Source organism: Georgenia sp. Z2081, from assembly GCF_055326445.1.
In genome coordinates, this window is the sequence record NZ_JBUZNK010000004.1 from 223,989 (window position 1) to 268,488 (window position 44,500).

A 44,500-nucleotide genomic window follows, 5' to 3' on the forward strand; every position below is an offset into this window, starting at 1 on the left:
GTCGAACGGGTCGATGAGGCCGGCGCCGTGCCGCTCGCGCGAGTGGTCGAGGATGACCTGCTGGTAGAGCTGTTCCATCGCGGTCGCCATGTCAGCCTCCCAGTCCGAAGAACGGTCGAACGCCGGCGAGCGCGTCCGCGAACGCGGCCACGTCGTCGGCGCTGGTGTACGGGCCGGCCGACGCGCGCGTGGACGCGTGGACACCGAGGCGCCGGTGGAGCGGCTGCGCGCAGTGGTGGCCCACCCGCACGGCCACGCCGGCGGCGTCGAGCACCTGCCCGACGTCGTGGGGGTGCACCCCGTCGACGTCGAACGCCACGGTCGCGAGCCGGTCGACCTGCTCGTCGGGGCCGAGCAGGCGCACCCCGTCGACGCCGCGGACGGCGTCGAGCAGGAGGGCGGCCATCTCGGCCTCGTGGGCGGCGACCGCGTCCATGCCCAGGTCACCCAGGTACTGGGCGGCCGCGGCCATCCCGACGGCCTGGGCGATCATCTGGGAGCCGGCCTCGAAGCGGGCCGGTGGCGGCATGAAGGTCGTCGACTCCATCTGCACGACCTCGACCATGGACCCGCCCGTGAGGAACGGCGGCATGGCCTCGAGCACCTCGCGACGGCCGTAGAGGGCCCCCACGCCGGTCGGCCCGAGCATCTTGTGGCTCGAGAAGGCGGCGACGTCGACGCCCAGCGCGGCGAGGTCGACGGGCAGGTGCGGGACGGACTGGCAGGCGTCGAGCACCGTGAGGGCGCCGACCTCCTGGGCCCGGGCGATGATCGGCGCGACCGGATTGATCGCACCGGTGACGTTCTGCGCGTGCGCGAGGGCGACGACCTTCGTGCGGTCGGTGATGACGTCGAGGGTCGACAGGTCGATGCGACCGTCGTCGGTCAGGCCGAGCCAGCGCAGGGTGGCGCCCGTGTGGGCGGCGACCTCCTGCCACGGCACGAGGTTCGCGTGGTGCTCGGCCTCGGTGACGACGATCTCGTCGCCCTCGGACAGGACGAACCGGCTCGACGCCGTCCCGCCGCGGCCGGCGGTCGCGTTGATGAAGGCGTACGCGACGAGGTTGAGGCCCTCGGTGGCGTTCTTCGTCCACACGATCTCTTCCGTGCGGACGCCGACGAACCGAGCCACGGTGGCGCGGGCGTCCTCGTAGAGCTGCGTCGCCTCGTCGGCGAGCTGGTGCGCACCGCGGTGCACGGCCGCGTTCGACCGCTCGTAGAACAGCTCCTCGGCCGCGAGGACGACGCTCGGCTTCTGCGAGGTCGCGCCCGAGTCGAGGTAGACCAGCGGGCGGTCGTCCGCGAGCGTGCGGGCGAGGATCGGGAAGTCGGCGCGGACGGCGGCCAGGTCGTAGCCGTGGCCGACGCCGCGCGCACCCGCCCCGGCAGCGGTGCTGCCGGTGGCGGGTGCGGCGGTGGTGGAGCTCATCGTGGTCGTCAGGCCCCCACCGGGCTGAAGCGGTCGTAGCCCTCGGACTCGAGACGCTCGGCGAGCTCGGGGCCACCCTCCTCGGCGACGCGGCCGTCGACGAAGACGTGGACGAAGTCCGGGGTCACGTACTTGAGGATCCGCGTGTAGTGCGTGATGAGCAGGATCCCGGCGCCGATGTCGGCGTGCACGTCGTTGATGCCCTCGGACACCACGCGCAGCGCGTCGACGTCAAGACCGGAGTCCGTCTCGTCCAGGACGGCGAAGCGCGGCCGCAGCAGACCCATCTGGAGGATCTCGTGGCGCTTCTTCTCGCCGCCCGAGAAGCCGGTGTTGACGTCGCGCTGGGCGAAGGCGGGGTCCATGCGCAGGTTCTGCATGGCGCCGCTGACGTCCTTGACCCAGGTGCGCAGCGCGGGGGCCTCGCCGTCGATCGCGGTCTTCGCGGTGCGCAGGAAGTTCGACACCGTGACGCCCGGGACCTCGACCGGGTACTGCATGGCGAGGAACATACCGGCGCGGGCGCGCTCGTCGACGCTCATCTCGAGGATGTTCTCGCCGTCCAGGAGGACCTCGCCCTCGGTGACCGTGTACTTCGGGTGACCGGCGATGGAGTACGCGAGCGTCGACTTGCCGGAGCCGTTCGGGCCCATGACGGCGTGGATCTCGCCGGAGTTGATGGTGAGGTCGACGCCGCGCAGGATCGGCTTCGGGCCGTCCGCGGTCTCGACGGACACGTGGAGGTTCTTGATCTCCAGGGTGGACATGTGGTGCTCCTTGACGTTTCTGGGCGGCCGCTCAGGCGGCGTTGACGTGGGTGTCGGGGTCGATCAGCACGTCGTCACCCTCGATGGCGAGGGCGTAGACGGTGACCGGCACCGTGGCGGGCAGGGAGGTGGGACGGCCGGTGCGCAGGTCGAACGCGGACCCGTGCTTCCAGCACTCGAGCGCCCCGTCGAACACCTCGCCGTCGGACAGCGAGATCCGCTCGTGGCTGCAGGTGTCGTCCAGCGCGTGGAGACTGCCGTCCTCGTCGCGCGCGAGCGCGATGCGTCGCTCGCGGCCGTCCTCGCCCGACGCCGTCACGAGCGTGACGTCGCCGGGTTCGAGGTCGGCCGCGGAGGCGACACGGGTCATGCTCACGCGCTGCTCGCCATCGTGAGGTCCAGCTCGGCCTCGATGGCCTTCGTCAGTCCCTCCTCGACCTCGGGCACGCCGATCTGCTTGATGAGCTCGGCGAAGAAGCCGTGGACGACGAGCCGGCGGGCCTCCTCCTCGGGGATGCCGCGGGCCCGCAGGTAGAACAGCTGCTCGTCGTCGAAGCGTCCGGTCGCCGAGGCGTGGCCGGCCCCCTCGATCTCACCGGTCTCGATCTCGAGGTTCGGCACCGAGTCGGCGCGCGCCCCCTCGGTGAGGACGAGGTTGCGGTTGAGCTCGTAGGTGTCGGTGCCCTCGGCCTCCTTGCGGATGAGGACGTCCCCCACCCACACCGAGTGCGCGCTCTCGCCCTGCAGGGCGCCCTTGTACGTCGCGTTCGACTTGCACGACGGCACCGCGTGGTCGACGAACAGGCGGTGCTCCTGGTGCTGGCCGGAGTCCGTGAAGTACAGGCCGAGCAGCTCGAGGTCGCCGCCGGTGCCCTCGAAGCGGGCGTTCGTCGAGACGCGCACCACCTCGCCGCCGAGCGTGACGACGACGTGCTTGACCGTGGCGTCCTTCGCGATCTGGATCGCGTTCTCCGACAGGTGGATCGCGTCGTCGTCCCACTCCTGGAGCGTGACCAGGGTGACGTGCGAACCCTCGGCGGCGTCGAGCGTGAGCCGCTCGCCGTACGTGGCAGAGCCGGTGTGGCGCACGACGACGATCGCGCGGGAGTTCGCCCCCACCTCGACGACGACGTTGCCCCACACGAGGTCCGAGACCGAGGAGCCGGACAGGCCGAGCATGACCGGGCGGTCCAGCTCGGTGTCCGCCGGCACGCTGACGAGCACCGTCTTCCCGCCGTGCTCCGCGGCCGCCGCAGCGGGCCGGTCGCCGGGCAGGATGCGGGTGCGTCCGCGGGCGTCCTCGGCCGAGATCTCGGTGAGGGTGACGCCGTCGGGCAGCTCGGTGTCCCAGGCCAGCCGTGCGGAGCTCGGCTCCGCGGCGAGGATCTCCTGGAGGGAGTCGACGGGGGTGAACCGCCACTCCTCCTCCCTGCCGGTGGGCACGGGCAGGTCGGCAAGGTCGAACGACGCGGCGCGGGCGGCCCGCGAGGCCTCGGGGACGACCCCGTGGCTGTGCGCGTCGTCGGCGCGCGCCTGGGAGTGATCGACGATCGGGGTGGCGGTCATCAGCCGACGCTTCCTTCCATCTGCAGCTCGATGAGGCGGTTGAGCTCCAGGGCGTACTCCATGGGCAGCTCACGGGCGATGGGCTCGACGAAGCCGCGGACGATCATCGCCATGGCCTCCGTCTCCTCCATGCCTCGGGACATGAGGTAGAACAGCTGCTCCTCGCTGACCTTGGAGACGGTGGCCTCGTGGCCCATCTCCACGTCGTCGACGCGGACGTCGACGTACGGGTAGGTGTCGGAGCGCGAGACGGTGTCGACGAGCAGCGCGTCGCACAGCACGTTGGACTTGCTGTGCGCGGCACCCTCGAGCACCTGGACGAGCCCCCGGTAGGAGGCGCGACCGCCGCCGCGGGCCACGGACTTCGAGACGATCGAGCTCGAGGTGTGCGGCGCGAGGTGCACCATCTTCGAGCCGGTGTCCTGGTGCTGGTCGGCGCCGGCGAAGGCGATCGAGAGGGTCTCGCCCCGGGCGTGCTCGCCCATGAGGTAGACCGCCGGGTACTTCATCGTCACCTTGGAGCCGATGTTGCCGTCGATCCACTCCATGACGCCGCCCTGCTCGACCGTGGCGCGCTTGGTGACGAGGTTGTACACGTTGTTCGACCAGTTCTGGATCGTCGTGTAGCGGACGCGGGCGTCCTTCTTGACGATGATCTCGACGACCGCGGAGTGCAGCGAGTCCGACTTGTAGATCGGCGCGGTGCAGCCCTCGACGTAGTGCACGTAGGAGCCCTCGTCCGCGATGATCAGCGTCCGCTCGAACTGCCCCATGTTCTCCGTGTTGATGCGGAAGTAGGCCTGCAGCGGGATCTCGACATGGACGCCCTTGGGGACGTACACGAACGAGCCGCCCGACCACACGGCGGTGTTGAGCGAGGCGAACTTGTTGTCCCCCGGGGGGATCACGGTGCCGAAGTACTCCTCGAAGATCTCCGGGTGCTCCTTGAGCGCCGTGTCAGTGTCGAGGAAGAGGACGCCCTGCTGCTCCAGGTCCTCACGGATCTGGTGGTAGACGACCTCGGACTCGTACTGGGCGGCGACACCCGCGACGAGCCGCTGCTTCTCGGCCTCCGGGATGCCCAGCCGGTCGTACGTGTTCTTGATGTCCTCCGGGAGGTCCTCCCAGCTCGTCGCCTGCTTCTCCGTGGACCGCACGAAGTACTTGATCAGGTCGAAGTCGATGCCGGACAGGTCCGCGCCCCACTCGGGCATGGGCTTGCGGTCGAACAGGCGCAGCGCCTTGAGTCGGAGTTTGCGCATCCACTCGGACTCGTCCTTCTTGTCCGAGATGTCGCGCACGACGTCCTCGGACAGGCCGCGGCGCGCCGCCTGTCCGGCGTCGTCCGAGTCGCGCCAGCCGTAGCCGTACTGACCGATGGACGCGATCGTCTCTTCCTGGGTCAGCTGCTCCCGGGCGGGAGGTGTTGTGGTGGTCATCGAGGTCCTTCCGTGCCGACCGGTGTCGGGTGGGGGTTCTGACGTGTGGGAAGTGCCAGTGGCACGTGGGTGGTGCACATGTAGCCGCCGCTCGCGAGGGTCGCGAGCCGCTGCACGTGGACACCGAGGAGGCGGGAGAACGCACGCGTCTCCGCCTCGCAGAGCTGGGGGAACGCCTCGGCCACGTCCTGCACCGGGCAGTGCCCCTGGCAGAGCTGGACGGCGATCTCGTTGTCGCCGACCTTGCGCACGGTGGCGGCGTAGCCGTCGGCGGTCAGCGCCTCCGCGAGGGCCTGCACGCGCTCCGCGCCCGGGCTGGTGCCCTCGAGCTGGTCGGCGTAGCGGCGCTCGAGGTCGCCGACGCGCCGGTCGGCGAACTCGTCGGCCGCCTCGGCGCCGGCCTTCTCCACGAGGAAGTCGAGGACCTGCCCGGCGAGGTCGGAGTAGGCGTCGGTGAACTCGGCGCGGCCGGCGTCGGTCGCGACATAGTGCCGGGCGGGACGGCCGCGGCGCGGGGTCGTCGTCCCGGGGTTGCGCTGCACGGTGATGAGGCCCTGGGCCTCCAGTGCGCCGATGTGGCGGCGCACGGCGGCCGAGGTGAGCTCGAGCTCGTCGGCCACGTCCGCGGCGCAGACCGGGCCGTGCTCGAGCACGAGCCCGAGCACGCGGTCGCGCGTGGAGGTGTCCTCGCCCCCGGTGGTCGGGTGCAGCGGTGGGCTCGCCTGCGTCATGCGTGCCTCCCTCTGTCGATGTCACCGACGAGGGGCCCTGACGGGCTCGTCCTGGAGCGGCGGGCTGCCGCCCGAGGTCGCCGATGAATTACACACAGTATGCGTTGCCTAAAGGGGGTCGTCCAGCAAGGTTCGCCTAACCTGGCGGAGCGTTCGCGGGCGGCTCAATGGGCCTGTGACCAGGCACACCGCGCTGGTAGGCGGGGTCCGGGAGGGTGTCGTCGAGGAGTCTGTGACGTGGGTCGCGGGGGCCTGTGGGCGGGTGTGGGGACGGTCGTGGCGGCTGGTGTGGGGGCTGTAGTGGCGACTGGTGTGGGGGCTGGTGTGGGGGCGGAAGTGGCGGCGGGTGCGGCGGCTGGTGTGGGGGCGGTAGTGGCGGCTGGTGTGGGCACGTCGATCAGCCGGTGATCGGCGAGGCCGGTCCGGTTCGCCGACGTCCTCGACTCGCGCCGATCCCGCCGAGGCAATCAGGTAACCGTCGAGACAGGGCCCCGCGGGGGTTGACTCGGCACCTACCTCACTGACTCGGCGCACGGCAGGCCAGGGCAGCGGCCGGTGCAGGTAGGCGCGATCCGCCCGGTGGGGTGGCGGCGTGGCCTCCGCACCGAGGACGCGGTCGAGGTGCCGAGGACGCGGTGTCCCCGCCGAGGACGCGGTCGAGGTGCCGAGAGCACCGACGGCGGCCCTCCACTCGACACCCAGCTCGTCATCTCGGCGACACACCGCACCCTCGACGCCGGTGCAGGCTCGATCAGCCCGGAACCGGACAGCCAGCCGTTGCAGGCTCGCTCAGCCCGGAACCGGACAGCCAGCCGGGGCGCCGTCGCCGTGCGGCCGAGCTCCTCGCCGTCGACGGGCGACCGAGGTCCCCGCCGTCGACGACAGGCCGAGGTCCCCGCCGTCGACGGCAGGCCGAGGTCTCCGACGACGACGAACGACCCACGCCCGCGCACCTCTCTCTCTCCCCCCCCGGCCCTCGCCGATCCCTCCTCCCGGCACTCAGGCGTACCCGAGTGCGTGCTTCGCGGCCGCGTGCTGCTCCGCAACGACGGGTGTGAGCTCGGTCCGTCCGAGGCTCGTCCGGTCCGTCGCCCATCTCGGGAAGGAGCCCGTGAGGGTGGCCGCGGCCTGCGCGGCAGCGCCGAGGGCGACGTACTCACCGGGTGAGGGGACGTCGACGGGCACGTCGACCAGCTGCGGGAGGATCGCACGCACGGCCCGGTTGTCGGCCGCCCCTCCGATGAGCAGGAGCCGGTGGACGGGCACGCCGAGGCGGGCGAGGGCCTCGAGCATGACGACCTGGCTGGCGAGCATGCCCTCGAACGTGGCGCGGGCGAGGTTGGCCGGCGTGAGGTTCTCCAGCGTGAGGCCGTGCAGCGAGCCGCGGGCTCCCGGGAGGTTGGGGGTCCGCTCCCCCGTGAAGTACGGCAGGAGCGCGAGTCCGTCCGCGCCCGGGGCGGCCTCCAGCGCGAGGTCGGCCAGCGCGGCGTGGTCCAGTCCGAGGAGCCGCCCCACGACGTCGAGGTCCCGCGCCGCGTTGAGCGTGGCCGCGAGCGGGAGGTGGTCGCCGGTGCAGTCGGCGAAGCTCGCGTGCACCCGCTGCTCGTCCTGCACCGGGCGGTCGGTCCGGGCGTAGACGGTGCCCGAGGTCCCCAGGGACATGACGGCGTCCCCGACCTCGAGCTGCAGCGCGAGTGCCGCGGCGGCGTTGTCCCCCGCGCCCACCCCGATCGGCAGTCCCGCAGGGATGCCCGGGAGGCCCTCCGCGGTGGTGCCCGCGGAGTCGGTGGGGCCGAGCACGCGGGGCAGGACCGCGCGCCTGCCCAGGGCGAGCTCGAACAGGTCCAGGTCGTAGTCCTCGGTGGTGCCGGACCAGTAGCCGGTGCCGCTGGCGTCGGAGCGGTCCGTCGTCAGCTCCTGCAGGTCTGGGTCGTCCGGGCCGAACCCGCGCAGACGCCACGTGAGGTGGTCGTGCGGCAGGGCGACCGCGGCGGTGCGCGCGGCGTTGTCCGGCTCGTCGTCCCGCAGCCAGCGCACCTTCGTCACCGTGTACGAGGGCAGGAGCGCGAGCCCGGTGCGCCGGACCCACTCCTCCGGCGGGAGGTCCTCGTGCAGGGAGTCCACGGCGGTGTGGGAGCGGGTGTCGTTCCACAGCAGGGCGTCGCGAACCACCTCGCCGCGCTCGTCGAGGCAGACCATGCCGTGCTGCTGGGCGCCGACCGAGATCGCGGCGACGTCGTCCAGACCGCCGGCATCCTCGACCGCCGCCAGGAGGGCGTCCCACCAGGCGTTCGGATCGACGGCGGTGCCGTCCGGGTGCGGGGCCCGCCCCTCGCGCACGACCTCACCGGTGTCCGCATCGACGACGAGGACCTTGCAGCTCTGGGTCGAGGAGTCGACCCCCGCGACGAGCGTCATGGCACACCTTCCTCAGGGATCATGCTGGCCCGACCATGGTGGCACCGGGCAGGCCGCCGCGCAGCGGGCGGTCGGCGCAGCCCGGGCCGGCGGACGGGCACCAGGTACACCGGCACCCCGAACTACCCTGAGCCGGTGCCCGACTCCCCCGCCGCGCTCGAGGTGCGCGAGCTCCGCCGCGCGTACGGCGGCCGCCCCGCCGCCGACGGCATCGACCTGACGGCGGCCGCCGGTGAGGTCACGGCCCTGCTCGGCCCGAACGGGGCGGGCAAGACGACGACTGTGGAGTGCTGCGTCGGTCTGCGCCGACCGGACTCGGGGACGATCCGCGTGCTCGGGCTCGACCGGTCCGACCCGGCGTCGGCCGCGCCCCTGCGCGAGTCCGTCGGCGTCATGCTCCAGGACGGCGGCCTGCCGATGGCGCCGCGCGCCGGCGACGTCCTCACCCACGTCTCCCGGATGTACGACCGTCCCCTCGACCCGGGTGAGCTGCTCGAACGCCTCGACCTCACCTCGTCCGCCCGCACGCCCGTGCGGCGCCTGTCCGGCGGTCAGCGCCAGCGGCTCGCGCTCGCGTGCGCCGTCGTCGGCCGGCCCCGGCTCGTGTTCCTCGACGAGCCCAGCGCCGGCCTCGACCCCCGCTCGCGCCGGGAGACGTGGGCCCTTGTGCGCGAGCTGCGCTCCGACGGCGTGGCGATCGTGCTCACCACCCACCTCATGGACGACGCCGAGGAGCTCGCCGACCAGGTGGTCGTCGTCGACGCCGGGACCGTCGTGGCGACCGGGGCCCCTGGTGAGCTCGCCGGGCACTCGCTCGTCGACGCGTTCGCACCCGCCGGGCGCGCGGGGGCGGACTGGGCCCGCGACCTCTCCGCCGCGCTCGCGGCCGCCGGCCGGACGGACCTCGCGGAGGCCACCGCGCCGGCCCGGGACGGCGCCGCCGCCCGCGTCCTGCTCGCGCCCGGGACGCACGGGCCCGACGCCCACGACGTCGCCGCGGTCTCCGCCGCCGCAGAGACGGCCGCCGCCGAGGTGACCGGGAACGCCGCCGCAGAGACGGCCACCGCCGAGGTGACGAGGGCGGGCGGTCCGACCGGGGCGGGCGACGCCGCCGCAGAGACGGCCGCCTCGGCCGAGCCGGTCGAGACAGCCACCGCCCGCGCGGGCGTCGAGATCGTCGCGGGCCGGCGCACGCTGGAGGACGCGTTCCTCGCGCTCACCGGTCGCTCCCTCTCCCCCTCCCCCGACCCGGAACTGGACGACGGCGCCTCGTCGCGCCGTCGCCGGAGGTCCCGGTGAGCCCCGCGGTGCGCCGGGCCCTCGCGCAGGCCCGGTTCGACACGGTCGGCACGCTGCGCAACGGGGAGCAGCTGCTGCTCACCCTGCTCATGCCGATCGGCGCGCTCGTCGCGCTCGTGATGACCGACGTCGTGGCGCTCCCGGTCTCCGGCTCCGGCCAGGAGCACGGCGCGGCCCTAGGTTCGGCCCTTGCCCTCGCGATCAGCGCCGCCGGCCTGCCCTCGGTGGCGATCGCGCTCGCCTTCGACCGTCGGTGGGGCGTGCTGCGGCAGCTCGCCACGACCCCTCTCGGGCCCCGCGGCCTGCTCGCCGGGCGTGCGGGTGCGGTGCTCGCGCTCGTCGTGGTCCAGGTGGTGCTGCTGACGGCCACCGCGCTCGTCGTCGGGTGGCGCCCCGACCTCGGGAGCTGGTCGGTGGCCGTGCCCGTCGCCCTGCTCACGGTGCTCCTGGGCACGGCGGCGTTCACCGCGTTCGGCGTGATCGTCGGCGGCACGCTGCGGGCCGAGGCCGTGCTCGCGATCGCCAACACCCTGTGGGTGCTGCTCGCTGCCGGTGGCGGGGTCCTCGCCCCGACGTCGACCTACCCTGCCTGGTGGGGCGCGATCGTCTCGTTCACCCCGTCCGGCGCGCTCGGCGAGGCGCTGCGCTCGCTCGCGACACCGGGCGCTCCGGACTGGCTGTCGGTCGCGGTCCTCGCGGCGTGGGCCGTGGTCCTGCCCGTGGTTGCGGCGCGCGTGGTCCGCTGGGAGGAGTAGTCCCCGCGTCGGACGGCGCTCAGGCCGGGCTCAGCCGGTCGGTGGGCAGCGCGAGCTCGACGGTCCGGGTGAGGTCGAGAGCCTTCGCCACGTGCGCGGTCATGTCCTCCATCGCACGGGCGACGACGACCACGTCGCGCCGCAGCTCGACGACCCGGACGGCCACACGCTCGCCGTCGACGTCGAGCAGCCAGTCCTCGGCGAGCCAGGACAGCCCGGCCTCCTCCAGGACGGCCTCGGCCTCGTCGAGGTCCATGGCGTCCCCCCGCCGGCGGTGGAACCGGTCGAACGGTACGAACTGCCCGTCGTCGGTCATGCCGATGTATCCGACGTGCTCGCCGTCGGCGCCGCGGACGTGGTCGAACACCGTCAGGTCGGACATGCCGGCTCCGCCGGTCGCGTACTGGCTCACCGGCCCGACGCTAGCGACGTCACGCCGACGAGCAAGGTTTTTCGCCTGCGACCGGACGTAGTCTGGAGCGGTGAGCGCAGCACCCCCCACGGATCCCGTCCCCACCAGGCGTCTCGGCGGTGGCGGCCCGGTCCGACCCGGGCGCCGCGACCTCGTCTCCCCGCTGACCTGGTGGGTCGCGGTGGCCAACCTCGTGTGCCAGATCGGGATCATCGTCACCGGCGGTCTCGTCAGGGTCACGGGCTCCGGCCTCGGCTGCTCGACCTGGCCGATGTGCGAGCCGGGCGAGTTCACCCCCGTGTTCCACGAGGAGACGAGCTACCACGCGTTCATCGAGTTCGGGAACCGCACGCTCACCGGGGTGCTCGGCATCGTCGCGCTCGCGCTGGTGATCCTCGTGTGGCGGACCGAGCCGACGAGGAGCCGCCCGCGCCGCCTGCACGCGCTCGCGCTCGTGCCGCTGATCGGCGTCGCGCTCCAGGCCGTCATCGGCGGGATCACCGTGCTGCTCGACCTCCACCCCGCCGTCGTGGGCCTGCACATGTACGTCTCGCTCGGCCTCGTGGCGTTCTCGACCTACCTGCTCGTGCGGCTGGCCTCCCCGGACACCGAGCCGCGGCGCCTCCTCGATCCGCGTACCCGCGTGCTGCTCAAGGTGCTCGTCGCGCTCGCCGCCGTCATGACGGTCCTCGGCACCGTGGTCACCGGGGCCGGCCCGCACTCGGGCGACGACACCCACCCCTACCGCTGGGCGCTGGACCCGCTGGCCATCACCCGCGTGCACGCCTGGGCGGTGTACGCGTTCACGGCCCTCCTCGTCGTGGTCACGTTCCTCATCGCCCGACGACGACGCGCGGAGCCGGCCCTCGGGCGGGCCGTCACGGCGGCCTGGACGCTCGTGGCCCTGACCGTGGCCGGCGCGGTCACCGGCATCGTCCAGCACGCGACCGGCCTGCCGGGCGCCCTCGTCATCCTCCACATGCTCATCGCCGCGTTCGTCGTCGGTGCCACGACGTGGCTGTGGGCGTCGACCGTCGACCGTCCTGCTGCCGATGTACCCGTTGCAGCGCGAGCCGGCTCGTCGGGCTGAGCCGGGCCGCAGTCACCACGGCGGGGAGTCCGCCCCCGGGTCGCCGTCGGTGGCCCCCGCCGACGCCCGATAACCTTCCCAGCATGACGATCGAGCACGAGGCGTTCCGCGGCGCCGACGGCAGCGCGGGCGTGCTCCTGCGAGCCGACTCAGCCAGCGGCACCCGATTCCTCACCTGCTTCGTCGAGCCCGGCGACGCGCTGTACCGCGTCGCCATCCGGGTCGTCCACCCGGGCAGGCCGAGCGAGTGGACGTCGCTGGAGATGGCCGACCACGTCGGCGGCACGATCGCCACGCTCGGCGCGCGCGAGGTCGCTCCCGGCTCGATCCCCAGCTACGCCGACATCCTCGTGGTCGAGGAACTCGTGGCCTCCGGCGAGGACACCGTGCGGTGGGACCGGCTCGACGAGTCCACGCTGGGCACCGTGCCCGCCGCCGTCGAGCGGGGCCCGGAGGCCGAGGTCGACGACCTGGACGGCACACCGATCACGGCGACCCCCTACGCGCTCTCCATCGACGGGCAGCCGACGTACACGTTCTGGGTCGCGGACGGCCGGGTCGTCGTCTCCGACTGGTCCGGGGCGATGAGCTACCGGGTCGCCGACCTCGAGGCGGCGCTCGTCGGCTCGAGCAAGGACGTCGCCACGCACGCCGAGGCGTGGGTCCGGGGGCCGGGCAGCCGCTGAGGGATCGCGGGCCGGGGCGTCGACCCACGACCCGTGGGTGCCGACTCAGTACCCGCGGATGGTGGCCGGCGCCCCGACCGGCATGTCCCAGGCCGAGGCGAGCAGGGCCGGCAGCCGCGTGGGCAGGTCCCGCGGGCTGAACAGCGTGCCGCGACCCGAGGCCTCGGTCATCTCCCGCGGCGTCCACCAGCGGATCGCGGCGGTGCTCCCGGGCCAGGTGCCCGGGACGCCGTCGAAGGACGCCGAGCCGTCGCGAGGCGGCACACCGTCGCTCGCCGGGACGCCGTCGCTCGCCGCGGCGCCGTTGCTCGTCGCGGCGCCGTCGTCGACGAGGGCCGTCCCACCCGCGGGTGCGGGCTCGAAGTGCGGGACGCGCACGAGGTAGACCTCGTCGACGATCTCGCCCGCGCCGTGCGGGCCCGCGCCGGTGGCGGGCACGTGCTGGACCCACGCGAGGTCGCGCAGCGCGCCGTCGGCGAGGAGCAGACCGGTCGCGGCGTGCAGGGCGCGCCGGAGCACGGGCTCGGGCGCCTCGCCGAGGCCGGCGGGACCGCCGGGACCGGCCCAGACGGTTCCCGCGGAGCCCTCGTGCGCCACGAGGAGGACCCGGCCGGCGCCGTCGACCAGCAGCGCGCGGCACGACCGTTCGAAGGAGAGCTCGGCGTGCATCCGTCGATCATCACCGACGACGCCCTCCTCGCGCATCCCCCTCGAGGAGGTTCTCGTCATGCGTGATCCCTCACGCCCCATCGGGCGGTTCTCGGCCGGAGCTGGGCCGGACCCGGAACCGGGTGCTCGGCCGGGCGCGGAGCCGGGGCCGCGGGTGAACGACAGGCGTCCCGACGGTGGATGAAAGGCGTCTCATCGGGTCATCACCGGTGTCACAACTGCGTCGGGTGAACTACTTCGTACGCCGTCGCCCGACCGGGCAGCTCGCTACGTGACGAGCAGGGCGCAAGAAGGGGGTCCACCGTGCGCACCATGACGAGGCGCCGTACGCGCCGGGCCGAGGGCGTCTCCGCGCGCACCACGGCGGTCCGGCCCGACGAGTCCCCCGCCGGCGCCGTGCCGGGCGACGTGCCCTGCCCGGCCGGACGGCCCACCGACGAGCGGGTGCCGGCGTCGCCGTCCGACGTCGAACCCGCCGGTCGGCTGCGCGTCGCGCTCTACTCCCACGACGCGCTCGGTCTGGGGCACGTCCGCCGCAACCTGGCCATCGCCCGGGCGCTCGGCACGCTGGACCCCGCGCCCGACATCCTCCTGCTGACCGGGGCCCCGGAGGCGGTCACCGCCGACCGCCCCGCCCACTGCGACCTCGTCTCCCTGCCCGCGCTGAGCAAGGACGCCACGGGCGTCTACTCCGCCCGACACCTGTCCGTGGACCAGACGCACATACGGCACATGCGGCGCAGCATCCTCGCCGCGGCGCTGGACTCCTTCCGCCCCGACGTCCTCGTGGTGGACAAGCACCCGCGCGGGTTCCTCGGCGAGCTCGAGCCGGCGCTCGACCTGCTGCGTGCCGCCGGTACACGCATCGTCCTCGGGCTGCGGGACATCCTCGACGACGCCGCCACCGCGCGCCGCGAGTGGCGTGCCGACCGGTCGGACCGGGCGCTGCGGCAGTGGTACGACCAGGTGTGGGTCTACGGCGACCGCGCCGTGCACGACCTCGCCGCCGAGCTCTCGCTGCCCGCCGCCCGCACCGTGCACACCGGCTACCTCGCGGCCGGCCGCTGCCGCGTCGAGCAGGTCACCGAGGTGGAGACCCCCTACGTCCTGGCCACCGTGGGCGGGGGCGCCGACGGCGCCCACCTCGCCGAGACCTTCGTGCGCTCCACGATGCCGGCCGGGCACCACGGTGTCCTCGTCACCGGTCCGCAGATGCCCACGGACGACGTCCACCGCATCGTCGACCTCGCGGGCACCCGGTCCGACCTCACCGTCCGCACCTATGTCGAGGACGCCGAGGCGCTGCTGGCAGGTGCGTCCGCCGTCGTCTCGATGGGCGGGTACAACACGGTGTGCGAGGCGCTGGCGCTCGACCGGCGACTCCTCGTCGTCCCCCGGGTGCGCCCCCGCCGCGAGCAGCTCGTGCGTGCGGAGCTCCTCGCCGCGACGGGCCGCCTGGACCACCTCCACCCCGACGAGCTCACACCCGGTGCACTGTCGTCCTGGCTCGCCGGTGCGATCGACGCGCCTGCCGCCCCGGGCCCGGGCCCGTCGTCGCCCTCCGCCGCACCGGGAACCGGCACGGCGTGGCCCGTGGGGCGTCGCCGTCCGGACGGGGAGACGCACCGCTCGCCCGTCGACCTCGACGGGCTCGGCCGCCTGCCCCAGCTGCTCACCGCCCTCGCCCCCACCAGGGAGAACCACCATGTCGCGTGAACGCATCGGCTACGTCCTCAAGATGTACCCCAGGTTCTCCGAGACGTTCATCGTCTCCGAGATCCTCGGCCGCGAGGCCCGCGGCGCGGACATCGAGGTGCTCTCGCTCCGCCCGCCGGTGGACCCGCGCTTCCACAGCGCGCTCGCCGAGGTGCGGGCACCGGTCACCTACGTGCCGAGGGTGCGCAGGGCGGAGGACCTGTGGCAGACGCTGCGGGACGCCGCACCCGAGCTGCCCCGCCTGGCCGCCACGCTGCCCGAGCTGCTCGCCGCGGGCGCCGACGACGCCGCGCAGGCCGTCGAGGTCGCGCTCCTGGCCCGGCGCCGCGGCCTGACCCACCTGCACGCGCACTTCGCCTCGCTCGCCACCACCGTGGCGCGGCTGGCCTCGCTGCTCAGCGGCATCCCCTACTCGTTCACCGCCCACGCCAAGGACATCTTCCACTCCTCGGTCGACCCCGCCGACCTGGCCGCCAAGATCGCCGGCGCCCACCACGTGGTGACGATCAGCGACTTCAACGACCGGCACCTGCGCCGCGTCTTCCCCGAGGCGGTCGCCGCCACCCGGCTCCACCGCATCTACAACGGGCTGCACCTGGACGACTTCCCGTTCACCGCGCCGACCCCGGACCGTGGGACGGACGACGACGCGCCCGTGGTGGCCGTCGGTCGCCTCGTCGAGAAGAAGGGCTTCTCCGTGCTCGTCGACGCGATCGCCCACCTGCGCGACTCCGGGCGTCCGACCCGCTGCCGGATCGTCGGCGGCGGCGAGCTCGAGGGCGCCCTGCGCGCCCGGGTCGCGGCCCTCGGGCTGGCGGACCTGGTCCAGATCACCGGTCCGATGCCGCAGCACGAGGTGCGCGGCGAGGTCGCCGCGGCCGGGGTCTTCGCGGCGCCGTGCGTCGTGGGCTCCGACGGCAACGCCGACGGCCTGCCGACGGTGCTGCTCGAGGCCATGGCGCTGGGCACCCCGTGCGTGTCGACCGACGTCACCGGGATCACGGAGGCCGTGCGGCACGAGGTCACGGGCCTGCAGGTGCCCCAGCACGACCCGGTCGCGCTCGCCGCGGCGATCGAGCGGCTCCTCGACGACGACGCCCTGCGCACCCGCCTCGCGCGCGCCGCCCGGGACCTCGTCGAGGACCAGTTCGACACCCGGCACCAGGTCGCCGCCCTCGAGGACGCCGCGCTCGAGGACGCCGCACGCCCCACCTCCGAGGCGGCGAGCGCCGAGCGAGCCGTCGGTCGCCCCGTGGAGGTGGTCCGATGAGGATCGCCTACGTCTGCGCCGACCCCGGGATCCCGGTCTTCGGCACCAAGGGCGCCTCGGTCCACGTCCAGGAGGTCCTCGGCGTGCTGCTGGCGTCCGGTCACGACGTCGACCTGTTCTGCCGCCGCACCGGCGGCTCGCCCTGGCCCGCCGCGGAGGCGGCCCGCGCCCGGGGACGCCTGACGGTCCACGAGCTCGGCCGCATCAGCGGCGCCGACGTCGCCGACCGCGAGGCCCGCGCCATCGCCGCCGACGCCGGGATGCGGGACGCCGTCGAGGCCGCCGGCCCGTTCGACGCCGTCTACGAGCGCTACTCCCTGTGGTCCGCCGCGGGCACCGGGTACGCCCGCGCCCACGGGATCCCTGCGGTGCTCGAGGTCAACGCCCCCCTGCCCGAGGAGCAGGCGCGGCACCGCGGGCTCGTGCGCGCGGACATCGCCCAGGACGTGATCCGCCGGGCCGCGACCGACGCGAGCGCCGTCGTCTGCGTCTCGGAGCCGGTGGCCGAGTGGGTGCGCGCACAGCTCCCGGCCGACCGCACGTCGCACGTGGTGGTCGAGCCCAACGGCGTCGACGTCGACCGCATCCGCCCGCGCCCCGAGGCGGACGAGGACGGACGACCGTTCACGGTCGGGTTCGTCGGCACGCTCAAGCCGTGGCACGGCACCGAGACCCTGCTCGAGGCGCACGCGCTCCTGCGGCGCTCCGTGGTCGACGCGCGGCTGCTGCTCGTGGGCGACGGCCCGCAGGCCGGCCCGCTGCGCGCGCAGGCCGAGTCGCTCGGGATCGGGGACGCCGTCGAGATGACCGGGGCCGTGGCGCCCGTGGACATCCCAGCCCAGCTGCACCGCATGGACGTCGCCACCGCCCCCTACCCGCACGCCGGCGAGGGGTACTTCTCGCCGCTCAAGGTCTACGAGTACATGGCGGCCGGCCTGCCGGTGGTCGCCTCCGAGGTCGGCCAGCTGCCCGCGGTGGTCACGCACGCGCGCACCGGGTTCCTCGTGCCGGGCTCCGACCCGGTGGTGCTCGCCGGGATGCTGCACGTGCTGGCCGACGACCCCTGGCTGCGCCGCCGGACCGGCGCCGCCGCGCGCGAGCACGTGGCCTCCGCCCACACCTGGGGCCACGTCGTCGAGCGCTCGCTGGCCGCCGCCGGCCTCGACCTGGTGGCGCCGCCCGCGAGCTCCGCGACCGTCGCCACCCCGAGCTCCACGCCGGTCGCCGCCCCGGTCGGCGCGGCGCGAGGAGTGATCTGATGGCCTCCCGCGCGCCCGCGTCCGAGCTGCGCTCGGTCGTGCCCTCGCTCAAGCACATCTTCACCTTCCTGCGGCCGCACCTGCGGCCCCACCGCGGGATCGTCGTCGGCGGATTCGTCGCGCTCTTCGCGGAGGTCGCGTTCCGGCTGCTGCAGCCCTGGCCGCTGAAGTTCGTCATCGACGGCGTCATCGCCCCCGGTGCCGCCGAGGACCCCGGCCTGTTTCGCCTGCTGATCATGTGCGCGATCGCCGTCGTCGCCATCGCCGCGCTGCGCGCGCTGACCGCCTACCTGACGACCGTGCTCTTCGCGCTCGCGGGCACCCGCGCGATGACCTCGGTGCGCGCCAAGGTCTACGCGCACGTCCTGCGGCTCTCGCTGCGCTTCCACTCCTCCACCCGAGGCGGTGACCTCATCACCCGGCTGATCGCCGACGTCGGGAGGCTGCGGGACGTCGCGATCACCGCCGCCATGCCGCTGCTCGGCAACGTCGTCACCCTCGTGGCGATGCTCGTGGTGATGTTCCTCCTGGACTGGGTCCTCGCGTTCGTCGTCCTGGCGACCCTGCCACTGTTCGCCCTGTCCAGCTCGCGCTCCACCCGCAGGATCACCTCCGCCTCGCGCGTCCAGCGCCGCCGCGAGGGCGAGCTCGCCGGCGCGGCGGGCGAGTCGTTCGGCGCGATCAAGGTGGTCCAGGCCTACTCGCTGGCCGAGCGGCTCGAGTCCTCGTTCGCGGCGTCGAACAACCAGGAGCTCAAGGAGGGCGTGAAGGCCACCCGGCTCTCGGCCGGGCTCGAGCGCACCACGGACGTGCTGGTGGGCGTCGCCACGGGCGTCGTCATGCTGGTCGGCGGCTGGTCGGTGGTGCGGGGCTCGCTCTCCCCGGGCGAGCTGGTCGTGTTCCTCCAGTACCTCAAGACCGCGTTCCGGCCGATGCGTGACCTGGCCAAGTACACGGGGCGCATCGCCAAGGCCGCCGCCTCCGGCGAGCGGATCCTCGACCTCATGGACACGGAGCAGGAGGTCGCCGACCAGCACGGCGCCTACACGATCCGTCGGCTCGCGGGCGAGATCCGGTTCGAGGACGTCACCGCGTCCTACACCGGGTCGGACACGGCCCTCGACGGCGTCTCGCTGCGCATCCGCCCCGGTGCGAAGGTCGCGCTCGTCGGGCACTCCGGGTCGGGCAAGTCCACGATGGCCGGTCTGCTGCTCCGGCTGCAGGACCCGGTGGCCGGCGCGGTCAAGCTCGACGGTCACGACCTGCGCGACGTCACCGTGGAGTCCCTCCGCGCGCACGTGGCGATCGTCCTGCAGGAGTCGGTGCTGTTCCACGGCACCATCGGCGAGAACATCGAGATGGGCCGCGCAGGAGCCGGCCCCGAGGAGATCGAACGGGTCGCGCGAGCCGCGAACGCCCACGACTTCATCACGGCACTGCCGGACGGCTACGACACGATCGTCGGCGAGCGCGGCGACACGCTCTCGGGCGGCCAGCGCCAGCGCATCGCGATCGCGCGGGCGATGCTGCGCGACGCGCCGGTGATCATCCTCGACGAGGCGACCACCGGGCTGGACCCGAAGAACTCCGCGCAGGTCCTGGAGGCGATCGACCGCCTGGCCGAGGGCCGCACCACGGTGGTCATCACGCACGAGCTGGGCGCCGCCCTCGACTGCGACGAGGTGGTGGTGCTCGAGCGCGGCCGCATCGTCGAGCAGGGGGCGCCCCGAGACCTGCTCGACGACGCCGGCTCCCGGCTCGCCCAGCTGGACCCGGCCCCGGAGGAGGACCCTGCGCCGGAGGAGGACCCTGCGCCGGAGGCGGACCAGGCCCCCGAGGAGCGCCCGGCACCGGACGTAGACCCTGCACCGGACACGTACCCCGACCGCCGGCCGGGTGCGACGACCGGGAGACGTCCAGCCGGTGGGTCGGCCCGAGACCACCGCCCGGCCCTGGACCACCGCCCGGTCCGCGCACTCGTCCCGGACCACGACAGGAAGGAGCGTCATGGCCGTCGTCGCACCGGTTGACGCGCGGCTCGTGGCCGCGGACCCCGCGGTTCCCGGGCTCGCCGAGGTCCTCTGCCCCCTCGAGCTGGCGCGCAGCCTCGGCTGGGCCGTCGCCGACGCCCAGATCCGCTACGTGCGCTACAAGCCGGGCACGTCCATGGTCGCCGGGCTCAGGATGCGGGACCTCGAGGGCGGAACCTTCCTCGCGCAGGCCCTCGCCGTCACCGAGGAGGCCGCCCCCAAGCTCGACAAGATCGCCCGGGAGGGCGAGAACGACGACGTGGGGCGTGGCTCCGCCGTCGACGTGCGGCGCGGGGTCGCCGTGGCCGACGCGACGGCCGACCGTCATCTGCCGGGGATCCGGAACCTGGTCCGTGACGCGGAGCGGCTCGATCCGCTCGTGTACAAGCCCGGCCGGCGCTGGGTCGCCCGCCTCGACGGCCCCGCAGGGGTGCCGCAGCTGGCCAAGGTCCACCGTCCGACCGACCTGCCGGCGGTGCTGGCCGGCTACTCGGCCCTGGCCGGGCTGCCGGTGCCCGTGGTGGACCGGGTCGACCGACGCGCCGGGACGGTGGTCAACGACTGGGTGCCGGGCGTCGCGCTGGACACGGTGACGGGGCCGAGCGTGGACGGGCTGTGGGCGCTGGCGGGCGCCGCGCTCGCCGAGATCCATCGGCAGCCCGCGATCGACGGGCTGACGACCGGTGACCACGTCCTCGAGCTCGAGGATGCCGTGCACGGCGTGCTGGCGGTGCTGCCCGGCGTGGCCCCCACCGCGCGAGCGGTCGCCGAGCGGCTCCGCGCGGCGCTCGGCGACGCGCAGCCCCGGGTGGTCCACGGCGACTTCTCCGCCGATCAGGTGATCGTCCGCGGCGGACCGGATGGAGCGGCCCCCGACGACGACGCCCCCGGCCGCGCCGTCGCCGATACCGGCACCGAGGCCGCGGTGAGCGTCCTCGACCTCGATCGCGTCCGGCTGGACGACCCCATGAGCGACCTCGGCTCCTGGTACGGCGCGCACGTGGCTGCCGCGGGCTCGGGCGCCCCGGACCCCGAGGAGCTGCTCGCACCGCTGCTGGCCGGGTACACCGGTGCCGGCGGGCTGCTCGACGCCCGGTTGCTGCGGCTGCACTGCGCGGCGGGGGTGCTCCGGCGGGCGGCCGAGCCCTTCCGGCGCCACACGCCCGACTGGCCCGACGCCGTCGCCGCCCTGGTCGGGTCGGCCCGCGAGCTGGCGGCCCCGTGACCGGGGGCCTGCGGCCGGCGCGGCTGTTCGTGGGCGCCTCGGCCACGGGACCTGGCCCGGCGCCCGTCCCGGAGCCGGCGCGAGCGCGCCGCGCCGCCCGCCGGAGTGCCGCCCCCCGTCCGCCGAAGAGCCTCGTCGCCGACGGCCGGCGCTACGACGTCGTGCGGGCCTGGCCGCGCGGACGTAATCACGCGCTCCTGGAGCTCACCTCCGGCGGCGCCACCGTCGCCGGTCAGTGGTTCGCCGACGGCGACGCCCTGGCCGAGGCTGCACGCGGGGCCCCCGCGCCCGCGTCCGTCGTGGGCGACGTCCTCCTGCAGCCCGCAGGGGCCGACGCGCGGCTCCGTGCGCTGCCCGGCGTCCTCGCCGAGGCTGGCGCGCTGCTCGTGGCCCACCGGCCGGGACGCCGCGCCGTCGTGGCCCTTCCCGGCCCGGGAGCGGCCCCGCGGGCGTTCGCGAAGGTGGTACGTCCGAGCCGGTCGCACGACCTGGCGGGCCGCGGCCGGCTCGTCGCCGAGCTGATCGACGGCGTGACGGTGCCGCGGCTGCTCGAGGGCTCGGACCTCGAGGCGGGCGTGCTGCTGTGGAGCGTGGTGCCCGGCCGTACCCTGCACGACCTCGGCGCCGACGGGGACTGGACGCCGAGCCGGGCCCACCACGCCTGGCGCGCGGCGGGTGCCGCGGTGACGCGACTGCACGACGCGCCCCAGGACCGGGTCGCCGCACGGCACGGGGCCGAGGACGAGCTCTCCGCGATCGCGCACTGGCTCGACCCGGCGGTCGCCCACGGGCTCCTCGACCCCGAGCTCGTCGCGCGGGCAGGCGACCGCGTGACGGCCGCACTCCTGGCCGACCGCGGCGGAGACGACCTCGGTGTGCTGCACCGCGACCTGCACGACAAGCAGCTGCTGCTCGCGGACCCGGTCGAAGCCGGGGACGCGGGTGCCGGCGAGGGCGCCGACGACGGGGCCGGTGAGGGCGCCGACGGCGGTGTCGTAGGCGCGGATGCCGACGGCGATGCCGGCGGCGGCGGCGTAGGCGCGTATGCCGTCGACGGGGCCGCCATCGCAGGTGCCGGCCCGGTGGGGATGATCGACGTCGACACCCTCGCCGTCGGCGAGCGAGCGCTCGACATCGCCAACGCGGTCGTCCACCTCGAGCTGCGCCAGGCGCAGGGGCTGCTCAGACCGGACCTGGCCCACGCCGCCCGCGCGGGACTCCTGGCGGGCGCGGCCCCGACGGACACGGAGCGGGTCGCCGACTATGCCGACGCCACGCGCCTGCGACTGGCCGGCGTCTACGCGTACCGACCCCGGTGGCGCGCGGTCGCCACGGACCTCCTGCGCCGCGTCGCCCAACCGACCCCCTGAGTCATCGAGCGTGCGGTTCTCGCCCCTCGAGCGTGCGGTTGTTGCCCCTCGAGCGTGCGGCCGAACGTCATCGAATGGGCGGCCCCGACCCGACCATTCATCGAAAACACGGGGAACTCATCGAGGACACGAGGAACGCGTCGAGAGTACGGCCGCCGGAGGTCCACTCGGCACGTACCCCGCGCCCTCGACGGTAAACCGAGTCCTCGACGAGAGACCGTGACCTCGACGGTGCCTCAGGGGTCACCCACCACGCGTGTCGTCGACGAGAGACCGTGAACCCGGCGAGAGAGCGTGTCCTCGACGAGTCAGGCGGCGGCGTGAGCCAGGAGGTGCTCGGACACGACGTCGGCCGCCCCTATGACACCTCGGAACCCGGGGAAACCGTTGACGTCGACGACGACCGGTCCCGCAGGCGTGCCGATCAGGTCCACACCGAGCAGATGGGCGCCGAGCGCGTCGCGCACGCGTCCGGCCATGTCCACCAGCTCGTCGTCTGGTTGGAACGGCGTGCCGGCCGGCGTGTGCTCCCGCTCGAGCGTCGACGGCTTGAGCAGGCCCCGCACCGAGCCGCCGGCCAGGTACAGCTTGCGGTCGGTGCCGTCGGAGGCCAGACGGGACTCCACCAGGTAGGGCCCCGGGAACGGCGCGTCGCCCGGCAGCGTGCGGTCGGTGCCGGCCAGCACCTGCGCCCCACGTCCCGGCCCGGCGAAGGACTTGGCGACCACGTGCTCCTTCTCCGCGACCGCGAGCACGCCGGCCCACCGCTCGACGGTGGACGACGGCGGCTGCGGGATCCCGGCGCGCTCGAGAACGCCTCGCCAGGCGCGGCGGTCGCGCAGCAGCCGGTCGGCCGGCCACGGGTTGCACAGGGCGACGCCGCGGTCGTGGGCCTCCTGGAGCAGCGGGGCCACCGAGCTGTGCAGGCCGCGATGGACCACGATCGTCTGGTCGGTGAGGTCGTCGATCTCGACCGTCTCCTCGTGGGGCAGCCGGACGGTCACGGTGCATCGCCGCGACGCCAGGTGGGCGACGACCTCGTCCAGGAGGGTGCCGGACCGGGGCGGCTTGCCCAGGAGCAGTGTGACGGAGGGGGACATACCTCATCGTCCCAGGGCGGCCGTACCCGGGAGCGTGGTTGACGCCCCCGATCGCGCGGCCCGGCCCGACGGCGCTGCGCCCGGACGGTCAGTCGGCCGGGCGGTGCTCCGGCGGGAGGCCGGTGAGTGCGCCGTCGACGGAGCCGTCGGTGGACCGGTAGCGACGCAGCGACCACGGGGCGTCGGCCGGGCGCAGGCCCGCCCACCCGCGCGACCGGGAGACCTCGGCGGCCAGCAGCCCCGCCGTCGTGGCTCCGTTGTGGATCCTGCCGTCGAGGACGGCCTCGACGGCGTCGGCCAGCGGCACCCACCGGGCGACCATCTCCGACTCCTCGTCCTCGCGGACGTGCCGCTCGGCGTCGGGGACCTCACTGAGGTCGCGGGCGAGCAGGACACGCACGCACTCGTTCGTGGCGCCCGGCGAGAGCAGGACGTCGGCGAGGACGTGCCAGGTGCCTGCGCGCAGGTCGGCCTCCTCGGCGAGCTCGCGGCGGGCGGCCTCGACCGGGTCCTCGCCGGGCACGTCGAGCAGGCCGGCCGGGATCTCGTGCAGGCGTGCCCGCGACGCGTGCCGGTACTGGGTCACCAGGAGGACCTCGGGCTCGCCGCTTCCCGCGTCGCCGCCACCCGAGTCGCCGCTACCCGAGTCGCCGCTACCTGCGTCGACACCGCCCGCATCGGTAGCCGCGCCGTCGCCACGGAGCGCGACGATCGCGACGGCCCCCGGGTGGACGAGGTACTCGCGCCGCACGGTGGGCCCGCCGGCGCTCAGCTCGACGGTGTCGCCCACGATGTCGAAGATGCGGCCCTCGAGCAGGCGGTCGGCCCGGACCACGCGCCGGTGGTCCTCGGCGTCGGCGAACGTCCCGGCGCCGGGCACCTCCTCGGCGCCGTCGACCGACAGATCCGCGCTCACTCGTCCTCGCAGGGCACGTCGCCGGAGATCAGGTCGGCGCCGGCCGACAGATCCGCGCTCACTCGTCCTCGGCCCCGTCGTCGCCGACCTCGAGGAGCCGGGTGGCGCGCTGCCGCTCGACGGCCGCACCGATGAGCCCGGCGAACAGCGGGTGGGCCCGCGTCGGCCGCGACTTGAACTCCGGGTGCGCCTGGGTGGCCACGTAGTAGGGGTGCTGCTCGCGGTCGAGCTCGACGAACTCCACCAGGTTCCCCTCGGGCAGCGTCCCGGTCACCCGCAGGCCGACGCCCTCGAGACGCTCGCGGTAGGCGTTGTTGACCTCGTAGCGGTGCCGGTGCCGCTCGGAGACCTCGACCTCGCCGTACGTCTCGGCGACCACGGAGCCCGGCGTGAGTGCCGCCCGGTAGGAGCCCAGGCGCATCGTTCCGCCCATGTCCCCCTCGGCGCCCTCGACGAACCGCACCTGCTCGTCCATCGTCGCGATGACGGGCTCGTCGGTGCCCGGGTGGAACTCCGTCGAGCTGGCGCCCTCGAGCCCGAGCAGCGACCGGGCCGCCTCGATGACCATGCACTGCAGGCCGAGACAGATGCCGAGCGTGGGCACCTGGTTCTCGCGCGCCCAGGTCAGCGCACCGAGCTTGCCCTCGATCCCGCGCACGCCGAACCCGCCGGGCACGAGCACGGCGTCGACCCCGGACAGGGCCTCACGCGCGCCCTCGGGGGTGGCGCACCGGTCGGACTCGACCCACCGGATGTTCGCGTACGCGCGGTGCTCGAACGCGCCGGCGCGGATCGCCTCGGTGACGGACAGGTAGGCGTCGGGCAGGTCGATGTACTTGCCCACCAGGGCGACCTCGACGTCGTGCCGGGGGTGGTTGACCCGGTCGAGGAGCCGGTCCCACTCGGTCCAGTCGACGTCGCGGAAGAACAGACCGAGGCGACGCACCACGTAGGCGTCGAGCCCCTCGGAGTGCAGCACCCGGGGGATCTGGTAGATCGAGGGCGCGTCCGGGCACTCGACCACGGCCTCCCGCTCGACGTCGCACATCGAGGCGATCTTGTTCTTCACGCCCTCCGGCAGCACCCGGTCGGTGCGGCAGACGAGGGCGTCGGGCTGGATACCGATCGACCGCAGCTCGGCCACGGAGTGCTGCGTCGGTTTCGTCTTCAGCTCGCCGGAGGCCGCGATGTAGGGCACGAGCGAGACGTGCAGGAAGAACACGTGGTCGCGCCCGACGTCCTGGCGCACCTGCCGGGCGGCCTCGAGGAAGGGCTGGGACTCGATGTCGCCGACCGTGCCGCCGATCTCGGTGATGATGATGTCCGGAGGCCCATGGCCGTCAGCCGGCTCGGCCTGCGCGCGCATGCGCGCCTTGATCTCGTCGGTGATGTGCGGGATGACCTGCACGGTGTCCCCGAGGTACTCGCCGCGCCGCTCGCGGGCGATGACCTCGGAGTAGACCTGGCCTGTGGTGGCGTTGGCCCGACCGGACAGCTCGATGTCGAGGAACCGCTCGTAGTGGCCGATGTCGAGGTCGGTCTCGGTGCCGTCCTCGGTGACGAACACCTCGCCGTGCTGGAAGGGGTTCATCGTGCCCGGGTCCACGTTGATGTACGGGTCGAGCTTCTGCATCACGACCCGCAGGCCGCGCGAGCGCAGGAGCCTGCCGAGGGAGGAGGCCGTGAGGCCCTTGCCGAGAGAGGACACCACCCCGCCGGTCACGAAGATCTGCTTGGGGACCGAGGTGCCGGGCAGAGGCCGGTGCGAGGTGGGTGCCACGGGCTTCGACCCTAGCAGCGTGAGCCGGGTTCGTAGACGGACACGAGCTGGCGGTGAAGGTCACCCTCGTCCGGCAGCTCGGCCGAGCGCCGCCGCGCGCGGTCCCCCAGCCGGCCCGCGAGCTCCGTGTCGAGGAGGACCTGCACGACGGCGGCGCTCACCTCGGCCGCGTCGCGGCCGGTGAGCAGGGCGGCGTCCCCGACGACGAGGCCCGTCCCGCCGACCTCCGTCGCGACGACGGCCGCGCCGGCGTGCATCGCCTCGCCCAGCGAGATGGGCTGCCCCTCCCACACCGAGGTCGACACGACGACGTCGGCCGCCGCCAGGAGGTCCGGGACGTCCGCGCGGGGGCCGAGGACGCGCACGGGGGCGCCGGCGGCGGTCGCTGCGGCCGCCACCTCGGGGCCGAGCGGCCCGCCGCCGGCCACGCACCACACCGCGGCCGGAGCGCCGTCCGTCCGCGCGGGCAGGAGCTGTTCGGCGGCCGCGGCGGCGTCGACGAGGAGGTCGAGGCCCTTCTGCGGCGCGAGACGTGCCACGGACAGGACGAGTCTCTGACCGCCCAAGAGGCCGAGGTCGCGGCGCACCTCGGCCGCGGTGGCGCGGACGGCCCGCGGGGCGGGCGCGGGGATGACGGCGACCTCGACGTGACGCGCGCCCAGCCGGCGGGCCCGCTCGGCGAGGTCGGGGGCGACCGGCAGGACCACGTCGGCGCCGCGGGCGACCACGGCCTCCAGGGCCTGGGCGATCGCGCGGACCCTGGCGCTGCCCACGGCGAGGTTGTGCTCGGTGACCACGAGCCGTGGCCGGCGCGGCAGCGAGCGGACGGCGAGCGCGGCGGCGGCGCCGGCGCGCAGGCCGTGGGCGTGCACGACGTCGGCGCCGGCGGCGAGGTGGCGCAGGCGGCGCACGGTGGCGAGATCAGCGCCCGAGGGGCGGTCGCGCAGGTCGACGACGGCGGCGGGCACGGGGGCGCCGAGGACGACGTCGGCGACGACGCCCGCGGGCCCGGCCAGCCGGACGTCGTGGCCGTGGGAGCGCAGCACGTCGACGACCTGGCTCACGTGGCGGGCGACCCCGCCGGTGGTCGTGCCGGTCACCTGGAGGATCCTCATGACTCGTCCTTCCGATCGCTGTTCTCGGGGGCGGTCGGTCCGGTGCCCGCGCCGCGCCCGCGGCGGCGCAGCACGGCGAGCACCTGCCAGTCCCCCGCCGCCACCACGGCCACCCAGGCCAGGAGCGCCACGGCCCCGCCGGCCGCGAGCGCCAGGACCGCGCGCAGCGGGCCGTCGCCCGCGACGAGCTCGGTGACCCACCGGCCGGCGAGCCCGCCGATCACGGCACCGACCACCGCGGTCCCCGCCGTGCGCGCGAGGCCGGCGAGCGCGGCTCCGCCGAGTGCGCGCGCGAGGCACACGGCCGACAGCACGCCGGCGAGCGTCATCCCGACGCTCGAGGCGGCCGCGAGCAGACCGAGCAGGGTGCCGTGCCCGGCGCCCGCCGCGGCGATGCCCGCGACCACGGTGGCCGCGGCGGTGACGAGCCAGCCCACGAGTGCCGGGACGGTCGCCAGGCGCGCGCGGTGGACGGCGTACAAGGAGCGCTGGGCGTGCAGGAGCAGCGCGAAGCCGGGCAGGCCCAGGGCGAGGACGGTGAGCGTCGTCGTCATGCCCGGCATGTCGTGGCGGGCGGAGAAGATCGCGGTGACCGCGGGGGCGACGGCGACGAGGGCGGCGGCACCGAGCGCGCCGGCGGCGAGCACGGCGCGCGCCGAACGGGCCACCACGGGCGCGCTGTCGGCCACGGACCGCGAGGCCAGCTCGGCGACGCGGGGCGCCACGGCCGTGACGAGCGGGACGGCGAGCACGGCGTAGGGCAGCAGGTAGGCGGCCTGGGCGTACTGCCACACGTTGTAGGAGCCGGGCTGGGCCGCCGTGGCGCGCAGCACTGCGAGGACGGCGACCTGCTGAGCGAGCAGGGCGGCGAGGCCGGCGCCGGCCAGGGCGAGCGCGCGGCGACGCAGGTCGGCGCCGAGGTCGAGGGTGGGGCGCCAGCGCAGGCCCAGGCCGCGCAGGGCGAGCACCGGGGCCAGGCTCATCGCGAGCACGCCGGCGGTCGTGCCCCAGCCGAGGACGGCCACCATCGTGGGGGCGATCGTGGCGGGGTCGTCGGTCGCCGGGCCGCCGAACAGGCCGACGAGGCCGTAGGTGGCGATGACGACCAGGGAGGACAGCAGCGGGGCGAGCGCCGGCCAGGCGAACCGGTGGTGGGCCTGGGCGACGCCGGTGAGCACGGTGCCGATCCCGTACAGGGGGACCTGGACGGCGAAGATGCGCAGGAAGGTCGTCGTGAGGTCCAGGCTCGCCTCGGGCGCGTCGGAGCCGAGCAGGAGCCCGGCCAGCGGGCGGGCGAGGACGGCGACGAGCAGGCCGAGCGGGGCGAGGATCGCCACGGTCCAGGACAGCAGGGCCGACGCGCGCCGTCCGGTCTCGTCGCGCAGCCCCTGGGCCAGCGGCGCCGCGAGCAGCGGGACGACGAGGCCGACGAGCGCTCCGCCCGCGGCGATCTCGAACAGGACGTTGGGGATCGTGTTGGCCTTGGCGTAGGCGTCGGCGGTCGCCGAGCTGCCGAGGACCCAGGACTGGACGAGCCAGCGGGCGAACCCGGCGGCGCGCGAGGCGAGAGTGAGGACGGCGATGAGGCCGGCGGCGCCGAGCGCGCCGGCGAGGACGGGAGCGGGGCGCGCGCCCCGGTCGGTCTCGCGCTCGCGACCGCGCTCGGCCCCCGTGCCGGCCTCTCCCCCGGACGCGGGGCGCGCGCCCCGGTCGGCGGCCCGGGGCTCGTCGGCGGCCCGGGGCTCGTCGGCGGTGCCCACGGGTCAGGCCGCGCGGCCCGCGCGGTCGATCGCCCGCAGCACCGGGACGGAGTCGATGACGGACGTGAACGAGATCCGCTCGGAGGCCAGGGTGAGCGCGACGACGCCGCCGAGCGCCACCGTGCGCCGCACGGCCGAGCCGTCGGCGGCGAGGACCACGCCGACGAGGGCGCCGAGCGGGTTCGCCCCGGTGTCGCCGAGCATGTCGCGCGCGGCGAGGTCGGCGGGCAGCGCGGCACCGACGACGCCGAGCGAGCCGGCCGCGAGCGCCGCCCGTTGGTCCGGCCCGGCGAGCGCGGCGGGCGCGAGCGCGAGCCCGGCGACCTTGAGCGCGCGGCCGGGGCGCAGGTCGAAGAGGTTGGCGAGGTTCGCGCAGCCGGCGACCAGGGCGGCGTCGGCGAGCCTGCCGAGGACCGGCCGCGGCCCGGGCAGGAGCGCGGCGGCACCGGCGGCACCGGCGCCGACGACGGCGATCTTCACCGCCCCGGTGGTCACCTCGCCGCGGGCGAGCGCGCCCAGGTGGCCCTTGAGGCCCTTCGCGCGGCCCGTGGGGACGCCGGTGAGGTCCTCGCCGTGGTCGTCGAGCACGCCCGCGACGGTCGCGGCCCCGCCGGCCACCCCCGCGGCGAGCGCGACGCGCGGCCCGAGCGGGGTCGCGGCGGCCAGCAGCGGGCCGAGCGCGGTGGCGGCGGCGCCGACGGCCAGCCCGCCGAGCAGCGAGACGGGGTCGCCGGCGTGGTTGGTGCGCGTCCAGGCGCCGGGCCGACCGGGCGGGCGGCGGTCGAGCAGTCGGCGGGCGGCGACCGTCGCGCCGGCGCCCAGCGCGGCGGCGGTGGCACGGGCGAGCAGGCAGTTCACGGCGCGGGGTCCTCGTCGTCGCCGGTCGTACCGCCGCGCGCAGAGTCGCCACCGGTACCGGAACCGCCGGTGTCGCCGGAGCCGGTTCCGGCGTCGTCGGCCCCGGTGCCGCCGCCCGTCCCAGCCGTCGGCGACTCGCCCTGGGTGGGCGACTCGGGGTCCACGGCCGGCGGGGCGCCCTCGGCGCGCCGCTCGGCCGGCGTGGCCACGGCGGGCGGCAGGACGGCCTCCGCACCCTCGTCGAACCCGTAGTGCTCGACGATCCCGTCGAGCGTCGCGGCCACGGCCAGGGGCGTGACGACGGTGGCGGAGACCGAGCCGACGGAGTCGACGCTGGTGGCGGCCGGCGCCAGCGAGAGGTCGTCGCGCAGGACGCCGACGAGGTCACGGGTGGACTCCCCGGCGCCGACGAGGACGAACGGCGCCTCGTCGGCCATCGCCCCGAACGCCTGCAGGGCGGTGACGTGGGCGATCCGACGCTCGGCGGCCTCCGCCTCGACGTCGGGGGTGCCGTCCTCGTCGGAGTCCTCGTCCGGGTCCGTGTCGGGCTCGGGCTCCGGGCGGGCTCCGACGACGACGACGACGTCGGCCCGGCCCTCGGGGTCCGTCTGCAGCATGACGAGGTCCTCGCCGGCGCCGAGCAGCACGTCCAGGAGCTCCCCGTCGGCGGCGACGTCGTCGAGCGACTCGGTCTCGTCGTGGCCGATGGTCAGCGCGTCGGCGATCGTGGCGCCGAGGGTGGCGACGGGGTCGGCCTCCGGCTCGGCGTCGGGAGCCACGTCGTCGAGCAGGTCGATCCGCTCCTCGCCCATCGCCGGCGTCACCAGGGTCTCCGAGAGCACGCCCTCGACGACGATCTCGGCACCGGCATCGGCGAGCGAGTCCTGGACGGCGGTGAGGTCGTCGCCGTTGGTGCCGGGCATCGCGAGCAGGGCGACGCGTCCGCCGTCGAGCGTGCCGTCGACGAGGCGGGGGCCGCCCTCCTCGAGCAGGGCGTTGACGGAGTCGAGGTCGGCGCGGGTGTCGGTGAGCTCGGCGCGCATCTCCTCGCGGTCGGTGCGCAGGTCCTGGACCTGGCCGCGCAGCGTGTCGCCCAGGGCGCCGCCGAGCGGGCCCGCGCCGAGCAGGATGCCCACGGCCAGGGCCATGAACACCGCGATCAGCGAGACCACGTGGAACTTGAAGTCGATCATGCGTCTCCCCTGCTACCCGTCATGCTCACCCGGACCCGAACAGGGAGCGCACCCAGGCCACGACGTCCCCCCACCGCGTGGCGGCGAGCTCGAGGAAGGCCTGTCCCGCCGTCGTGGCGAGGACGGCGGCCGCCAGGGCGAGCAGGCCCGCGAGCACGAGGAGGACGAGGAGCCAGCCGGAGATGCGCGTCCGGTACAGCCGGGAGACGCCCTTGGCGTCGATGAGCTTGGAGCCCACCCGCAGGCGGGTGAGGAAGGTCGACGCCATGCCGGCGCGCCCCTTGTCGAGGAACTCGTTGAGCGTGTTGTGGGTGCCGACGGCGACGATGACGCTGGCGCCCTTCTCGTCGGCGAGCAGCATGGCCACGTCCTCCGACGTACCGGTGGCGGGCACGACGAGGTGGTCGACGCCGAGCGCCTCCACGCGGGCCTTCCCGGGGGCGCGGCCGTCCCGGTAGCCGTGGACGAGGATCTCCGCGCCCGAGCGCAGCGCCTCGTCGGACACGGAGTCCATGTCGCCGACGATCATGTCGAGCCGCAGACCGGCCTCGAGGACCGCGTCTCCCCCGCCGTCGACGCCGACGATGAGGGGCCGGAACTCCCGCACGTACGGCCGGAGCATCGCGAGGTCCTCCTTGTAGTGGTACCCGCGCACCACGATGAGGACGTGCCGCTCGTCGAAGACCGTGCGCACCTCGGGGATGCCGATGCCGTCGATGATGAGGTCCTGCTCGAGCTCGACGTACTCCATCGTGTTCGTCGCGAACTTCTTCAGCTGCTCGGAGATGCCCGCGCGGGCCCGGCGCTGGTCCTCGGCGATGGTGCTCGGGTCCTGGACCTGGCCGCGGCCGACGAGCTCGCCGCCGGTGCTGATCGTGCCGTCGGGGCTGATCTCGACGAGGTCGCCCTCGGAGATCTCCATGAGGTGCTCGCCGACGTCGTCGACGAGCACGATGCCGGCGTCGACGAGGATCGACGGCCCGGCGTTGGGGTAGCGCCCCGAGGTGGACTCTGCGGCGTTGAGCACGGCGACGGGGCGGGCGGCGACGAGGGACTCGGCGGCCACCCGGTCGATGTCCACGTGGTCGATGACGGCGACGTCCCCGTGGCGGAGCCGCGACGTGAGGCGCTTGGTCCGCGCGTCCACGCGGGCTGGCCCGGAGACGGCCGCGGGGTCGGCGGACGCACGGCGCGCCGGTCGTTGGAAGAGCCTCACCGCGTCATGGTGACACGCCGGCCAGCTCGAGCAGCTCCGCCGCGTGCGCGCGCGCCGCCTCGGAGTCGTCCTGACCTGCGAGCATGCGCGCGAGCTCGACGACGCGCTCCTCGCCGGCCGCCCGCACGACGTCGGTGACGCCGTCGCTCCCGCGTGTGACGACGAGGTGGTCGGTGGCGAAGGCGGCGACCTGCGCGAGGTGCGTGACGACGACGACCTGGTGGCGCTCGGCCAGCCCCGCGAGCCGTCGCCCGACCTCGACGGCGGCGCGTCCGCCGACCCCGGCGTCGACCTCGTCGAAGACGAACGTCCGTGCGCGGCCGCCGGCCTCGGTCGCGAGGCACACCTCGAGGGCGAGCATGACGCGGGACAGCTCACCGCCCGAGGCGGCCTGGCCGAGGGGGCGGGCCGGTGCGCTCGGGTGCGTGGCCAGGGTGAGGACGACCTCCTCGGCGCCGTGCGGGCCGGGCTCGGGCAGCGGCTCGAGGTCGATGCCGAGGCGGGCCCCGGGCATCGCCAGGCCGCGCAGCTCGGCGTCGACGGCCGCCGTGAGCCGCTCGGCGGTGGCCCGCCTCGAGGCGGTGAGGTCGGCGGCGGCCCGCTCGCGGACCTCCTCGGCCTCGGCGACGGCGGCCGCGAGGGCCTCCGGCTCGGCGGCGGGACCGTCGATCTGGGCGAGGCGGGCGGCGGCCCGCTCGGCCTCGGCGAGGGCCTCGTCGACGCCGCCGACCCCGAGGTCCTTGGCCAGGCGGCCGAGCTCGGCGCGGCGGGAGTGGACGGTGTCGAGCGCGGAAGGGTCGGCGTCGAGCCCGTCGAGGTAGCCGGCCAGCTCGACGGCGACGTCGTCGAGCAGCGGTGAGACGGCGGAGACCCGCTCGGCGAGCGCCGCCAGGGCCGGGTCGTGGCCGCTGGCGGCCGCCAGGGCGTGCGCGGCGCGGGCGACGAGCGCGGACGCGCCGGGGGTGGCGCTGTCCTCGTCCCCGCCGATCGAGCCGCGCGCCTCGACGGCCGCGGTGCGCAGGGCCTCGGCGTGCTCGAGGCGCAGGGAGGCGGCCCGCAGCTCCTCGTCCTCGCCGGGCGTGGGGTCGGCGGCGGCGACGAGCTCGGCGACGCGGGTGAGCGCGGCGATCTCCGCGAGGCGTCGACCCTCGTCGGCGGTGCGCTCCTCGAGCGCGGCACGGGCGGCGACCACGGCGGCGTGCGCCTCGGCGGCGGCCGTGACGAGGGCCAGGTGCTGCGCTCCGCCGAAGGTGTCGAGGGCGGCGCGCTGGCGGGCGGGCTCGCGCAGGCGGAGCTGGTCGGCCTGGCCGTGGACGGTGACGAGGCCGTCGCCGATGTCGGTGAGCAGGGCGGCGGGCACCGTGCGGCCGCCGGCGTGGGCGCGGGAGCGGCCCTGGGCGGAGACGGTGCGCGCCACCAGGAGGACGTCGTCGTCGAGGGTGGCCCCGGCGTCGTCGGCCAGCGAGCGTGCGGGGGCGTCGTCCGGGACGGACCACTCCCCCTCGACGACGGCGCGCTCCGCGCCGTGCCGGACGATCGCGGGGTCGGCCTTATGACCGAGCAGCAGCCGCAACGAGGTGAGGACCATCGTCTTGCCCGCGCCGGTCTCGCCGGTCAGGGCGGTGAGGCCGGGCCCGAGGTCGAGGTGGGCCCGGGCGATGACACCGAGGTCCTCGATGCTCACGCGCTCGATCACCGGGTGCCCCCCTGGGCCCCGTTGGTGCCGGGCGTGCCTCCGCCCCGCCAGCCGCTGACCGGGAGGTCGAACTTCGCCACGAGGCGGCCCGAGAAGGGGGCGTCGCTGAGCAGGGCCAGGAGCGCGGGTCGGCGGCCGCGGCGGACCTCGATGCGGGAGCCGGGGGGCGCCTCGATGGTGCGGCGGCCGTCGCAGCGCACGACCGCGGCCGCGCGCGCCTCGGCGAGGATCTCGACCTCGAGGACGGACTCCCGCCCGACGACCATGGGCCGGGTGAACAGGGCGTGGGCGGCGATGGGGACGACGAGGAGGGCCTCGAGGCCGGGCCAGACGACCGGTCCGCCGCCGGAGAACGCGTACGCGGTGGAGCCGGTGGGCGTGGCGAGCACGACGGCGTCGCAGCCGAAGGTCGACAACCCCCGTCCGTCGACGCCGAGGGCCGCCTCGACCAGCCGGCCCTCGGGGCCCTTCTCCACGGCGGCCTCGTTGAGGGCCCAGCTGTGGTGCGTGGCGCCGACCGGGGTGCGGACCGTGACGTCGATGGTCATGCGCTCCTCGACGAGGTAGTCGCGCGCGACGATCCGCCGCACCACCTCCGGGAGCGCCTCCGGCTCGGCCTCCGCGAGGAAGCCGACGTGGCCGAGGTTGACGCCGAGGACCGGCACGCCGTGCGGGCGCGCGAGCTCGGTGCCGGTGAGGATCGAGCCGTCGCCGCCGAGGACGACGACGAGCTCGGCGCCCTCGACCTGCGTGGGTCCGACCGGCTCGGAGTCGGTCGCTGAGTCCGTCGCGGGGCTGACGGAACGCACGGACAGGCCCGCGGCCGTGAGGCCCTCGTGGACGGTGGTGGCGGCCGCGAGCGCGTCGGCCCGCGTGGGGTGGTGGAGGAGGACGACCTCGCGGTCGCCGGGGCGCACGTCCTCGTCGGCCCGGTGCTTGGGGGGCTCGGTCATCGCACGGCCTCCTTCCCGGCGGGGCCCTCGGCCTTGTCCGCGGGGGCCTCAGCCTTCCCGGCAGTGCCCTCGGACCTTCCGGCAGGGCCTTCGGCGACGGCGGTGCGCGCGGCCTCGGCCAGGGCGTCGCCGGTGAGCGGGTGCTCGGCGCCGCGGCGCAGCGCGACGAAGTACTCGACGTTCCCGGCGGGGCCGGGCAGGGGGCTCGGGACCACGGCCCAGGCGTCGAGGCCGAGCTCCTGGGCGGCGTGGGCGACGTCGACGATGGTGGCGGCGCGCTGGTCGGGGTCGCGGACGACGCCGCCGCTGCCGAGCGCGTCCTTCCCCACCTCGAACTGCGGCTTGACCATGAGCAGCAGGTCGGCGTCGTCGGCGGCGGCTCCCGCCAGGGCGGGCAGGACGAGGCGCAGGGAGATGAAGGACAGGTCGCCGACGACGAGCGTCGGGGCCGGTGCGACGGCCGCGGGGTCGAGCGTGCGGACGTTGGTGCGCTCGAGGACGGTGACCCGGTCGTCGGTGCGCAGGTTCCAGGCGAGCTGGCCGTACCCGACGTCGACGGCGACGACCTCGGCGGCGCCGCGGCGCAGGAGGACGTCGGTGAAGCCGCCGGTGGAGGCGCCGGCGTCGAGGCACCGGCGGCCCGCGGGGTCGACGGGGGTGCCCCGCGCGGCGAGCGCGTCGAGGGCACCGATGAGCTTGTGTGCGCCGCGGGAGACGTAGTCGTCGACCGTGCCGGCCTCGCGGACGACGATCGCCTGCGCGGGGTCGACCTGCCGGGCGGGCTTGAGCACGGCCTCGCCGTCGAGGGTGACGCGGTGGGCGACGATGAGCTCGGCGGCGTGCTGGCGCGAGCGGGCGAGTCGGCGGCGGACGAGCTCGGCGTCGATGCGCGTCAGGCGCGCCACCTCAGCCGCCGTCCTGGGCCAGCCGGGCCTGGAGCGAGGAGTGGAGTGCCTCGAGGGCGTCCGCCTGCGCGTCGAGGTCCCGCTCGGCGAGGTCCGCGGGCAGGCGGTCGTCCCCGCGGACGGACGCGGGGGTGGGCCGGGGCTGCTCGCTCATCCCGGACAGGTTATCGCCGCTCGACCACGAGCTCTGGGACGACCTGCGGGTCCAGGTCAGATCCGGCGTCCGCGGCGGCCCACGCGGCGGCCGCGAGCGCGCGGTAGCCGTCGAGGCTGACCGTCACCGGCGCGGAACCGGCCGCGGTGGTGAGCGCGACGGCTGTGCCCGTGCCGTCGTCGAGGTGGAGGACGCCGTCGGCGACGTGGGCGCGGGCGCTGCCCACCGCCCAGGTGGGCGACACACCGGCGGGCGCGTCGGCGTCACTCGCCCGCGTGACCTCGGGGTGGGCGAGCAGGAGGTCGCGCAGGTCGGTGGCGAGGAACGCGGGGCGCTCGGCGGGGATCGCGAGGACGACCGCACGGGCGTCGTCGACGCCGGTGAGCACGTGCAGCGAGGCCATCCCCGCGGCCACGGCGCCGGCGATGTCGGTGTCGAGGCGGTCGCCGAGCACGATCGGCGCGGTTCCGCCCGCGCGGCGGGCGGCGGTCTGGAAGATCTCGGGCTCGGGCTTGCCCGTGGACAGGGGGCGGACGCCGGTGACCCCGGAAACGACGGCGACGAGCGCCCCGTTGCCGGGGGCGAGGCCGCCGGGCTTGGGGATGCTGGCGTCGAGGTTCGTGGCGATGTGCGCGGCGCCGCGCTCGATGGCGTAGCAGGCCTCGGCGAGGTGGTGCCAGGCGAGGTTCGGGTCCCAGCCCTGAATGACGGCGACCGGGGAGTCGTCGGCCGAGTCGACGATGCGCATGCCGCGCTCGGCGACCGCGGTGCGCAGACCCGCTCCGCCGACGACGAGGACCGCCGACCCCTTCGGGTAGCGCTCCGCCAGCAGGGCCGCTCCCGCCTGGGCCGCGGTGACCACCTCGTCGGGGGCCGTCGCGATGCCGAGCTCGGTGAGGTGGTCGGCCACTGTCCCCGGCTCGCGAGAGGCGTTGTTGGTGACGAAGCGGGTGGTCAGGCCGGCGCTGCGCGCCGCGTTCAGCGAGTCGGCCGCGTGCTCGACGGGGTCGTCGCCCCGGTAGCAGACGCCGTCGAGGTCGATGAGCGCGACGTCGTGCGCCAGGTGCAGGGGTTGATCAGTTCCGCGGAGAGTCACCGGCCCATTGTGTCGGACCCCGGCTCCTCGGTCGCGGGACGTCCGCCCCGCGGCTCCGCCTCGCCCAGGTCGAGGCCGAGGTCGAGCTGCCCCTGCTCGGCCTCCGGCTCGGCCCCCTGCTCAGCGGACGGCTCAGGGTCCGGCTCAACCTCCTGCTCAGAGGACGGCTCAGGGTCCGGCTCGACCTCCTGCGCGTCGGTGACGTCGGCGTGCTCGACGACGTCTGGCTCGACCGCAGCTTCGGACTCTTCGACGTCCGGATCCGAGGCGGCCACGGGCGCCTCGGTGGAAGCTTCCGAGACTGCCTGTCCGGCCTCGTCCTCCTCGGGTAGCAGGTCGATGACGTCGAACGTGTCGGTGGAGTCGTCCGTGGGGATCGAGATCCTGCTGCGGACCTCTGCGGCCTCGTCGGTCCTGCCGACCTCGTCGAGGCGGTCAGCAATGACGGAGTCGAGTCGGGCCCGGACGGCTCGGTCGGTGATGGCGTCGAGCGCCACCGTGCGAAGGAGGAGCAGTCCGGCCTCGTTCTCGCCGAGGTCGGCGCGCGCACCGGAGGCCACGATCGCGAGTTCGGCCCGCTCCGCCTCGGAGAGTGTGCTGGCGTCGGTCTCGGCCACCACCGTGAGGGCACGTTCGGGGCGACCGAGACCGCGCTCGCAGTCGGCCTCCATCACGCGGTGGTCGTCGCGGCCCGAGAGACGGCGCACGGCGCGTAGCTCCTTGAGCGCCTCGGCGAACCGGCCCGTCGCGTAGGCGGTGATGGCGACGGCCTCGCGGGCCGTGGCGACGCGGCCCGCACCGCGGCCGGCGGCCTGTGCGTGCTGATAAGCCCGTTCCGGGTCGTCCTCGAGCAGGATGCCGGCCATGACGAGGTGCCGGGCCACGGCCTCGCCGTTGGTCTTGGAGAGAGTAAGCAGCTCGCGCCGTGCCTCCCGGTCGAGCATCTGTGCGGTGATGTCCTCGGGGATGTCCGGTGCCTGAGGAGCGGCAGCTCGGCGTTCCTGTCCGGGTCGGCCATGACCGACCTGGCGGTCCGCGCCACCCTGGCGACGACCCCGGTCGTCGGCGCGCCGCCCGGCGGTGCGCCGCTCCCCGTCACGCCGGGACGAACGGTCTTCCCACCGGCGGCCGCCCTGACGCTCACCGTCACGACGCTGGGGCCGGTCGCCGTAGAAATCCTGAGCGTCACGGCGCGGCGGGCGATCCTCCCACCGACGAGCAGAACCCTGGCGCTCACCATGGCGGCGCTGGGGCCGGTCACCATAGGAACCCCGACCATCCTGGCGGGGCGGACGCTCCTCCCACCGACGACCGCCGCCCTGACGTTCACCGTCACGGCGCTGCGGCCGGTCGCCGGACGAACCCGGGCCGTCGCGGCGGGGCGGCCGGTCTTCCCACCGACGGCCACCACCCTGGGAACGATCGCGTGAGTGAGACTGCCGGCGGGGACGGCCATCACCGCCGCGGTTCGATCCCGAAGCGGTGCGACCTCGTCGGTCGTTGTCTTCTGGCGTCTCGCTCACTCTGTTCTCCTGTCGAAGCTGTCGCGGGACAAGACCGCCGAGGGCTCGTTCCCGCACGCGCGGGCCGGCTGAACAAGGCGCCGGACACACCCGCGAACCCAGAACACTACGTGAGCAAGGACCGGCGCAACAGCGGCCCCGGCAGTGACGCTCGCTCCATCACGGACCCACGGACGGACAGTCCAGGACGCCTGCACCTACACCCTGCATGCGCAGAGCGAACAAGACCCAAGTCACCGAGCACGGGGCACTCCGGGACCTGGGGCTGCGAAACGGTTCATACGACCTGGGCCCGCGGGACGTCCGGGCGGGCAGCGGTGCGTCGACGTTCAGGTAATGGTCTCTTGAAATGGCTGAAGGCCCCCACCGGTGTTGGTGGGGGCCTTCAGAATGGTGTGTACGGCGGTGTCCTACTCTCCCGCACGGTCGCCCGTGAAGTACCATCGGCGCTGAGGGGCTTAGCTTCCGGGTTCGGAATGGGACCGGGCGTTTCCCCCTCGCTATTGCCGCCGTAACCTGGCGGAACCATCATCCAGTTGTATCTACCCTCCAAACCCATGACCACCTGGTGGGGTGGCCGGTTTGGGGGTGGGTGGTTCCAGAACCGTACAGTGGACGCGCAAAGTTGTTGCGTGTTGTGCTCGTTTCTTCCTCATGTCCCACCCTCGTATGCACGCGGTGCGTGCGTGTGGGGGTGTTGTGTGTTGGAAGTTGTCGGCCAATTAGTACCGGTCAGCTTCACGACTTTCGTCGCTTCCACATCCGGCCTATCAACCCCATGGTCTATAGGGGGCCTTCCCACCAAACGGTGGTGGAAACCTCATCTTGAAGCAGGCTTCCCGCTTAGATGCTTTCAGCGGTTATCCCTCCCGAACGTAGCCAACCAGCCGTGCTCCTGGCGGAACAACTGGCACACCAGAGGTTCGTCCGTCCCGGTCCTCTCGTACTAGGGACAGCCCTTCTCAAGTTTCCTGCGCGCGCAGCGGATAGGGACCGAACTGTCTCACGACGTTCTAAACCCAGCTCGCGTACCGCTTTAATGGGCGAACAGCCCAACCCTTGGGACCTACTCCAGCCCCAGGATGCGACGAGCCGACATCGAGGTGCCAAACCATGCCGTCGATATGGACTCTTGGGCAAGATCAGCCTGTTATCCCCGGGGTACCTTTTATCCGTTGAGCGACGGCGCTTCCACAAGCCACCGCCGGGTCACTAGTTCCGACTTTCGTCCCTGCTCGACATGTCTGTCTCGCAGTCAAGCTCCCTTGTGCACTTGCACTCAACACCTGATTGCCAACCAGGCTGAGGGAACCTTTGAGCGCCTCCGTTACTCTTTAGGAGGCAACCGCCCCAGTTAAACTACCCACCAGGCAATGTCCCTGGTCCGGATCACGGACCGAGGTTAGACGTTAGTAACGACCAGAGTGGTATTTCAACGATGACTCCACACACACTGGCGTGCATGCTTCACGGTCTCCCACCTATCCTACACAAGCCGCAACCAACACCAATACCAAGCTATAGTAAAGGTCCCGGGGTCTTTCCGTCCTGCTGCGCGTAACGAGCATCTTTACTCGTAATGCAATTTCGCCGAGTTCATGGTCGAGACAGCGGAGAAGTCGTTACGCCATTCGTGCAGGTCGGAACTTACCCGACAAGGAATTTCGCTACCTTAGGATGGTTATAGTTACCACCGCCGTTTACTGGGGCTTAAATTCTGAGCTTCACCCCCACAAGGGGGTTGACCCGTCCTCTTAACCTTCCAGCACCGGGCAGGCGTCAGTCCGTATACATCGTCTTGCGACTTCGCACGGACCTGTGTTTTTAGTAAACAGTCGCTTCTCCCTGGTCTCTGCGGCCCGCCAGGCTCACACCCGCTAGTGGTGATCACCCATAGGGCCCCCCTTCTCCCGAAGTTACGGGGGCATTTTGCCGAGTTCCTTAACCATGATTATCTCGATCGCCTTAGTATTCTCTACCTGACCACCTGAGTCGGTTTAGGGTACGGGCGGCTAGTCCCTCGCGTCGAGGCTTTTCTTGGCAGCAGAGGATCACCACTTTCCACCATACGGTGTCATCATCCGGCCTGAGGCTATGTGAGACACGGATTTACCTGTGTCTCGCCCTGCACCCTTGAACGATCCAAGCCATAAGGATCGCGCGGCTACCTTCCTGCGTCACCCCTGTTAATACGCTTACCTACTACCGGTTCGGGTCCCACGCGCCCCACCCACTCGCCCCGAAGGGCGATGAAGGTGGTTTGGGTGGTTAGCATCACCGGGCTCGGTATGGGCGGTCCTTCGCCGGTCACGGGAGTATCAACCCGTTGTCCATCGACTACGCCTGTCGGCCTCGCCTTAGGTCCCGACTAACCCAGGGCGGATTAACCTGGCCCTGGAACCCTTGGTCATTCGGCGGACGGGGTTCTCACCCGTCTTTCGCTACTCATGCCTGCATTCTCACTCGCGTAGGATCCACCACTGGGTCACCCCGCAGCTTCACCTCCCACGCGACGCTCCCCTACCCACCACAACCCCTGAACCACCCCACAAGGGGGGGCTTGGGACATGCTGTGGTGCCACGGCTTCGGCGGTGTGCTTGAGCCCCGCTACATTGTCGGCGCGGAATCACTTGACCAGTGAGCTATTACGCACTCTTTCAAGGATGGCTGCTTCTAAGCCAACCTCCTGGTTGTCACTGCAACTCCACATCCTTTCCCACTTAGCACACGCTTAGGGGCCTTAGCCGATGATCTGGGCTGTTTCCCTCTCGACTACGAAGCTTATCCCCCGCAGTCTCACTGCCGCGCTCACACTTACCGGCATTCGGAGTTTGGCTGACGTCAGTAACCTTGTAGGGCCCATCGGCCATCCAGTAGCTCTACCTCCGGCAAGAAGCACGCGACGCTGCACCTAAATGCATTTCGGGGAGAACCAGCTATCACGAAGTTTGATTGGCCTTTCACCCCTACCCACAGGTCATCCCCTCAGTTTTCAACCTAAGTGGGTTCGGTCCTCCACACGCTCTTACACGTGCTTCAACCTGCCCATGGGTAGATCACTTCGCTTCGGGTCTAGAACGCGCGACTCAAACGCCCTGTTCGGACTCGCTTTCGCTACGGCTTCCCCACACGGGTTAACCTCGCCACACGCCACTAACTCGCAGGCTCATTCTTCAAAAGGCACGCCGTCACCCCAACTATGGAGGCTCCGACGGATTGTAAGCATCCGGTTTCAGGTACTATTTCACTCCCCTCCCGGGGTACTTTTCACCTTTCCCTCACGGTACTTGTCCGCTATCGGTCACCAGGTAGTATTTAGGCTTAGCAAGTGGTCTTGCCAGATTCACACCGGATTTCACGGGCCCGGTGCTACTCGGGAACACATCCACACCACACGCGTCGCGGTACGCCTACAGGGGTCTCACCCTCTACGCCAGGCCTTCCCAGACCTTTCAGCTCCCACAACGATCACTGCAGCGCCCCTTTCGGCAGAAAGGAACGGACATGCCCCACAACCCCGCACGCACAACGCCTGCCGGCTCATCACGCACGCACGGTTTAGCCTGATCCGCTTTCGCTCGCCACTACTCACGGAATATCTCTTCCTGCGGGTACTGAGATGTTTCACTTCCCCGCGTTCCCTCACACGCCCTATACATTCAGGCGCGCGTGACCACCCATGACGGTGGCCGGGTTCCCCCATTCGGACATCCACGGATCACAGCTCGTTTGCCAGCTCCCCGCGGCTTATCGCAGGCTACGACGTCCTTCATCGGCTCCTGGTGCCAAGGCATCCACCGAATGCTCTTAAAAACTTCCCTCACCACCACCCACACACGAAAACGCGTGCGGACGGTGGAACACAATTAAGGAACACAACACTCAACAAAACATACAAAGATGCTCGCGTCCACTGTACAGTTCTCAAACAACCCACCCACACCCACCAACCCCCACCACAACAGTGGCAGGCTCGGTGAGCAGGGCACCAAGACAACCAACCCCACACCAACTCGTGGGGGTGGGTGGTCTCAGGACCCAACAGCGCGTGACCATCTCAGATGTTCCACCCATGAGCACCACCCACACCCCCAAGCACCAACGGCTCGGGCGGAACCAGCAGGCCACTCGGCCCACCAACCAACCCCCACACCAGCCGACCGGCCAACCGGGCCAGCTCCCGAAAAGAGGGGGCCGGCCCGCAGTGCCAGGACAGCGGACAGAAGGGGGTTTGTGAGTGCCAGATGCTCCTTAGAAAGGAGGTGATCCAGCCGCACCTTCCGGTACGGCTACCTTGTTACGACTTCGTCCCAATCGCCAGTCCCACCTTCGACGGCTCCCTCCACAAGGGTTGGGCCACCGGCTTCGGGTGTTACCGACTTTCGTGACGTGACGGGCGGTGTGTACAAGGCCCGGGAACGTATTCACCGCAGCGTTGCTGATCTGCGATTACTAGCGACTCCGACTTCATGGGGTCGAGTTGCAGACCCCAATCCGAACTGAGACCGGCTTTCTGGGATTCGCTCCACCTCGCGGTATCGCAGCCCTTTGTACCGGCCATTGTAGCATGCTTGAAGCCCAAGACATAAGGGGCATGATGATTTGACGTCATCCCCACCTTCCTCCGAGTTGACCCCGGCAGTCTCCCATGAGTCCCCACCATTACGTGCTGGCAACACAGGACAAGGGTTGCGCTCGTTGCGGGACTTAACCCAACATCTCACGACACGAGCTGACGACAACCATGCACCACCTGTATACCAGCCTTACGGGGCACCTATCTCTAGATGTTTCCGGTATATGTCAAGCCTTGGTAAGGTTCTTCGCGTTGCATCGAATTAATCAGCATGCTCCGCCGCTTGTGCGGGCCCCCGTCAATTCCTTTGAGTTTTAGCCTTGCGACCGTACTCCCCAGGCGGGGCACTTAGTGCGTTAGCTACGGCGCGGACCCCGTGGAAACAGGCCCCACACCTAGTGCCCAACGTTTACGGCATGGACTACCAGGGTATCTAATCCTGTTCGCTACCCATGCTTTCGCTCCTCAGCGTCAGTGATGGCCCAGAGACCCGCCTTCGCCACCGGTGTTCCTCCTGATATCTGCGCATTTTACCGCTACACCAGGAATTCCAGTCTCCCCTACCACACTCTAGTCTGCCCGTACCCACTGCAGGCGCGAGGTTGAGCCCCGCGTTTTCACAGCAGACGCGACAAACCGCCTACGAGCTCTTTACGCCCAATAATTCCGGACAACGCTTGCGCCCTACGTATTACCGCGGCTGCTGGCACGTAGTTAGCCGGCGCTTCTTCTGCAGGTACCGTCACTTTCGCTTCTTCCCTGCTGAAAGAGGTTTACAACCCGAAGGCCGTCATCCCTCACGCGGCGTCGCTGCATCAGGCTTTCGCCCATTGTGCAATATTCCCCACTGCTGCCTCCCGTAGGAGTCTGGGCCGTGTCTCAGTCCCAGTGTGGCCGGTCACCCTCTCAGGCCGGCTACCCGTCGACGCCTTGGTAGGCCATTACCCCACCAACAAGCTGATAGGCCGCGAGCCCATCCTCCACCGATAAATCTTTCCACACCCACTCATGCGAGCAGATGTCATATCCGGTATTAGCCCCGATTTCCCGAGGTTATCCCGAAGTGAAGGGCAGGTTACTCACGTGTTACTCACCCGTTCGCCACTGATCCACCCAGCAAGCTGAGCTTCACCGTTCGACTTGCATGTGTTAAGCACGCCGCCAGCGTTCGTCCTGAGCCAGGATCAAACTCTCCGTAAAAGTTTCGCACCCCAACCAACCCACAGGCCAGCCAGAGCGACTATCCATACGAAGACCAACCCAACCCCCAACAAGGAGCCAGGCGATCCCAACCAACCCCACCAACCCAGGAAAAACAAGCTGGCAGAGCCAAAAAAACAAACAAAAACATGCGAGGACACCAACACGCACAACCAACCCACAACGAGCCGGCCACGACGCATCGACACCCCCACACACATGGCATCAAAAACAATCACGCACTGTTGAGTTCTCAAACAACCCACCCACAACACCCAGACCCAGAAACACCCAGGCCCACAGCATCAGGGCAACTTGACTATCTTA

At 72.7% G+C, this 44,500-nt stretch carries 35 protein-coding genes and 3 rRNA genes (1 of these 38 running past the window's edge); 11 read left to right on the forward strand and 27 right to left on the reverse strand.

The window, feature by feature from the left end; genetic code table 11:
• The 8 genes from sufU to xylB form a co-directional block, all read right to left on the reverse strand.
• Positions 1–90 carry the start of a Fe-S cluster assembly sulfur transfer protein SufU gene (sufU, locus tag ACZLKG_RS08050; RefSeq protein WP_425709698.1) on the reverse strand. Its footprint begins 381 nt before the window's first position, so 90 of the gene's 471 nt are visible here — the first part of the coding sequence; its start codon is at positions 88–90; the stop codon falls past the left edge of the window.
• Position 91: 1 nt separating this feature from the next.
• Complete coding sequence (locus ACZLKG_RS08055; protein ID WP_463648452.1) at positions 92–1,429, reverse strand: SufS family cysteine desulfurase; 1,338 nt, start codon at positions 1,427–1,429, stop codon at positions 92–94.
• An 8-nt stretch (positions 1,430–1,437) separates the two neighbouring features.
• A complete protein-coding gene (sufC, locus tag ACZLKG_RS08060; RefSeq protein ID WP_425709700.1) occupies positions 1,438–2,196 on the reverse strand; it encodes a Fe-S cluster assembly ATPase SufC in 759 nt (252 codons plus the stop codon).
• A 31-nt stretch (positions 2,197–2,227) separates the two neighbouring features.
• Positions 2,228–2,566 carry a non-heme iron oxygenase ferredoxin subunit gene (locus tag ACZLKG_RS08065; RefSeq protein WP_425709731.1) on the reverse strand — a complete coding sequence of 113 codons (339 nt, stop codon included), beginning with the start codon at positions 2,564–2,566 and terminating at the stop codon, positions 2,228–2,230.
• A gap of 2 nt (positions 2,567–2,568) precedes the next feature.
• On the reverse strand, positions 2,569–3,762 hold the full coding sequence (gene sufD, locus ACZLKG_RS08070) for a Fe-S cluster assembly protein SufD (protein ID WP_425709701.1): 1,194 nt from the start codon (positions 3,760–3,762) through the stop codon (positions 2,569–2,571).
• On the reverse strand, positions 3,762–5,201 hold the full coding sequence (gene sufB / locus ACZLKG_RS08075; RefSeq protein WP_425709702.1) for a Fe-S cluster assembly protein SufB: 1,440 nt from the start codon (positions 5,199–5,201) through the stop codon (positions 3,762–3,764). The genes sufD and sufB overlap by 1 nt, the downstream gene beginning before the upstream one ends.
• Positions 5,198–5,932: a helix-turn-helix transcriptional regulator gene (locus ACZLKG_RS08080; protein ID WP_425709703.1), complete on the reverse strand. Its 735-nt coding sequence runs from the start codon at positions 5,930–5,932 to the stop codon at positions 5,198–5,200. The genes sufB and ACZLKG_RS08080 overlap by 4 nt, the downstream gene beginning before the upstream one ends.
• A gap of 999 nt (positions 5,933–6,931) precedes the next feature.
• On the reverse strand, positions 6,932–8,350 hold the full coding sequence (xylB, locus tag ACZLKG_RS08085; RefSeq protein WP_463648453.1) for a xylulokinase: 1,419 nt from the start codon (positions 8,348–8,350) through the stop codon (positions 6,932–6,934).
• A gap of 135 nt (positions 8,351–8,485) precedes the next feature.
• On the opposite strand from xylB, the gene ACZLKG_RS08090 reads away from it, so the two are divergent.
• Positions 8,486–9,649, forward strand: coding sequence for an ABC transporter ATP-binding protein (locus ACZLKG_RS08090; protein ID WP_463648454.1), 1,164 nt, complete (start codon positions 8,486–8,488; stop codon positions 9,647–9,649).
• Positions 9,646–10,404 carry an ABC transporter permease gene (locus ACZLKG_RS08095; protein WP_463648455.1) on the forward strand — a complete coding sequence of 253 codons (759 nt, stop codon included), beginning with the start codon at positions 9,646–9,648 and terminating at the stop codon, positions 10,402–10,404. The genes ACZLKG_RS08090 and ACZLKG_RS08095 overlap by 4 nt, the downstream gene beginning before the upstream one ends.
• 19 nt (positions 10,405–10,423) lie before the next feature.
• Here ACZLKG_RS08095 and ACZLKG_RS08100 read toward each other — a convergent pair whose 3' ends face one another.
• Positions 10,424–10,816: a serine/threonine protein phosphatase gene (locus ACZLKG_RS08100; protein WP_463648456.1), complete on the reverse strand. Its 393-nt coding sequence runs from the start codon at positions 10,814–10,816 to the stop codon at positions 10,424–10,426.
• A gap of 70 nt (positions 10,817–10,886) precedes the next feature.
• Between ACZLKG_RS08100 and ACZLKG_RS08105 the strand changes: the two genes are divergently transcribed.
• Positions 10,887–11,906: a COX15/CtaA family protein gene (locus ACZLKG_RS08105; RefSeq protein ID WP_463648457.1), complete on the forward strand. Its 1,020-nt coding sequence runs from the start codon at positions 10,887–10,889 to the stop codon at positions 11,904–11,906.
• A gap of 83 nt (positions 11,907–11,989) precedes the next feature.
• Positions 11,990–12,592 (forward strand): hypothetical protein, encoded by a 603-nt coding sequence (locus ACZLKG_RS08110; RefSeq protein WP_463648458.1) that lies wholly within the window; start codon positions 11,990–11,992, stop codon positions 12,590–12,592.
• A gap of 45 nt (positions 12,593–12,637) precedes the next feature.
• Here the strand turns inward: ACZLKG_RS08110 and ACZLKG_RS08115 are convergent, their stop codons facing one another.
• Positions 12,638–13,321 (reverse strand): NUDIX domain-containing protein, encoded by a 684-nt coding sequence (locus ACZLKG_RS08115; RefSeq protein WP_463648459.1) that lies wholly within the window; start codon positions 13,319–13,321, stop codon positions 12,638–12,640.
• A gap of 252 nt (positions 13,322–13,573) precedes the next feature.
• Here ACZLKG_RS08115 and ACZLKG_RS08120 point away from each other — a divergent pair, with 252 nt between their 5' ends.
• Genes ACZLKG_RS08120 through ACZLKG_RS08145 form a run of 6 tightly spaced genes read left to right on the forward strand, consistent with a single transcriptional unit; the run spans position 13,574 to position 22,131 of the window.
• Positions 13,574–14,977, forward strand: a complete 1,404-nt coding sequence (locus ACZLKG_RS08120) for a glycosyltransferase family protein (RefSeq protein ID WP_463648460.1) — start codon at positions 13,574–13,576, stop codon at positions 14,975–14,977.
• Positions 14,967–16,247, forward strand: a complete 1,281-nt coding sequence (locus tag ACZLKG_RS08125; RefSeq protein ID WP_425710131.1) for a glycosyltransferase family 4 protein — start codon at positions 14,967–14,969, stop codon at positions 16,245–16,247. Before ACZLKG_RS08120 ends, ACZLKG_RS08125 begins: the two co-directional genes overlap by 11 nt.
• On the forward strand, positions 16,244–17,506 hold the full coding sequence (locus ACZLKG_RS08130; RefSeq protein ID WP_463648461.1) for a glycosyltransferase family 4 protein: 1,263 nt from the start codon (positions 16,244–16,246) through the stop codon (positions 17,504–17,506). The genes ACZLKG_RS08125 and ACZLKG_RS08130 overlap by 4 nt, the downstream gene beginning before the upstream one ends.
• Positions 17,506–19,536: an ABC transporter ATP-binding protein gene (locus ACZLKG_RS08135; protein ID WP_425710133.1), complete on the forward strand. Its 2,031-nt coding sequence runs from the start codon at positions 17,506–17,508 to the stop codon at positions 19,534–19,536. The genes ACZLKG_RS08130 and ACZLKG_RS08135 overlap by 1 nt, the downstream gene beginning before the upstream one ends.
• Complete coding sequence (locus ACZLKG_RS08140) at positions 19,514–20,761, forward strand: phosphotransferase (protein WP_425710134.1); 1,248 nt, start codon at positions 19,514–19,516, stop codon at positions 20,759–20,761. The genes ACZLKG_RS08135 and ACZLKG_RS08140 overlap by 23 nt, the downstream gene beginning before the upstream one ends.
• A complete protein-coding gene (locus ACZLKG_RS08145; RefSeq protein WP_463648463.1) occupies positions 20,758–22,131 on the forward strand; it encodes a hypothetical protein in 1,374 nt (457 codons plus the stop codon). The genes ACZLKG_RS08140 and ACZLKG_RS08145 overlap by 4 nt, the downstream gene beginning before the upstream one ends.
• 308 nt (positions 22,132–22,439) lie before the next feature.
• Here ACZLKG_RS08145 and ACZLKG_RS08150 read toward each other — a convergent pair whose 3' ends face one another.
• The 14 genes from ACZLKG_RS08150 to ACZLKG_RS08215 form a co-directional block, all read right to left on the reverse strand.
• Positions 22,440–23,231 (reverse strand): ATP-grasp domain-containing protein, encoded by a 792-nt coding sequence (locus tag ACZLKG_RS08150; RefSeq protein WP_463648464.1) that lies wholly within the window; start codon positions 23,229–23,231, stop codon positions 22,440–22,442.
• An 88-nt stretch (positions 23,232–23,319) separates the two neighbouring features.
• On the reverse strand, positions 23,320–24,111 hold the full coding sequence (locus ACZLKG_RS08155) for an NUDIX domain-containing protein (RefSeq protein WP_463648473.1): 792 nt from the start codon (positions 24,109–24,111) through the stop codon (positions 23,320–23,322).
• 94 nt (positions 24,112–24,205) lie between these two features.
• The gene (locus tag ACZLKG_RS08160; RefSeq protein WP_463648465.1) at positions 24,206–25,927 is read right to left on the reverse strand and encodes a CTP synthase; all 1,722 of its coding nucleotides are present in this window, start codon (positions 25,925–25,927) and stop codon (positions 24,206–24,208) included.
• Positions 25,928–25,938: 11 nt separating this feature from the next.
• Positions 25,939–27,042 (reverse strand): glycosyltransferase family 4 protein, encoded by a 1,104-nt coding sequence (locus tag ACZLKG_RS08165; RefSeq protein ID WP_425710139.1) that lies wholly within the window; start codon positions 27,040–27,042, stop codon positions 25,939–25,941.
• Positions 27,039–28,802 carry a murein biosynthesis integral membrane protein MurJ gene (gene murJ / locus ACZLKG_RS08170; protein ID WP_425710140.1) on the reverse strand — a complete coding sequence of 588 codons (1,764 nt, stop codon included), beginning with the start codon at positions 28,800–28,802 and terminating at the stop codon, positions 27,039–27,041. The genes ACZLKG_RS08165 and murJ overlap by 4 nt, the downstream gene beginning before the upstream one ends.
• Before the next feature lie 3 nt (positions 28,803–28,805).
• A complete protein-coding gene (locus tag ACZLKG_RS08175; protein ID WP_425710141.1) occupies positions 28,806–29,660 on the reverse strand; it encodes a hypothetical protein in 855 nt (284 codons plus the stop codon).
• Complete coding sequence (locus ACZLKG_RS08180; RefSeq protein WP_463648467.1) at positions 29,657–30,853, reverse strand: copper transporter; 1,197 nt, start codon at positions 30,851–30,853, stop codon at positions 29,657–29,659. The genes ACZLKG_RS08175 and ACZLKG_RS08180 overlap by 4 nt, the downstream gene beginning before the upstream one ends.
• A 25-nt stretch (positions 30,854–30,878) precedes the next feature.
• The gene (gene steA, locus ACZLKG_RS08185; RefSeq protein ID WP_425710143.1) at positions 30,879–32,069 is read right to left on the reverse strand and encodes a putative cytokinetic ring protein SteA; all 1,191 of its coding nucleotides are present in this window, start codon (positions 32,067–32,069) and stop codon (positions 30,879–30,881) included.
• Between the two features lie 4 nt (positions 32,070–32,073).
• On the reverse strand, positions 32,074–33,753 hold the full coding sequence (gene recN / locus ACZLKG_RS08190; protein WP_463648468.1) for a DNA repair protein RecN: 1,680 nt from the start codon (positions 33,751–33,753) through the stop codon (positions 32,074–32,076).
• A gap of 8 nt (positions 33,754–33,761) precedes the next feature.
• Positions 33,762–34,718, reverse strand: coding sequence for an NAD kinase (locus tag ACZLKG_RS08195; protein ID WP_425710145.1), 957 nt, complete (start codon positions 34,716–34,718; stop codon positions 33,762–33,764).
• Complete coding sequence (locus ACZLKG_RS08200; RefSeq protein WP_425710146.1) at positions 34,715–35,623, reverse strand: TlyA family RNA methyltransferase; 909 nt, start codon at positions 35,621–35,623, stop codon at positions 34,715–34,717. Before ACZLKG_RS08200 ends, ACZLKG_RS08195 begins: the two co-directional genes overlap by 4 nt.
• Position 35,624: 1 nt before the next feature.
• A complete protein-coding gene (locus tag ACZLKG_RS08205; RefSeq protein ID WP_425710147.1) occupies positions 35,625–35,777 on the reverse strand; it encodes a hypothetical protein in 153 nt (50 codons plus the stop codon).
• A 10-nt stretch (positions 35,778–35,787) separates the two neighbouring features.
• A complete protein-coding gene (locus ACZLKG_RS08210) occupies positions 35,788–36,873 on the reverse strand; it encodes an HAD-IIA family hydrolase (protein ID WP_425710148.1) in 1,086 nt (361 codons plus the stop codon).
• Positions 36,870–37,817: a hypothetical protein gene (locus ACZLKG_RS08215; RefSeq protein ID WP_425710149.1), complete on the reverse strand. Its 948-nt coding sequence runs from the start codon at positions 37,815–37,817 to the stop codon at positions 36,870–36,872. Before ACZLKG_RS08215 ends, ACZLKG_RS08210 begins: the two co-directional genes overlap by 4 nt.
• A gap of 72 nt (positions 37,818–37,889) precedes the next feature.
• Between ACZLKG_RS08215 and ACZLKG_RS08220 the strand changes: the two genes are divergently transcribed.
• Positions 37,890–38,303, forward strand: coding sequence for a hypothetical protein (locus tag ACZLKG_RS08220; protein WP_463648469.1), 414 nt, complete (start codon positions 37,890–37,892; stop codon positions 38,301–38,303).
• A 490-nt stretch (positions 38,304–38,793) separates the two neighbouring features.
• On the opposite strand, the gene rrf is transcribed toward ACZLKG_RS08220, so the two are convergent.
• The 3 genes from rrf to ACZLKG_RS08235 form a co-directional block, all read right to left on the reverse strand.
• A 5S ribosomal RNA gene (rrf, locus tag ACZLKG_RS08225) occupies positions 38,794–38,910 on the reverse strand.
• A gap of 188 nt (positions 38,911–39,098) precedes the next feature.
• Positions 39,099–42,218 (reverse strand): 23S ribosomal RNA (locus ACZLKG_RS08230).
• A gap of 434 nt (positions 42,219–42,652) precedes the next feature.
• Positions 42,653–44,173, reverse strand: a 16S ribosomal RNA gene (locus tag ACZLKG_RS08235).
• Together the 16S, 23S and 5S rRNA genes form the textbook arrangement of a ribosomal RNA operon.
• Between the last annotated feature and the right edge of the window lie 327 nt (positions 44,174–44,500).

Excerpts from the sequence above, each read along its gene's own strand:
- ACZLKG_RS08055 (WP_463648452.1), bottom strand. The coding sequence starts at position 1,429 with ATGAGCTCCACCACCGCCGCACCCGCCACCGGCAGCACCGCTGCCGGG.
- sufC (WP_425709700.1), bottom strand. The coding sequence starts at position 2,196 with ATGTCCACCCTGGAGATCAAGAACCTCCACGTGTCCGTCGAGACCGCG.
- ACZLKG_RS08065 (WP_425709731.1), bottom strand. The coding sequence starts at position 2,566 with ATGACCCGTGTCGCCTCCGCGGCCGACCTCGAACCCGGCGACGTCACG.
- sufD (WP_425709701.1), bottom strand. The coding sequence starts at position 3,762 with ATGACCGCCACCCCGATCGTCGATCACTCCCAGGCGCGCGCCGACGAC.
- sufB (WP_425709702.1), bottom strand. The coding sequence starts at position 5,201 with ATGACCACCACAACACCTCCCGCCCGGGAGCAGCTGACCCAGGAAGAG.
- ACZLKG_RS08080 (WP_425709703.1), bottom strand. The coding sequence starts at position 5,932 with ATGACGCAGGCGAGCCCACCGCTGCACCCGACCACCGGGGGCGAGGAC.
- xylB (WP_463648453.1), bottom strand. The coding sequence starts at position 8,350 with ATGACGCTCGTCGCGGGGGTCGACTCCTCGACCCAGAGCTGCAAGGTC.
- ACZLKG_RS08110 (WP_463648458.1), top strand. The coding sequence starts at position 11,990 with ATGACGATCGAGCACGAGGCGTTCCGCGGCGCCGACGGCAGCGCGGGC.
- ACZLKG_RS08115 (WP_463648459.1), bottom strand. The coding sequence starts at position 13,321 with ATGACGAGAACCTCCTCGAGGGGGATGCGCGAGGAGGGCGTCGTCGGT.
- ACZLKG_RS08120 (WP_463648460.1), top strand. The coding sequence starts at position 13,574 with ATGACGAGGCGCCGTACGCGCCGGGCCGAGGGCGTCTCCGCGCGCACC.
- ACZLKG_RS08125 (WP_425710131.1), top strand. The coding sequence starts at position 14,967 with ATGTCGCGTGAACGCATCGGCTACGTCCTCAAGATGTACCCCAGGTTC.
- ACZLKG_RS08130 (WP_463648461.1), top strand. The coding sequence starts at position 16,244 with ATGAGGATCGCCTACGTCTGCGCCGACCCCGGGATCCCGGTCTTCGGC.
- ACZLKG_RS08135 (WP_425710133.1), top strand. The coding sequence starts at position 17,506 with ATGGCCTCCCGCGCGCCCGCGTCCGAGCTGCGCTCGGTCGTGCCCTCG.
- ACZLKG_RS08140 (WP_425710134.1), top strand. The coding sequence starts at position 19,514 with ATGGCCGTCGTCGCACCGGTTGACGCGCGGCTCGTGGCCGCGGACCCC.
- ACZLKG_RS08150 (WP_463648464.1), bottom strand. The coding sequence starts at position 23,231 with ATGTCCCCCTCCGTCACACTGCTCCTGGGCAAGCCGCCCCGGTCCGGC.
- ACZLKG_RS08165 (WP_425710139.1), bottom strand. The coding sequence starts at position 27,042 with ATGAGGATCCTCCAGGTGACCGGCACGACCACCGGCGGGGTCGCCCGC.
- ACZLKG_RS08180 (WP_463648467.1), bottom strand. The coding sequence starts at position 30,853 with ATGATCGACTTCAAGTTCCACGTGGTCTCGCTGATCGCGGTGTTCATG.
- ACZLKG_RS08195 (WP_425710145.1), bottom strand. The coding sequence starts at position 34,718 with ATGACCGAGCCCCCCAAGCACCGGGCCGACGAGGACGTGCGCCCCGGC.
- ACZLKG_RS08205 (WP_425710147.1), bottom strand. The coding sequence starts at position 35,777 with ATGAGCGAGCAGCCCCGGCCCACCCCCGCGTCCGTCCGCGGGGACGAC.
- ACZLKG_RS08215 (WP_425710149.1), bottom strand. The coding sequence starts at position 37,817 with ATGCTCGACCGGGAGGCACGGCGCGAGCTGCTTACTCTCTCCAAGACC.
- ACZLKG_RS08220 (WP_463648469.1), top strand. The coding sequence starts at position 37,890 with ATGACCGACCTGGCGGTCCGCGCCACCCTGGCGACGACCCCGGTCGTC.